Annotated in this window: 53 protein-coding genes, 1 pseudogene and 1 riboswitch (2 of these 55 only partly in view); of the genes and pseudogenes, 29 read left to right on the top strand and 25 right to left on the bottom strand. The window is 72.4% G+C overall.

Translation table 11 applies throughout. From position 1 onward, the window contains the following. Positions 1-16, bottom strand: the 5' end (the start) of a protein-coding gene (locus FXF68_RS23755) for a hydroxymethylglutaryl-CoA lyase (protein ID WP_148762787.1). It extends 899 nt beyond the left edge of the window; 16 of the gene's 915 nt are visible here — the first part of the coding sequence; the start codon lies at positions 14-16; its stop codon lies beyond the left edge, outside the window. A gap of 117 nt (positions 17-133) precedes the next feature. On the opposite strand from FXF68_RS23755, the gene FXF68_RS23760 reads away from it, so the two are divergent. The 6 genes from FXF68_RS23760 to FXF68_RS23785 are packed head-to-tail and all read left to right on the top strand — an operon-like array spanning position 134 to position 8,159. Further along, positions 134-778 (top strand): GntR family transcriptional regulator, encoded by a 645-nt coding sequence (locus tag FXF68_RS23760; protein ID WP_148762789.1) that lies wholly within the window; start codon positions 134-136, stop codon positions 776-778. Positions 779-800: 22 nt separating this feature from the next. Next, on the top strand, positions 801-2,006 hold the full coding sequence (locus FXF68_RS23765; RefSeq protein ID WP_148762791.1) for a CaiB/BaiF CoA transferase family protein: 1,206 nt from the start codon (positions 801-803) through the stop codon (positions 2,004-2,006). Between the two features lie 16 nt (positions 2,007-2,022). Next, complete coding sequence (locus FXF68_RS23770) at positions 2,023-4,086, top strand: hydantoinase/oxoprolinase family protein (protein ID WP_148762793.1); 2,064 nt, start codon at positions 2,023-2,025, stop codon at positions 4,084-4,086. Then, complete coding sequence (locus FXF68_RS23775) at positions 4,086-5,981, top strand: hydantoinase B/oxoprolinase family protein (RefSeq protein WP_148762795.1); 1,896 nt, start codon at positions 4,086-4,088, stop codon at positions 5,979-5,981. The genes FXF68_RS23770 and FXF68_RS23775 overlap by 1 nt, the downstream gene beginning before the upstream one ends. Further along, entirely contained in the window at positions 5,978-6,610 is a 633-nt protein-coding gene (locus FXF68_RS23780) for an isochorismatase family protein (protein ID WP_148762797.1), read from the top strand. The genes FXF68_RS23775 and FXF68_RS23780 overlap by 4 nt, the downstream gene beginning before the upstream one ends. Positions 6,611-6,620: 10 nt before the next feature. After that, positions 6,621-8,159, top strand: a complete 1,539-nt coding sequence (locus FXF68_RS23785) for a bis-aminopropyl spermidine synthase family protein (protein ID WP_148762799.1) — start codon at positions 6,621-6,623, stop codon at positions 8,157-8,159. On the opposite strand, the gene FXF68_RS23790 is transcribed toward FXF68_RS23785, so the two are convergent. The 8 genes from FXF68_RS23790 to FXF68_RS23825 are packed head-to-tail and all read right to left on the bottom strand — an operon-like array spanning position 8,156 to position 14,125. Beyond that, complete coding sequence (locus FXF68_RS23790) at positions 8,156-9,127, bottom strand: LLM class F420-dependent oxidoreductase (protein WP_148762801.1); 972 nt, start codon at positions 9,125-9,127, stop codon at positions 8,156-8,158. The genes FXF68_RS23785 and FXF68_RS23790 overlap by 4 nt on opposite strands. Beyond that, complete coding sequence (gene hcaB, locus FXF68_RS23795; protein WP_148762803.1) at positions 9,124-9,981, bottom strand: 3-(cis-5,6-dihydroxycyclohexa-1,3-dien-1-yl)propanoate dehydrogenase; 858 nt, start codon at positions 9,979-9,981, stop codon at positions 9,124-9,126. Before hcaB ends, FXF68_RS23790 begins: the two co-directional genes overlap by 4 nt. Positions 9,982-9,992: 11 nt before the next feature. Further along, positions 9,993-10,508, bottom strand: a complete 516-nt coding sequence (locus tag FXF68_RS23800) for a 3-phenylpropionate/cinnamic acid dioxygenase subunit beta (protein ID WP_148762805.1) — start codon at positions 10,506-10,508, stop codon at positions 9,993-9,995. Continuing rightward, positions 10,505-11,797, bottom strand: coding sequence for an aromatic ring-hydroxylating oxygenase subunit alpha (locus FXF68_RS23805; protein WP_148762807.1), 1,293 nt, complete (start codon positions 11,795-11,797; stop codon positions 10,505-10,507). Before FXF68_RS23805 ends, FXF68_RS23800 begins: the two co-directional genes overlap by 4 nt. Beyond that, on the bottom strand, positions 11,787-12,155 hold the full coding sequence (locus tag FXF68_RS23810) for a non-heme iron oxygenase ferredoxin subunit (RefSeq protein WP_222870059.1): 369 nt from the start codon (positions 12,153-12,155) through the stop codon (positions 11,787-11,789). The genes FXF68_RS23805 and FXF68_RS23810 overlap by 11 nt, the downstream gene beginning before the upstream one ends. Further along, positions 12,145-12,987, bottom strand: a complete 843-nt coding sequence (locus FXF68_RS23815) for a DODA-type extradiol aromatic ring-opening family dioxygenase (protein WP_148762809.1) — start codon at positions 12,985-12,987, stop codon at positions 12,145-12,147. Before FXF68_RS23815 ends, FXF68_RS23810 begins: the two co-directional genes overlap by 11 nt. A gap of 2 nt (positions 12,988-12,989) precedes the next feature. Then, complete coding sequence (locus FXF68_RS23820; RefSeq protein WP_148762811.1) at positions 12,990-13,286, bottom strand: hypothetical protein; 297 nt, start codon at positions 13,284-13,286, stop codon at positions 12,990-12,992. Then, positions 13,283-14,125, bottom strand: a complete 843-nt coding sequence (locus FXF68_RS23825; protein ID WP_148762813.1) for an alpha/beta fold hydrolase — start codon at positions 14,123-14,125, stop codon at positions 13,283-13,285. The genes FXF68_RS23820 and FXF68_RS23825 overlap by 4 nt, the downstream gene beginning before the upstream one ends. Before the next feature lie 118 nt (positions 14,126-14,243). On the opposite strand from FXF68_RS23825, the gene FXF68_RS23830 reads away from it, so the two are divergent. Continuing rightward, on the top strand, positions 14,244-14,894 hold the full coding sequence (locus FXF68_RS23830) for a TetR/AcrR family transcriptional regulator (RefSeq protein ID WP_148762815.1): 651 nt from the start codon (positions 14,244-14,246) through the stop codon (positions 14,892-14,894). A gap of 18 nt (positions 14,895-14,912) precedes the next feature. On the opposite strand, the gene FXF68_RS23835 is transcribed toward FXF68_RS23830, so the two are convergent. The 3 genes from FXF68_RS23835 to pdhA are packed head-to-tail and all read right to left on the bottom strand — an operon-like array spanning position 14,913 to position 18,378. Beyond that, a complete protein-coding gene (locus FXF68_RS23835) occupies positions 14,913-16,226 on the bottom strand; it encodes a dihydrolipoamide acetyltransferase family protein (RefSeq protein ID WP_246178908.1) in 1,314 nt (437 codons plus the stop codon). Next, the gene (locus FXF68_RS23840) at positions 16,223-17,254 is read right to left on the bottom strand and encodes an alpha-ketoacid dehydrogenase subunit beta (RefSeq protein ID WP_148762817.1); all 1,032 of its coding nucleotides are present in this window, start codon (positions 17,252-17,254) and stop codon (positions 16,223-16,225) included. Before FXF68_RS23840 ends, FXF68_RS23835 begins: the two co-directional genes overlap by 4 nt. Further along, positions 17,251-18,378: a pyruvate dehydrogenase (acetyl-transferring) E1 component subunit alpha gene (gene pdhA / locus FXF68_RS23845; protein ID WP_148762819.1), complete on the bottom strand. Its 1,128-nt coding sequence runs from the start codon at positions 18,376-18,378 to the stop codon at positions 17,251-17,253. The genes FXF68_RS23840 and pdhA overlap by 4 nt, the downstream gene beginning before the upstream one ends. Before the next feature lie 138 nt (positions 18,379-18,516). Between pdhA and FXF68_RS23850 the strand changes: the two genes are divergently transcribed. The 3 genes from FXF68_RS23850 to FXF68_RS23860 all read left to right on the top strand — a co-directional run bounded on the left by FXF68_RS23850 (position 18,517) and on the right by FXF68_RS23860 (position 20,918). Further along, complete coding sequence (locus tag FXF68_RS23850; protein WP_148762821.1) at positions 18,517-19,020, top strand: Lrp/AsnC family transcriptional regulator; 504 nt, start codon at positions 18,517-18,519, stop codon at positions 19,018-19,020. Positions 19,021-19,488: 468 nt separating this feature from the next. Next, positions 19,489-20,007 carry a lytic polysaccharide monooxygenase auxiliary activity family 9 protein gene (locus FXF68_RS23855; protein ID WP_148762823.1) on the top strand — a complete coding sequence of 173 codons (519 nt, stop codon included), beginning with the start codon at positions 19,489-19,491 and terminating at the stop codon, positions 20,005-20,007. After that, a complete protein-coding gene (locus tag FXF68_RS23860; protein WP_148762825.1) occupies positions 20,007-20,918 on the top strand; it encodes a glycoside hydrolase family 19 protein in 912 nt (303 codons plus the stop codon). The genes FXF68_RS23855 and FXF68_RS23860 overlap by 1 nt, the downstream gene beginning before the upstream one ends. A gap of 109 nt (positions 20,919-21,027) precedes the next feature. On the opposite strand, the gene FXF68_RS23865 is transcribed toward FXF68_RS23860, so the two are convergent. From FXF68_RS23865 to FXF68_RS23875, 3 genes are all read right to left on the bottom strand, one after another. Next, positions 21,028-22,434: a hypothetical protein gene (locus tag FXF68_RS23865; protein ID WP_148762827.1), complete on the bottom strand. Its 1,407-nt coding sequence runs from the start codon at positions 22,432-22,434 to the stop codon at positions 21,028-21,030. A 173-nt stretch (positions 22,435-22,607) separates the two neighbouring features. Further along, a complete protein-coding gene (locus FXF68_RS23870; RefSeq protein WP_148762829.1) occupies positions 22,608-23,330 on the bottom strand; it encodes an NlpC/P60 family protein in 723 nt (240 codons plus the stop codon). 6 nt (positions 23,331-23,336) lie between these two features. Further along, positions 23,337-23,479: riboswitch (cyclic di-AMP (ydaO/yuaA leader) on the bottom strand. 275 nt (positions 23,480-23,754) lie between these two features. Next, positions 23,755-24,420, bottom strand: coding sequence for a DUF6962 family protein (locus FXF68_RS23875; RefSeq protein WP_148762831.1), 666 nt, complete (start codon positions 24,418-24,420; stop codon positions 23,755-23,757). Positions 24,421-24,499: 79 nt separating this feature from the next. Here FXF68_RS23875 and FXF68_RS23880 point away from each other — a divergent pair, with 79 nt between their 5' ends. The 3 genes from FXF68_RS23880 (at position 24,500) to FXF68_RS23890 (ending at position 28,542) form a co-directional block, all read left to right on the top strand. Next, positions 24,500-24,922 carry a Fur family transcriptional regulator gene (locus tag FXF68_RS23880; protein ID WP_187438074.1) on the top strand — a complete coding sequence of 141 codons (423 nt, stop codon included), beginning with the start codon at positions 24,500-24,502 and terminating at the stop codon, positions 24,920-24,922. A gap of 46 nt (positions 24,923-24,968) precedes the next feature. Next, on the top strand, positions 24,969-27,191 hold the full coding sequence (gene katG, locus FXF68_RS23885) for a catalase/peroxidase HPI (RefSeq protein WP_148762835.1): 2,223 nt from the start codon (positions 24,969-24,971) through the stop codon (positions 27,189-27,191). Between the two features lie 376 nt (positions 27,192-27,567). After that, positions 27,568-28,542 (top strand): endonuclease/exonuclease/phosphatase family protein, encoded by a 975-nt coding sequence (locus tag FXF68_RS23890; protein ID WP_148762836.1) that lies wholly within the window; start codon positions 27,568-27,570, stop codon positions 28,540-28,542. A 12-nt stretch (positions 28,543-28,554) separates the two neighbouring features. Here FXF68_RS23890 and FXF68_RS23895 read toward each other — a convergent pair whose 3' ends face one another. Beyond that, complete coding sequence (locus tag FXF68_RS23895; protein WP_148762838.1) at positions 28,555-29,121, bottom strand: TetR/AcrR family transcriptional regulator; 567 nt, start codon at positions 29,119-29,121, stop codon at positions 28,555-28,557. A 69-nt stretch (positions 29,122-29,190) separates the two neighbouring features. Here FXF68_RS23895 and FXF68_RS42515 point away from each other — a divergent pair, with 69 nt between their 5' ends. The 7 genes from FXF68_RS42515 to FXF68_RS23935 all read left to right on the top strand — a co-directional run bounded on the left by FXF68_RS42515 (position 29,191) and on the right by FXF68_RS23935 (position 36,666). Continuing rightward, on the top strand, positions 29,191-29,979 hold the full coding sequence (locus FXF68_RS42515; protein ID WP_187438075.1) for a hypothetical protein: 789 nt from the start codon (positions 29,191-29,193) through the stop codon (positions 29,977-29,979). Positions 29,980-31,144: 1,165 nt separating this feature from the next. Then, positions 31,145-31,795: a DUF4360 domain-containing protein gene (locus FXF68_RS23910; RefSeq protein WP_148762842.1), complete on the top strand. Its 651-nt coding sequence runs from the start codon at positions 31,145-31,147 to the stop codon at positions 31,793-31,795. Between the two features lie 36 nt (positions 31,796-31,831). After that, positions 31,832-32,482 carry a DUF4360 domain-containing protein gene (locus FXF68_RS23915; protein ID WP_148347911.1) on the top strand — a complete coding sequence of 217 codons (651 nt, stop codon included), beginning with the start codon at positions 31,832-31,834 and terminating at the stop codon, positions 32,480-32,482. A 354-nt stretch (positions 32,483-32,836) separates the two neighbouring features. After that, positions 32,837-33,979 (top strand): glycosyltransferase family 4 protein, encoded by a 1,143-nt coding sequence (locus FXF68_RS23920; protein ID WP_222870060.1) that lies wholly within the window; start codon positions 32,837-32,839, stop codon positions 33,977-33,979. Then, positions 33,976-34,710 (top strand): DUF2334 domain-containing protein, encoded by a 735-nt coding sequence (locus FXF68_RS23925; protein WP_148762846.1) that lies wholly within the window; start codon positions 33,976-33,978, stop codon positions 34,708-34,710. Before FXF68_RS23920 ends, FXF68_RS23925 begins: the two co-directional genes overlap by 4 nt. Continuing rightward, positions 34,707-35,798 (top strand): glycosyltransferase, encoded by a 1,092-nt coding sequence (locus FXF68_RS23930; RefSeq protein WP_148762848.1) that lies wholly within the window; start codon positions 34,707-34,709, stop codon positions 35,796-35,798. Before FXF68_RS23925 ends, FXF68_RS23930 begins: the two co-directional genes overlap by 4 nt. Before the next feature lie 364 nt (positions 35,799-36,162). Then, positions 36,163-36,666, top strand: coding sequence for a lytic polysaccharide monooxygenase auxiliary activity family 9 protein (locus FXF68_RS23935; RefSeq protein ID WP_148762850.1), 504 nt, complete (start codon positions 36,163-36,165; stop codon positions 36,664-36,666). Positions 36,667-36,712: 46 nt separating this feature from the next. On the opposite strand, the gene FXF68_RS23940 is transcribed toward FXF68_RS23935, so the two are convergent. Then, positions 36,713-37,276: a carboxymuconolactone decarboxylase family protein gene (locus tag FXF68_RS23940; protein WP_148762852.1), complete on the bottom strand. Its 564-nt coding sequence runs from the start codon at positions 37,274-37,276 to the stop codon at positions 36,713-36,715. 26 nt (positions 37,277-37,302) lie between these two features. Further along, positions 37,303-37,986, bottom strand: coding sequence for a DUF4286 family protein (locus FXF68_RS23945; protein ID WP_148762854.1), 684 nt, complete (start codon positions 37,984-37,986; stop codon positions 37,303-37,305). A gap of 104 nt (positions 37,987-38,090) precedes the next feature. On the opposite strand from FXF68_RS23945, the gene FXF68_RS23950 reads away from it, so the two are divergent. Together FXF68_RS23950 and FXF68_RS23955 are read left to right on the top strand one after the other, a co-directional pair. Further along, positions 38,091-38,867 (top strand): IclR family transcriptional regulator domain-containing protein, encoded by a 777-nt coding sequence (locus FXF68_RS23950; protein WP_148762856.1) that lies wholly within the window; start codon positions 38,091-38,093, stop codon positions 38,865-38,867. 119 nt (positions 38,868-38,986) lie between these two features. After that, positions 38,987-40,324 carry a cation:dicarboxylate symporter family transporter gene (locus FXF68_RS23955; protein WP_148762858.1) on the top strand — a complete coding sequence of 446 codons (1,338 nt, stop codon included), beginning with the start codon at positions 38,987-38,989 and terminating at the stop codon, positions 40,322-40,324. Positions 40,325-40,341: 17 nt separating this feature from the next. Here FXF68_RS23955 and FXF68_RS23960 read toward each other — a convergent pair whose 3' ends face one another. Next, positions 40,342-42,063, bottom strand: a complete 1,722-nt coding sequence (locus tag FXF68_RS23960) for a SpoIIE family protein phosphatase (RefSeq protein WP_148762860.1) — start codon at positions 42,061-42,063, stop codon at positions 40,342-40,344. A gap of 79 nt (positions 42,064-42,142) precedes the next feature. Beyond that, the gene (locus FXF68_RS23965; protein WP_148762862.1) at positions 42,143-42,592 is read right to left on the bottom strand and encodes a hypothetical protein; all 450 of its coding nucleotides are present in this window, start codon (positions 42,590-42,592) and stop codon (positions 42,143-42,145) included. Positions 42,593-43,002: 410 nt separating this feature from the next. On the opposite strand from FXF68_RS23965, the gene FXF68_RS23970 reads away from it, so the two are divergent. Further along, positions 43,003-43,656, top strand: coding sequence for a GAF domain-containing protein (locus tag FXF68_RS23970; protein WP_187438076.1), 654 nt, complete (start codon positions 43,003-43,005; stop codon positions 43,654-43,656). 200 nt (positions 43,657-43,856) lie between these two features. Here the strand turns inward: FXF68_RS23970 and FXF68_RS23975 are convergent, their stop codons facing one another. Continuing rightward, entirely contained in the window at positions 43,857-44,084 is a 228-nt protein-coding gene (locus tag FXF68_RS23975) for a hypothetical protein (protein WP_148762866.1), read from the bottom strand. Between the two features lie 265 nt (positions 44,085-44,349). Between FXF68_RS23975 and FXF68_RS23980 the strand changes: the two genes are divergently transcribed. Together FXF68_RS23980 and FXF68_RS23985 are read left to right on the top strand one after the other, a co-directional pair. Beyond that, positions 44,350-44,553: a cold-shock protein gene (locus tag FXF68_RS23980; RefSeq protein WP_067900481.1), complete on the top strand. Its 204-nt coding sequence runs from the start codon at positions 44,350-44,352 to the stop codon at positions 44,551-44,553. A 193-nt stretch (positions 44,554-44,746) separates the two neighbouring features. Further along, a complete protein-coding gene (locus FXF68_RS23985; protein WP_148762868.1) occupies positions 44,747-46,327 on the top strand; it encodes a DEAD/DEAH box helicase in 1,581 nt (526 codons plus the stop codon). Between the two features lie 193 nt (positions 46,328-46,520). Here FXF68_RS23985 and FXF68_RS23990 read toward each other — a convergent pair whose 3' ends face one another. Next, a complete protein-coding gene (locus FXF68_RS23990) occupies positions 46,521-47,990 on the bottom strand; it encodes an MFS transporter (RefSeq protein ID WP_148762870.1) in 1,470 nt (489 codons plus the stop codon). 132 nt (positions 47,991-48,122) lie between these two features. Here FXF68_RS23990 and FXF68_RS23995 point away from each other — a divergent pair, with 132 nt between their 5' ends. Beyond that, on the top strand, positions 48,123-49,007 hold the full coding sequence (locus FXF68_RS23995) for a helix-turn-helix domain-containing protein (RefSeq protein WP_148762872.1): 885 nt from the start codon (positions 48,123-48,125) through the stop codon (positions 49,005-49,007). 6 nt (positions 49,008-49,013) lie between these two features. Further along, positions 49,014-49,790, top strand: a complete 777-nt coding sequence (locus FXF68_RS24000; RefSeq protein WP_148762874.1) for an SDR family NAD(P)-dependent oxidoreductase — start codon at positions 49,014-49,016, stop codon at positions 49,788-49,790. Positions 49,791-49,885: 95 nt separating this feature from the next. On the opposite strand, the gene FXF68_RS44025 is transcribed toward FXF68_RS24000, so the two are convergent. Then, positions 49,886-50,341 (bottom strand): GNAT family N-acetyltransferase, encoded by a 456-nt coding sequence (locus FXF68_RS44025; RefSeq protein WP_246178942.1) that lies wholly within the window; start codon positions 50,339-50,341, stop codon positions 49,886-49,888. A gap of 126 nt (positions 50,342-50,467) precedes the next feature. Beyond that, positions 50,468-51,289, bottom strand: a pseudogene (locus FXF68_RS44030) (alpha/beta fold hydrolase); the annotation flags it as partial. Between the two features lie 41 nt (positions 51,290-51,330). Here FXF68_RS44030 and FXF68_RS24010 point away from each other — a divergent pair. Further along, entirely contained in the window at positions 51,331-51,924 is a 594-nt protein-coding gene (locus FXF68_RS24010) for a TetR/AcrR family transcriptional regulator (RefSeq protein ID WP_148762876.1), read from the top strand. A 93-nt stretch (positions 51,925-52,017) separates the two neighbouring features. Here FXF68_RS24010 and FXF68_RS24015 read toward each other — a convergent pair whose 3' ends face one another. Further along, positions 52,018-52,881: an alpha/beta fold hydrolase gene (locus FXF68_RS24015; RefSeq protein WP_148762878.1), complete on the bottom strand. Its 864-nt coding sequence runs from the start codon at positions 52,879-52,881 to the stop codon at positions 52,018-52,020. A gap of 478 nt (positions 52,882-53,359) precedes the next feature. On the opposite strand from FXF68_RS24015, the gene FXF68_RS24020 reads away from it, so the two are divergent. Further along, a protein-coding gene (locus FXF68_RS24020) for a tetratricopeptide repeat protein (protein ID WP_187438077.1) crosses the window boundary here: on the top strand, positions 53,360-55,193 show its 5' portion. 122 nt of this gene lie beyond the right edge of the window; only the first 1,834 of its 1,956 coding nucleotides appear in the window; it begins with the start codon at positions 53,360-53,362; its stop codon lies beyond the right edge, outside the window.

Genomic DNA, 55,193 nt, shown 5'->3' on the forward strand with positions numbered 1-55,193 from the left:
CTTCGACCTTCGCCATGGACGCCCTCTTGTATGCAAACTGGAGTGACTCTCGAAGATTCTTCCAGGTAGAACCCTTGTGTCAACCAGGAGGATTGCCTATGTTGCATGCAATCACCGGTCAGGGGAGGTTCGGATGGTCCTTGCCGTGGACCGCGTCTACGAGCGGTTGCGCGCCGACATCCTGAGCGGCGTCCATCCGCCGGGGGCGCGGCTCGGGGAGGCCGAGCTGGCCGAGGCGACCGGGTCGTCGCGGACGCCCGTCCGGGAGGCGCTGCGCAGGCTGGAGGTCGAGGGCCTGGTCGAGGTGCTGCCGCACCGCGGCGCCCGCGTCCCGGACTGGTCGCCCGAGGACCTGGACGAGATCTACGACCTGCGCATGCTGCTGGAGGGCGCCGCCGCCCGCCGCGCCGCCACCCGGATCGAGGCGAAGGACGCCGACCGCATGGACGAGTTGTGCGGCCTCATCGAGCGTGCCGCCGCGCCAGGCGACCGACAGGACCTTGACCGGGTCGCCGAGCTGAACGCCGAGTTCCACGGCATCGCCCGCGCGGCCGCCGCGAGCAACCGGCTCGTCACCATGCTCAACGCCGTGGTGCAGCTCCCGCTGGTGATGCGCACCTTCCACCGCTACTCGCCGGACGACCTCACCCGGAGCTGCGCCCACCACCGCGAGCTGGTCGCCGCGCTGCGCGCGAGGGACGGGACGTGGGCCGAGTCCGTGATGCGCGCCCATGTGCTGGCGGCCAAGGCCGTCCTGCTCCGCGACCCCCCGTCCTGACCCCCACCGGAAACGAGGATCGATGTCCGAAGATGCCCGCGGCCCGCTCTCCGACCTGCGCGTCGTGGAGATGGGACAACTGCTCGCCGGTCCGTTCTGCGGGCAGCTCCTCGGCGACTTCGGCGCCGAGGTCGTCAAGCTCGAGTCGCCGGGCGCCGGCGACCCGATGCGGCAGTGGGGACGGGAGAAGCCGCACGGCAAGTCGCTGTGGTGGCCGGTCGTCGCGCGCAACAAGAAGTCGGTCACGTGCAACCTGCGAACGGAAGAGGGCCAGGATCTCGCGCGGCGGATCATCGAGAAGGCCGACATCGTCGTCGAGAACTTCCGCCCGGGGACGCTGGAGCGCTGGGGCCTCGACTTCGACCGGCTCCGTGAAGCGAACCCCGGGCTGGTGCTGGTGCGCGTGTCCGGGTTCGGGCAGAGCGGGCCGTACGCGCCGCGCGCCGGGTACGGGTCGATCGGTGAGGCGATGGGCGGTATCCGGTACGTGACGGGAGATCCGGGGAACGCGCCGTCCCGCGCCGGGATCTCGCTCGGGGACTCGCTCGCCGCCGTGTTCGCCACGATCGGCGCGCTCGTCGCCGTCCACAACAGGGAGCGGACGGGGCGCGGCCAGGTCGTCGACTCCGCCATCTACGAGGCCGTGCTCGCGATGATGGAGTCGCTGCTCCCGGAGTGGGCCGTGGCCGGTTACCAGCGGGAACGCACCGGGTCCGTGCTGCCGAACGTGTCGCCGAGCAACGTGTACCCGACGAAGTCCGGCGAGATGATCCTGATCGCCGCGAACCAGGACACGGTGTTCGCGCGGCTCGCCAAGACCATGGGACGTCCCGAGCTGAGCGCCGACCCGCGCTTCGCCGGGCACGCGGAGCGCGGTCGGAACATGGCCGAGCTGGACGAGCTGATCGCGGCGTGGTCGGCCACCCTCGACACCGAGGCGCTGCTGGACGAGCTGCACGCGGGCGGCGTCCCGGCGGGCCGGATCTACACCGCCAAGGACATGTTCGACGACCCCCACTTCGCCGCCCGCGAGGCGATCGTGCGGCTCGTCCACCCCGACTTCGGCGAACTGCCGATGCACAACGCGTTCCCCAGGCTCAGCGAGACGCCCGGGTCGGTGCGGCACCCCGGCCCGGCGCTCGGCGAGCACAACCGGGAGGTGTACGGCGGCCTCCTGGACCTTTCCGACGACGAGATCGACGCGCTGACGGAGCGCGGAATCGTCTGACCCACCGGGAGACGGCATGGGATATCGGCTAGGCGTCGACGTGGGCGGCACGTTCACCGACGTGCTGCTCGTGGACGAGGAGACCGGCGTCAGCCACCGGGCGAAGACGGCGTCCACCCCGGCGGACCAGTCCGAAGGCGTCCTCAACGGCATCCGCAAGGTGTGCCGGGACGCGGGGATCGGCCTGCCCGAGGTGGCGCACGTCCTGCACGGCACGACGGTGGCGACGAACGCGATCCTCCAGGGCAGGGGCGCGCGGGTCGGGCTGGTCACGACCGAGGGGTTCCGCCAGGTGCTCCAGATCGCCCGGTCGTTCGTGCCGGGCGGGCTCGCCGGGTGGATCATCTGGCCGAAGCCGGAGCCGCTCGCGAAACTGGAGCACACCGTCGAGGTTCCGGGCCGGATCGGCGCGGACGGCGCGGAGGTCGCACCGCTGGACGAGGACCGCGTCCGGGACGCCCTGCGCCGCCTCGCCGGGCAGGGCATCGAGGCCCTCACCATCTCGCTGATCAACTCGTACGCGAACGACGCGCACGAAAGGCGGGTCGCGGAGCTGGCGGCCGACGAGCTGCCGGGCATCCCGGTGTCGCTGTCGAGCCGCGTCCTGCCGGAGATGCGGGAGTACGAGCGGACCGTCACGACCGTGGCGAACGGCTACGTCCAGCCCGAGGTGTCCCGGTATGTACGAAACCTGGACCGTTCCCTTACCGGCAGCGGGATCGCGGCGCCGCTGTCGGTGCTGCGCAGCGACGGCGGGCTGAGCCGCGCCGCGAAGGCGGCCGAGGACCCGGTGGCGCTGCTCCTCTCCGGACCGGCGGGCGGCGTGACCGGCGCGGTGTGGTTCGCCGAGCAGGCCGGTTTCCGCGACTTCCTCACCTTCGACATGGGCGGGACGTCCACCGACGTCGCGCTCGTCCTTGGCGGACGTCCGCGCATCGGCCGGGAGACGACGGTCGGCGACCTGACCGTGCGGGCGACGAGCGTGGACGTCCGCACGGTCGGCGCGGGCGGCGGGTCGATCGCGCACGTCCCCGAACTGACGAAGGCGCTGCGGGTCGGCCCGCAGTCGGCGGGCGCCGACCCGGGGCCCGCGGCATACGGGACGGGCGGCACCGAGCCCACCGTGACGGACGCGAACGTCGTCCTCGGCTACCTGCCGCGCGAGCTGGCGGGCGGCGAGATCGAACTCGACGTCGAGAGCGCCCGCAAGGCCGTCCGGACCGTGGCCGACGCGATGGGCCTGCCCGGCGTCGAGGCGGCTGCGACCGGGATCATCGACATCGTCAACGAGAACATGCTCGGCGCGCTGCGGCTGATCAGCGTCCAGCAGGGCTTCGACCCGCGCGAGTTCGCGCTCGTGTCGTTCGGCGGGGCCGGGCCGCTGCACGCCAACGCGCTCGGCAGGCTGACCGGGTCGTGGCCGGTGATCGTGCCGCCGTCGCCGGGCGTCCTCTGCGCCTACGGCGACGCGACGACCTGCGCCCGCGACGAGAGCGCCCGCACGATGGTCCGCCGCTTCTCCACCCTGGACGACGCCGAACTGCGCACCGCCCTCCTCGAACTCGCCGACTCCGCCGCGCGACGGCTGGAGGACGAGGGCGTCCCGCGCGCCGACCAGACCGAGACGTACCAGATCGACCTGCGCTACCACGGGCAGGGCTTCGAGATCCCCGTCGAGGTCGACCGCGAGGCCGTGGACGGCGACCTGCTCGCCGAACTCGGCGCCGCGTTCGACGCCGAGCACGAGCGGCTGTTCTCGTTCCTGCTCGGCAACGAGCGGGAGGTCATCAACCTGCGCGTGACGGTGAGCGGGCCGCGTCCCGAGGTGGCGTGGCGGACGCTCCCCGAAGGGACGGGCGACCCGTCCGGCGCGCTCGTCCGCGAGACCGAGGTGTGGATGGACGGCGCCCCCGCCCCCGCCCGCATCTACGACCGTTCCAAGCTGCTCGCCGGGGACGTCGTGACCGGCCCCGCCGTCGTGACCGAGATGGACTCCACGACGCTCGTCCTGCCGGGGCACGCCGCGACCGTCCACCCGAGCGGCAGCCTGCTGATCCGTCCGCTGACCGAGGAGGGCTGATGGCCGAGATCCTGCAGAGCGACGCCGAGCCGATCGGCCGGGTCGACATCGACCCGGTCACGCTCGACATCATCGAGAACGCCCTGCGCAACGCGCGCCACGAGATGGACGAGGTGCTGTTCCGCACCGCCCTGTCGCCGGGCATCCGCGAGCAGCACGACGAGTTCCCGCTGATCGCGGACCCGTCCGGGAAGATGGTCGTCGGGCAGTTCGGGCTGTCCGTCCCCGACTTCCTGGAGAACTTCGACGGGACGATCGGCGAGGGCGACATCCTCATGACGTCCGACCCGTACGCGTGCGGCGCGGCGATCAGCCACGCGAACGACTGGCTGCTCGTCGTCCCGATCTACCACGAGGGGCGGCTCGTCGGCTGGTCGTCGATGTTCGGGCACATGTCGGACGTCGGCGGCAAGACGCCCTGCTCGATGCCCGCCGACGCCCGCACCATCTACGAGGAGGGCGTGGTCGTCCCGCCGTTCAAGCTCTACGAGGGCGGCGAGCTGAACGAGGACGCGCTGCGCATCATCCTCAACCAGGTCCGCATGCCCGACTGGAACCGCGCCGACCTGAACGGCCTCGTCGCGGCGTGCACGACGGCGGCGCGGCGCGTCCGGGAGCTGTGCGACCGGTTCGGCGTGGAGACGTACCTGTCCGCGCTGGACGCCCTCCTCGACCGCAACTACCAGGCGATGAAGGTCCTCCTCGCCGCCCTGTTCGAGGACGGGAGGACGCTGGAGTTCGCCGACTACATCTGCGACGACGGCTGCGGCTACGGCCCGTACGAGCTGAAGATCTCGCTCACCCGGCACGGCGAGAAGATCCACCTCGACTTCTCGCACGCCGCGCCGCAGGCCGTGGGCCCGGTCAACTACTTCATCAACGAGAACCTCGTCCGGATGTTCTTCGGCATCTACGTGATCACCGTCGCGGACCCGCAGATCCTCTGGAACGACGGCTTCTATCCGCTGATCGACGTCACGATCCCCGAGGACTCGTTCTGGAAGCCGCGCAAGCCCGCCGCGCTCAACGCCCGCAACCACGGCATCGGCCGCGTGTTCGACCTGTTCGGCGGGCTGCTCGGGCAGACCAACCCCGACATCCTGAACGCGGCCGGGTTCTCGTCGTCGCCGCACTTCATGTACTCGGGGCACTACACGTCCGGGGAGCGGGCGGGCGAGTGGTTCCAGCTCTACTCGATCGGGTTCGGCGGCGTGCCGGGACGCCCGGTCGGCGACGGCCCGGACGGGCACTCGCTCTGGCCGTCGTTCGTCAACATCCCCTGCGAGTACCTGGAGTCGTACTACCCGCTGCGCGTCGAGCGGTGGGAGACGATCGCCGACTCGGGCGGCGCGGGCCTGCACCGGGGCGGCAACGGCGTCGACGTCGCCTACCACTTCGAGGAGCCCGGCACGATCGCGATCCACGACGACCGCTGGCTCACCTACCCGTGGGGCGTGAACGGCGGACGTCCCGGCGACCGGGGCCGCAAGTGGATCGACCGCGCGGACGGGACGCGCGAGGTGCTGCCCAGCAAGATCCACGACGTCCCGGTCGCGCCGGGCGACGTGCTCCACTTCGTGACGTGGGGCGGCGGAGGGTGGGGCGACCCACTCGCCCGTCCCGCCGAACTGGTCGCGCTTGAGGTGCTGCGCGGGCTCGTCACCCCGGACGGTGCCCGCGACGGCTACGGCGTCGTCTGCACCGAGGACGGCGTGCTCGACGTGGCCGCGACCGAGGCCCTGCGCGCTCAACGAGCGGCCGAGCGGACGGAGATCCCGGTGTTCGACATGGGCCCGCCGCTGCCGGAGATCCTCGCCAACTGCGAGGCGGAGACGGGCCTGCCCGCGCCCCGCCCGCCGGTCGACGTCCGGTCGGCGGAGGCGCTGCGGAGATGACCGATCTCGCGGCTGATTACCGGGAGTCCGGGTTCGCCGGGCGGGTCGGGTGCGGGCGGTCGCCGGCGGTGCTGGTGGTCGACCTCGTCCGCGCCTACCTGGTGGACGGCTCGCCGCTGCGCGCCCCCGTCGAGGACGCGGCCGCCGCGTCCGTGACGCTGATCGGCGCGGCGCGGGCGGCGGGCCTGCCGGTGCTGTTCACCCGCGTCGCGTACCGGCCGGGGAGTGCGGACGGCGGCCTGTTCCGCCGCAAGATCCCCGCGCTGCGCGTGTTCGAGGAGGGGAGCCCCCTCGGCGAGTTCGCCGAGGGGGCCGCCCCCGCCCCGGGCGACACGGTCGTCACGAAGCAGTACGCGAGCGCGTTCCACGGGACGTCCCTGTCCGCGACGCTGACCGCGTCCGGGATCGACACGCTGCTGATCTGCGGGCTGACGACCAGCGGGTGCGTCCGCGCGACGGCGACCGACGCGCTCCAGCACGGGTTCCGCCCGCTGGTCGTGGACGAAGCCTGCGGCGACCGCGACCGCCGCCTGCACGAGGCGAACCTCCTCGACCTGGAGGCCAAGTACGCCGACGTCCTGTCCCTGGACGAGGCGCTCACCACGATCAAGGAGGTGCCCGGCCGATAGGCTCCCTCGGATGGGGGACGAGGATGGGACGCTTCCGGCCGCGGGCGACATGGAGCCCCGGCGGGTCCACGCCGCGCTGACCCTCCTCGCGGACGGGAGCTGGTGGACGCTCGCGGACCTCGTCCGGGAGACCGCCGCGCCCCGCCGTTCCGTGGAGGCGCTGCTCGCGAGCTTGAAGGTCGAGCGCGCGGGCGACCGGTTCCGGCTGACGGGCGACGTCGGGGAGCTGCTGCGGTACCGGCCGTTCACGCCCGCCGATCCGGTTGAGCATCTGCTGCGCGACCACGCCGGGGTTGTCGAGCGGATGACCGAGCTGATCACCGGTGCGCCGCGCGGTCGGCACGTCCTCGACCATGTCGCCGCGACGCCGGACACGGTGGTGCGCCGGGCGCTGCTGCTCGGCGCGCGGTTCTGGCTGCCCGGCGCGCGGCTGCTCTGTGTCGGCGACCACGACCTGACCTCGCTCGCCGTCGGGCTCGTCCATCCCGAGGTCGAGACCCTGGTCGTGGACGTTGACGAGCGCATCCTCGCCTATATCGACGCCCGCGCCGCCGAGCTGGGGTTGCGCGTGTCGACGCGCTGGGCCGATCTGCGGCTGGGGCTTCCGCCTTCGGCTGCCGAGTACGCGGACCTGGCGATCACCGACCCGCCCTACACTCCGGACGGCGTCGGGCTGTTCGTGGCGCGTGCCGTCCAAGGGCTGCGTGAGCAGGCGCGCGGGCGCGTCCTCCTCGCGTACGGGGCGAGCGACCGGACGCCCGCGCTGGCGCTGAAGGTGCAGAACGCGCTGCGCGACCTGAACCTGGTGTCCGAGGCCATCTATCCGGACTTCAACCGGTACCACGGCGCGGAGGCCATCGGCTCGGCCGCCGACCTGTACGTGCTGCGTCCCACGGCGAAGAGCCTGCCCGCCGCGTCCGCCCGCGCCGACCGGTTCGGCGCCGCGATCTACACGCAGGGCCCGCAGGCGGTCGAGTCGCGGGACCGGTTCGCGCCCTCGGCGGACGACCTGGCCGACCTCCGTCCGGACGTGCTGGTCGGCGACTGGCCGAAGCCGGTGCTGCCGGGCGTGCCGCGCGCCCGGCTGAGCACCTGGCTGGCCAAGCCCTACGCGGCGCGCACGCGCGAGGTCGCCGTCGCGCTGCCCGCCGGGATGGAGCGGGCGCTCGTCCGCGTCCTGCTGGCGGCGCGGGCCGAGCGGGCGCGGGTCGTGCTGGCCGAGCCGCCGGACGTGACGGCGGTCGCCGCCGTGCTTGAGCCGGTGTTCGAGGTGACGGCGGACGGTTCCGTGGTGGAGGCCGTCCGGAGGACGCCGGACGACGACTCCGCGCGGCGCGTCCTGCGGGCGGTGCTGGAGCGGGCGCACGGCAAGGTCGCCAACACCTGGCGGGACGCGCTGATCGACGTCCGGCCGGGGCTGACCAAGCGGCAGGCCCGCGCCCTCGTCGCCGACGCCGCGCACTGGGCGCACGACGTGACGCCGCTGGAACTGCCGCTGCACCGGCTGCGCGAACTGCCGGACGCCGTCCGCGCCTCGCTGTCTTCCTAGGTCAGCGCGGCCAGGGCGCGCAGGGCGCGTTCGCCGCACGGGTCGTCGTCTGTGCTGCAGGGGAGGACGGCGATCTCGTCCACCGCGTAGGACGCGAGCCGTTCGGCCACCTCGTCCGCTGAGCCGATCGCCGCGACCGCGTGGACGAGGTCGTCCGGGACGGCCGCGAGCAGCTCCGCCGGGTGCGGACGGCTCCGCGCGAACGCGACCACGTCCCCGAACCCGGCCTCCTCGAACATCTCCGCGTAGCCGGGCGCGCCGAGGTAGCCGACGACCGCGCGGCGAACCTGTTCACGGGCCTGTTCACGGGCCTGCGCGCCGCCGTCCACGGCCACCGGCACCCAGCCCGCGACCGGCGGGGCCGCCGTGCCGAGCGCGGCGGACTCGTCCCGGAGCCGCGCGGCGAGCCGTCCCGCCGAGGCCGCCGTGACGAGGCTGACCACCATCCGGTCGGCGTGCCGGGCGGCGACCCGGATCGCGGCCGGGCCGAACGCGGCGATCGTGATCGGCGCGCGGGTCGCGGGCAGCCGCAACCGGTAGTCGTGGACGCGGACGACCTTCCCGTCGAGGTCGGCGCGGCCACCGGCGAGCAGCGTCCGCACCGCGGCGGCGGACTCGGCCAGCGCGGCGGGCGGGTCGCGCCGCTCGCGGCCGTGCCAGCGCTCCACGACGTGCGGGCTGGAGCTGCCGAGCGCCACGCCGACCGCGCGCCCGGTCAGGTCGGCGAGCGACGCCGCGCCCATCGCGATCATCACCGGGTCGCGGACGGCGACCGGCAGCGGCCCCGGCGTCAGCGCGATCGCGGACGTCCGCGCGGCGACGGCGGTCGCGAGCGCGAACGCGTCGTAGGTCGCCATCTCGCCGATCCACAGTTCCGGAAAGCCGAGCGCGTCGGCGTGGACGGCGGTACCGAGCGCCTCGCCCGGCGGCCGGTCCTGCCAGAACCCCAGCGACACCGACAGCCTCATAGGGCCCCGCCTTTCTGCGTGCCGGGCCGAGTGGAGCCCGGGATTTGCTGTTCCGCTGCGGTCATCGGGCGGGGCCGCGTGCCGCGTACCTCCAGGCCGCCGTCGCTCGGGAGGACGGCGCCCGTCATGAAGCGCGAGTCGCGCGGGTCGGCGAGCAGGGTGTAGAGCCCGGCGTGGTCGGCCGGGTCGCTGACGAAGCCGAGCGGGATGTGCCGGGCCAGGCCGCCCGGTTCGAGGCGGCGCGTGGCCGTGCCGAGGGCGGACAGGCCGCCGAGCGCCGTGCGGGTCGCGCCCGGCGCGACGCCGTTCACCCGGACGTCCGGCGCCAACTCGTGCGCGAGCTGCCGGATCAGCCCGACGACCGCGTGCTTGGACGCCACGTAAAGCGCCCCGCCGCCGCCCGCGTAAAGGCCGCTGGACGACACCGTGAGAATGACCGTCCCGCCGCTGTGCCGCAATGCCGGAAGGGCGGCCCGCACGCCGAGCAGATAGCCGAGCACGTTCGTCTCGAACAGTTCCGCGAATCCGGCGGTGAGGCGGTCGGCGTCGAGGTCCTCGAAACGGGCCGAGTAGTCGTAGACGCCCGCGTTGCCGACGTAGACGTCGAGCCGCCCGTGGACGTCGAGCGTGCGGGCCACGGACGCGGTGTGCGCGGCGGGCGTCCGGACGTCCCCGACCTCGACCGCGACCCGGTCGCCGTGGTCGCGGACGAGCGCGGCGGCCCGTTCCGCGTCGCGTTCCAGGACGCCGACCCGCGCGCCCTCCGCGACATAGCGGTCGACGACCGCGCGGCCGATGCCGCTGCCGCCGCCGGTCACCAGAGCGACCCGTCCGGCGAGCCGTCCTTCCGTCATCGCTTTTCCTTTTAGAAGAAGGTGTTGATGTTCTTGGCGGGGAGCACGGCGTGCCGCAGGACGACGAGCCGCCGCGCGATGCGCAGCCCGCCGTCGCCGTTCGGGTCGCGGCGCAGCACGTCCTCGCGCCGCCCGTACAGCGTCGCCGCGTCGACGTCCCCCTGGCCCCGGTAGTTCACGACGACCGAGCGTACGAGCAGCTCACCGGCTGTTTCGCCGTCCTCGACCTCGATGTTCGACACGACGTGGAGGTGGCGGGTCGCCGGGTCCTCTGCCCAGGCGGTCGGCGCGGTGAAGCGGGTGACGCGGCGGCGAAGGTCGTCCAGGGCGTCGTCGAAATACGCCATCCGAGACGGCGCGTACGTACCCTCCTTGTCCGACCTTCCGCGGTTCTCGACGCCCGGCACCCAGTAATGCGCGTCCTCGGTGAAAAGGCCGAGCCATTCCGGATAGCGCTCCTCGTCGAGCAGCCGCGCCTCGTACGCGAGGAACGCCTGCACTTCCCAGTACGTCTCCGGTGACGTCATGACGGGACCTCGTCCCAGGTTCCGGCGCGCAGCAGTTCCGACCAGCGCCGGTAGAACGCCCGCTGATTGGCGTCGTTCACCTGGCCGCGATGCACGTTGCCGGGCAGTTCCGGATGCTCGATCGCCGTGTCCGAGCCGAGCCCGTAGTAGAGCCGCTGCCGCCGCGTCACCACGCCCTGGTTGGAGCGGGTCGCCAATTCCCAGTTCTCGCCGTCGTCCATCTCGAAGACGCCGGACGGGGAGAACGTCATCATCGCGCCCTTCCGCCAGGCGTCCTTCACCTCTTCGGGCGCGTCGCGGTTCACCAGCACCCACGTGTGCAGTTCCGTCCGGTGCGGGCCTTTCGGCTGCCACGTCCGGAAGGTGTTCTGGCCGGGCAGGAAGGAGAAGTTCGGGAACACGTTCACCGAGCTGATCGAGCCGACCATCTTCGCGCGCAGCGGCCCGAGCCGCGCGGCGAACCGCGCCTCGTTCGCGCGCAGGTAGTCGATGATCCGCCGGTCCCCGAGCGTCGCGGCGTTGCCGACGCCGTCGTGGTTGAACTCCCAGCAGTGGCCGTTGACGTTGACGTGGTAGCTCTCGGCCGCCTCGTCGCCGCTGAGCTCGGCGACGCCGCGGCCGAGCATCGCCTCCGCGCCGGACGCGTGCGTCCACCCGGCGTGCAGCGCGTCCCCGGCGAAGTTCTCCGCCGCGATCTTCCAGTTGCAGTCCAGGACGGACGTGATCGAACCTCCGGCGAACTCCGTCCCGCCCTCGTCGTTGTCCAGCATGACGTCGAGGTAGAAGGCGAAGTCACCGAGAAAGTCGCGGAGGGATGGCGCTTCCGGGTCGAACGTGGCGAACACCAGACCCTTGTACGTGTCGAGTTGCGCGACGGGCGTGAGCCCTAGTTGGGAGCGGTCGAACGTGGGTTCGCGTCCGAACGCGGCGGACTCGTGTACTCCGGCGAGCCGTCCGTCCAGGTCGAAGGACCAGCCGTGGTAGTTGCACACGAACCCGCGCGCGGTACCCGCCTCCGCCGTGCAGACGCGGTTGCCTCGGTGCGGGCAACTGTTCAGGTAGGCGCCGATGGAGCCGTCCCGCCGCCGGACGACGAGGACGTGGTCCTCGCCCATCCAGGTGGTGAGGAACGACCCGGGCCTCGGCAGCTGCGACTCGTGCGCGACGAACAGCCAGCAGCGGGCGAAGATCCGCTCCAGCTCCAGTTCGTAGACGTCCCGGTCCCAGAAGACGCGGCGGTCGAGCCAGCCGTCGTCCAGGTCGCGGAGCGCCAGCAGATCATCCTTCATGGGAACCCCCGATGTAGGCGACGACCCGGCCGTCCTCCACGGCCGCCGGGTGGACGGCGAGCGCCCTGGTCGCCGGGAAGCACAGCGCCGCGCCCGTCGCGAGGTCGAACTCCGCCCAGTGGACGGGGCACACGACCGTGCGTCCCTCCAGGTCGCCCTCGCTGAGCGACGCCTCGGCATGGGTGCACGTGTCGGCCGTGACGTGGAAGGTTCCGTCGACGTTGGCGACGAGCAGCGGGCCCGCCTCCGGGACGACCACGCGCAGCATCCCGCCCGCCGGGACGTCGCCCGCCGCGCACAGGACGACGCGGCGCCCCGCCCGCGTCATGTCGGCGGGGCTCGTCACGTCAGCGGACATCGGCGGCCTCCAGCGGGACCAGCTCCGCGAACCCGAGGCCCGTGATCCACTCCGGGACGGCCTCGTACCCGATCACGTCGCCCCGGCACGGGCCGACCGCCGACATCGCGGCGACGAACGTCCGGACCTCGAGCGCGCCGTTCCCCGCCTCGGCGAGGATCTCCGCGTCGTCCAGCCCGGCCAGCCCCTCGGTGTCGCCCGCCGCGACCAGGTCGAGGACCTTCCGGTCGAAGCCGGTGTTGAGACGGCCCATCTCGGCCGTCCCCACCCAGTGGCCGATGCCGCCGCTGCCGATCACGACGACGCGCTCGTCCGGCCCGGCCGCCTCGACCGCCTCCCGGACCGCCTCCCCGGCGCGGGCGGCGCGCGGCAGCGGCAGCAGCGGCTCCACCCCGCACGCCAGGTAGACGGGGATCAGCGGCAGCTCAAGCGGCGCCGCGACGAGCTGGTACGGCAGGACGACGGAATGGTCGGCGGTGAACGTCGGCGCCACCGCCCAGTCGACGCCGTTGCGGTGGCCGTGCGCGGCGATGTGCCGGGCGAGCGGCGCGTTGTCCGGCAGCGGGCCGCGGCGCAGGCCGGGCAGCCGCTCGACCGGGCCGTCCAGGTCGCCGGTCGCGATCAGCAGCTGCGGCAGGCAGCCCGGGCCGAACAGGATGTAGTGGTCCGTCCCGAAGATCACGACGGTGGTCGGGTCGAGCGCCGCGAGCCGCCGCGCCACCTCCGCGTACGCCGCGTGGACGCGGTCGCGCACGTCGGCGGGCGGCGCGTCCGGATGCGTGAGCATCATCGGGTCGTGGGGCAGCACGAAGCCGCCGACGACGGTGCCCATGGTCAGTCATCTCCCTTCGTGGCGTGCAGCCGGGGCGTGTCGCCGCGCATCCGGGCCAGGTAGGCCGGGGTGCCGCGCTCGCCGTCGGGCGCGAGCATCAGCCAGAAGCCCCACACGAGCATCGGGTTCGCGCCCCGGGCGGCGAGGCCGCGGACGTCCCGCCCGGTCAGCAGGGCCAGCTCGTCCTCGGTCAGCCGGTAGCGCGCGGCGAACCGGCCGGGCTCTTCGGTGAACGCCTCCCGAGCCCGCCGATCGACGTTCAGGTCATAAAGCGCCTTCTCAACGCCTTCCGCGCTCACGGCAGTCGCCTGGCGAAGTCATGGACGAGGGCGGTGAAGGCGTCGGGGCGTTCTAGTTGGACCCAGTGGCCGCAGTTGCCGAAGACATGCAGTTCGGCGTTCGGGATGGTGCGGGCGAGACGCCAGCCGAGGTCGACCGGGATGACCCTGTCCTCGCGTCCGTGGACGACGAGCGCGGGCTTCGTGATCGTGCTGAGCCGGTCTTCCGGGACGCCCTTGATCTGCGTGTCCGCCGGGCCGGGCTCGGGGATCAGCTTGCGGAAGGCGTCCTGCGCGCCGGGACGGGCGCTCGCCTCGTACCGCGCCTTCACCATCTCGTCCGTGACGAGGCTCTCGTCGTACGGGAACAGGCGCAGGACGCGGCGCATCTCGTCGGGGTCGGGCTCGTAGTGCCAGCCCGCGCGCAGGCCCTCCGTCATCGTGAACGTCCCGGCGGGCGTGCCGAGCAGGACGAGCCCGTCCACCCGGGACGGGTCGCGCAGCGTGGCCGCCAGCGCGAGCCCGCCGCCGAAGCTGTTGCCGACGAGGAGCGCGGACGGGACGTCCACCGCGTCCAGGAACTCGAACAGGTGCCGCACCCAGAGCTTGATCCCGTAGGCCGCGCCGTCGTGGGCGCGCGTCCCGCCGAACCCGGCGATGTCGGGGGCGAGGACCCGGTGCCCGGCCGCGGCCAGCGCGGGCAGCGCGCCCGACCAGTTCGACCACGCCGACACGCCGGGGCCCGAGCCGTGCAGCAGCACGACGGGCCGCCCGGACCCGGCCTCGTGGTACGCGGTCTCGTGCCCGGCCGCGACGACCGTCCGGACCCGGGCGGCCTCGTCGAGGAGCCGACCGTCCACTGCGTCCTCCTATTCGTTCGATCAATCAATTGAATAATTGATACGGACGCTAGCAGCCGGTCCGGCGCGCTGTAAAGCCGATCGATCGGCCGATCGGCCGGTCGGCTAGCATCGGGCCGTGACGCAGGAGAACACGGCGCCGCCCGCGGACAACCGCCGGCGGCCAGGACGCAGGCCCGGCAGCCGCAGCGGAGACTGGGAGGCGAAGCGCCGCCGGATCCTCGACGTCGCCGCCGACGTCTTCTTCGTCCGCGGCTACGAGCGGGGCACCACCAAGGAGATCGCCGAGCGGGCCGGGATGAGCCAGCCGACGATCTACCACTACGTGGGCTCCAAGGAAGTCCTGATGTCGGAGATCGCGCGCCAGGTCGACCGCGACTTCACCGCCGCGCTCGACGAGGCGCTCGACGTCCCCGCCGATCCGGCGACGCAGCTCCGCCGGGTCATCGACGCGTTCGTCCGCTCCCTCGCGCTCAACCAGCGCACGTTCGCCGTGTACTGGAAGGAGTTCCGCTCGCTGCCGAAGGACGTCGGACGCGAGGTCAGCGGGCACGAGCGCGACTTCGTCGTCCGGGTCGAGGAGGTCGTGCGGCGGGCGCAGGACGAGGGCGTCCTGCCCGCCGGGCACCCGACCCGCATCGTCAGCGAGGGCATCCTCGGGATGATGAGCTGGATGCACTGGTGGTACAAGCCGGACGAGTTCGACGCCGACCAGGTGTCCCGCGCGTTCTGCGACCTGATCGGGTTGCCCGCCGCGTCCGAGGACTGACCCGGCGGCGCGCGTCGGCTACGTGTGCGTGACGAGGACCTCCGGGCGCTCCACGCAGTCGGCGACGAAGCGCAGGAAGCCGCCCGCGACCGCCCCGTCGCACACGCGGTGGTCGAACGCGCAGGTGAGCTGCACGACCCGGCGGAGCCGGACCTCGCCCTCGAACGCCCACGGCCGCTCGACGATCCGGCCGACGCCGAGCATCGCGGCCTCCGGATGGTTGATGATCGGGTCGGCGCCGTCCACGCCGAAGACGCCGTAGTTGTTGAGGGTGAACGTCCCGCCGGTGAGGTCGGCGGGGGCGAGGCGGCCGTCGCGGGCCGCGTCCGTCCGCTCACGCAGCTTCCCGGAGAGTTCGGCGAGGGTGAGGCGGTCGGCGTCCCGGACGACGGGCACGACGAGCCCGCGCCCGGTCTGCGCGGCGAAGCCGAGGTGCACGTGCGGAAGCCGGACGATCTCCTCGCGCTCGACGTCCACGTAGGCGTTGAGCTCGGGGAACCGGCGCAGCCCGGCGACGCAGATCCGGGCGAAGAGGGCGAGCAGGCCGACCCGCGCGTCCGGGTCCGCCTTGTTGATGGACTCCTTCAGCTCCACCAGCCGGGTCGCGTCGGCGTCCACCCAGGTGCTCGCGTCGGGGATCTCGCGGCGGCTGCGGGACAGCTTCTCCGCCGCCGCGCGCAGCGGCCCCTTGAGCGGGACGCGCACCGCGCCGTCCTGCGCCTCGGCCTGCTGCGCGGAGGGGCGGGCGGCGGTGATGGCGGCCTCGACGTCGCGGCGGAGCACGACGCCGCCCGGTCCGGTCGGCGGCACGGTGGCGATGTCGATGCCGTGCTCGCGCGCCAGGCGGCGGACCATCGGCGAGATCACCCGGGGGGCGTCCGGCCGCCCGCGCGGTACGGGGGTCCCCGCGGACGGCCGGACGTCGGCTCGGTGGGCTTCGTTCCGCTGGGCCTCGTTCCGGCGGGAGTCGTCGCGGCGGGCGGCGCGGCGGCGGCGTCCGGCCGGGCGGGACGGGCCCGTCCCGTAGCCGACCAGCACGTTCCCCGAGCCGCCCTCGTCGGAGCCCGCATCCGCCGAGCCGTCGACGGCGACGGCGATGAGCGGTTCGCCGACGGTGACGACCGTCCCGGCCTCGCCGTACAGGCGGGTGACCGTCCCCGCGATCGGGACGGGCACCTCGACGGCGGCCTTCGCGGTCTCCACCTCGACCACCGCCTGGTCGACGGCGACGACGTCGCCGACCGCGACCTTCCACTCGACCACCTCGGCCTCCGTCAGGCCCTCGCCGAGGTCGGGCAGCCGGAAGACCTGCTCCGCCAGGGTCGCGGTCACGCGGCACCGTCCAGGTCGAGGTAGCGGGTGTCGGGCTCGTCGTCGCGCTGGAGCCGGTCGAGCGCGTCCAGGATCCGGTCGACGCCGGGCAGGTGGTGGCGCTCCAGCATCGGCGGGGGATAGGGGATGTCGAAGCCGGTCACGCGCAGCACGGGCGCGGCCAGGCTGTGGAAGCAGCGCTCCTGGACGCGCGCCGCGATCTCCGCGCCGACGCCCGCGAACCCGGCCGCCTCGCTGATCACGACGCACCGCCCGGTCTTGCGGACGGACGCCGCGACGCCGCCGTCGTCGAACGGGACGACCGTCCGCAGGTCGACGACCTCCAGGTCCCAGCCCTCGGCGGCCGCGGCCTCCGCCGCGTCCAGCGCGACCGGCACGGACGGCCCGTAGGCGACGAGCGTCGCGTCCGCGCCCGGACGCCGCACCTCCGAGCGCCCGAACGGCGCCGTCCGCACGGGGAGCGCGACGTCCTTCTTCGACCAGTAGAGCTTCTTCGGCTCCATGAAGATGACGGGGTCGGGGTCGTCGATCGCCTCCCGCAGAAGGGAATAGGCGTCGTCCACGGTGGCGGGCGTGACGACCTTCAAGCCTGGGGTGTGCGCGTAGTAGCCCTCGCTGGAGTCGCAGTGGTGCTCGACGCTGCCGATTCCGCCGCCGTAGGGGATGCGGATGACGATCGGCAGTTCGACCCGTCCGCGCGTCCGGTTCCGCATCTTCGCGACGTGCGACGCGATCTGCTCGAACGCCGGATAGGCGAAGGCGTCGAACTGCATCTCGATGACGGGACGGAACCCGCCCATCGCCATTCCGACCGCGAACCCGGTGATGCCCGCCTCGGCGAGCGGGGTATCGAAGCACCGGTCGTCGCCGAACTTCGCGGCGAGCCCGTCGGTCACCCGGAACACGCCGCCGAGCGCGCCGACGTCCTCCCCGAAGACGAGGACGCGCTCGTCCGCCGAGATCGCGTCCCCGAGCGCCGCGTTGATCGCCTGCGCCATGGTGACCGGTACAGGCTCGGGCCCCGTCATGACTGCACCTCCTCGGCTTCGAGTTCGTCCCGCAGGAAGGCGCGCTGCTCGTCCAACTGCGGGGTCGGCGTGCCGTAGACGTGCTCGAACAGCTCCAGCGGCGCGGGGTGGGGGTCGGCGTTCAGCGCGGCGCGCGTGCGGGCGGCGAGGTCCTCGGCCTCGGCGGCGGCCGCCGCGACGTCCTCGTCGGTGAGGTGGCCGCGCCGCCGCAGGTACGCCTCCAGCCGGGCGATCGGGTCGCGGCGCCGCCATTCCTCCGGCTCGGAGTCGGCGCGGTACCGGGTCGCGTCGTCGGCGTTGGTGTGCGATTCGAGCCGGTACGTGTGCGCCTCGACGAGGAACGGCCCCTTGCCGGAGCGGGCGTGCTCGACGGCGGCGGCCAGCACCGCGAGAACGGCGACCGGGTCGTTCCCGTCCACCCTTTCGGAGCGGATTCCGTACCCGACGCCTTTGTACGCCAGCGAAGGGGCCGCGGTCTGCCGCTCCAGCGGGACGGAAATGGCGTACTCGTTGTTCTGCACGAAGAAGACGGCGGGAGCCTTGAACACCGCCGCGAAGTTCAGGGCCTCGTGGAAGTCGCCCTCGCTCGTCCCGCCGTCGCCGACGCAGGCGAGCGCGACGCGCCCCGTCCCCTTGCGCTGCTCGGCGTAGGCCAGCCCGGCGGCGTGGACGGTCTGCGTCGCGAGCGGCGTGCACTGCGGCGCCACCCGGTACCGGTGCGGGTCGTAGCCGCAGTGGGCGTCCCCGCGCAGCAGGGACAGCGCCTCCGCCGGGTCGATGCCGCGCGTCACCAGCGCCACCGACTCGCGGTAGGTGGGGAACAGCCAGTCGCCGTCGTCGAGGGCGAGCACCGCGCCGACCTGGCACGCCTCCTGCCCGTGGCTGGACGGGTACACCGCGAGCCTGCCCTGCTTGGTCAGCGCCGTGGCCTGCGCGTCGAACCGGCGTCCGACGACCATCGCGCGGTAGGCGCGGCGCAGCAGGTCGGGGCCGGGCGCCGGGTAGCGGGGACGCGGCCGGGCCGCCGCCCCCGCGTCGGTGAGGAACCGGACGGGCCGCGCCGAAGGGAGCAGCGACCCGGGACCGCCATCGGACGCCCTGCCGTCGAGCCGGACGTCCGTCATCGCCGTACTTCCCGCCGTGCTTCCCTCATCGGGTCCTGCCCTCCTCAACCAGACGGTGGTAGGAATATGAATCAGGATTGCCATAAGTCTCAATAGCTACACTGATTTGCGGACATCTGGTCGAAACAAGGGGTCAGGATGGACCAACTGTCGTTCGAGCCGCCGTCCGGCCTCGCTCCGGTCGGACGTTCGGCCGCGCCGCTGGACGACGTCGACCGCGCGATCCTGCGGGAGCTGGAGGCCGACGGGAGGCTCTCCATGCGGAGCCTCGCCGAGCGGGTCAGCGTCTCCCGCTCCAGCGTCTACGCGCGGGTGGAGCGGATGGTCGCGGACGGCGTGATCACCGGGTTCGCCGCCCGCGTCGACCCCGTCCGGGCCGGGCTCGGCACGTCCGCGTACGTCCTGATCAGCATCGAGCAGCACTCCTGGCGCGAGGTGACCGAGCGGCTGCGCAAGGTCCCCTACATCCAGCATCTGGCGTTCGTCGGGGGCGACGTCGATGTGATCGTACTGGTCCGTACGCCCGACAACGGCACGCTGCGGGACGTCGTCCTCGCGCGGATCCACGCGGTGGAGGGCGTCCGCTCGACGCGCACCTGGCTCATCTTCGACGAGGCGGCGGGCGGCGGCGGGCTGCACTGATCCGCCCCGCTCCGATCGCGGGTCCGACCAGCGGTTCCTCACGTGTCAACGGGTTTCGAGTGAACAGATGTTGCCCACCGTTCCGCCATTCTCCAGAAGATGTTGACGATTTCCTTGGACGTTTTGGACCGGTTCGGCTTCCGGCCTGCGGTGGTCATATGACGCGCTGACCGCCATTCGGCGGCCGGCCGGTGCACAAGCCTTGCCCGGGCCGCGGACTTAGGGTTAACGTTCAACTACCAGATAGGAAAGTTTCCTATCAGATGGAGTCCGCATGCCCCGCTCCCCTCCATCGCCGGTGACACGGCCGTGCCGTCCCCTGGAGCCGCGGCGCTCCCCGGCCCCGGCAGCAGCCGGGCCGTCTCGCCGCGGGCCGACCGGCCCGAACCACCCCGACCACCCCCGCACGGCCTAGCACCGCGAGAACGCGAGGAAATCGACCACCCCAGATTGGCAAGGACCCCCCGCATGAAGAAGTCAACGCGCAAGCTCGCCGCCATTACGGCCGGCGTCGGAATCGCACCGCTGGTCGCCGTCGTCCTCCCCGCCACGGCGGCCCTCGCGCACGGCTACGTCTCGGCGCCGCTCAGCCGCCAGGCGCAGTGCGCGCAGAAGATCGTCCAGTGCGGAGCGATCCAGTACGAGCCGCAGAGCGTCGAGGGCCCGAAGGGCCAGCGGACGTGCAGCGGCGGCAGCCGGTTCACCGAGCTGAACGACGACAGCAAGCCGTGGAAGGTCACCACCGTCGGCCGGACCGTCAGCTTCACCTGGACGTTCACCGCCCGGCACCGCACCACCAACTACGAGTACTTCGTCGGCGGCCAGAAGGTCGCCACCGTCGACGGCGGGAACACCCAGCCGCCGTCCACCGTGACCCACTCGGTCAACCTCGGCAGCTTCAGCGGCCGGCAGAAGATCCTGGCGGTCTGGAACATCGCGGACACCGGGAACGCCTTCTACGCCTGCGTCGACGTCAACATCCAGTAATGCGCCGATTCCTGCCCCTGCTCGGGGCCGTGCTGCTCACGGCGGGCACCGCGTCCGCCGTCCTGCCGACGACGTCCGCCTCCGCCGCGGACTGCGCCGCCGCATGGAACGCGTCCAGCGTCTATACCGGCGGCGCCAAGGTGTCCTACGGCGGGCACAACTGGTCGGCGAAATGGTGGACGCAGAACGAGAAGCCGGGAAGCGGCACGATCGTCTGGGCCGACCAGGGAACCTGCGGCCCCGTCGATCCCCCCGACGACCCCGGAGATCCCGGCGACCCCGGCGACTCCGCGGATTTCGTGGTGAGCGAAGCCCAGTTCAACCAGATGTTCCCGAGCCGGAATTCGTTCTACACCTACCAGGGGCTCACCGCGGCGATGGCCGCGTACCCCGCGTTCTCCAACACGGGAAGCGACACCGTCAAGAAACAGGAGGCGGCCGCATTCCTGGCGAACGTGAACCACGAGACCGGCGGGCTGGTCTACATCGTGGAGCAGAACACGGGCAACTACCCGCATTACTGCGACGCGAGCCAGCCCTACGGCTGCCCCGCCGGGCAGGCGGCCTACTACGGCCGCGGGCCCATCCAGCTCAGCTGGAACTTCAACTACAAGGCCGCGGGCGACGCGCTCGGAATCGACTTGCTGCACAACCCGTGGCTGGTCGAACGGGACGCGGCCGTGTCGTGGAAGACCGCGCTGTGGTACTGGATGACCCAGAACGGCCCCGGCACCATGACCCCGCACAACGCGATGGTCAACCAGCGCGGATTCGGTGAGACGATCCGCAGCATCAACGGCAGCCTGGAATGCAACGGCGGAAACCCGTCCCAGGTGCAGAGCAGGGTGAACGCCTACAAGAGGTTCACCGAACTCCTCGGCGTCCAGCCCGGCGGCAACCTGACCTGCTGACCGGACGTCGCGGACGCGCCATCCGGACGCTTCGCCGAGAACGACCCGCGCACGGCCACCCCCGTGCGCGGGTCTTTCGCTTTCCCGGAAAGGTCAGTTCCCGGAAAGGTCAGCGGCCGTTCGCGGGGACGTAGAGGCGGATGTCGTCGACGTATGCCTCGCCCTCGTAGTAGTTCAGGTGCGGGTCGCCGATGATGAACGAGTCCGGATAGGCCGAGCCCTTCGGCCATGCGTGCTCGGTGGTGTACGTCCCGGCGGGCCCCTTGTGGACGAGCCGCCGGTCGAACCGCCCGTCGTACTCCTCGGGCGTCTGGTTGTAATGCCAGATCGGACGCCCGTTCTCCACGAAGTCGTGGTGGACGCGCAGCGTCGCCTGCCCGATGTGCCGGAACGGCCCGCTCATTTCGAGCGTGTACCCGGTGCGGTCCCGTTCCACGGCGAACCGGTAGGCGGCCTTCGGCAGCAGTTCCGGCCGGATCTCGGCGCTGGTGAGATGTCCCTCGAACCGGTCGCCGGGCCCGTACGGCTTGTCCATCGAGACGTTTCCGCACCTGGTCTTGATGTAGTACTCGTTGCTGACGTTGTTGTTCGCCGTCTCGCGGAACAGGTCGCCGCGCGGGAACAGCGCGTTCACGCCGTTGAAGGTCCCGTCGAAGGTGCGGTAGATCCGGCCGGTCTTCGGGTCGCAGGTGCCGGCGTTCTTCCAGCGCGCGTCGTCGCTGTAGTAGCCGTCCATGATCACCTTGCGGCGGAAGTGGATGCCCGGGTTGCCGTGCGGCGCGGGGGTCGCGTAGTCGAGGACCGTCAGGTAGTAGAAGCCGTTCTCGCGCGTCACGTCCGGGTAGTCGCAGCGCTTCTTGCCGGGCAGCGCGCCTTGGAACGTCCAGGGATAGCGGGTCTTGCACGGCTCCTTCGTATAGCCGTTGTGGCGGCCGTCGTAGTCGAACGTGCCGTTCCGTTTCCCGCCGAAGTCGATGCCGCGCAGCGTCATCTCCACGCGGTAGTGGCGGGGGAGCGGGCGGGTGGGGCGGATGAGGACGCCCGCGTCCCAGCTCGGCTCCGAGATCCGCCCGACCTTGCGGCCGTCCGGCAGGGTCTTCGTCGACAGCCCGGGACGCGAGTCGGGACGGCCGTCGCGGTCCTTGTCGACGGCGGCGACCTCGGCGGTCAGCCACCCGTTCCGGCCGAACGCGACGCGCTTGCGGAACACGTTCAGCGTCGCGAGCTCCCGCGCGAACAGCGGCCCGCTGATCTTCTTCCAGGCTTCGCCGTCGTCGTCGAACGCGTCCACGTTCCACGGGCTGCGCGGACCCTGCGGGTCGAGGCGCCACGGCGCCCCGTCGACGCGCAGCGGGCGGTCGAAGCCCTCCTGATCGACCAGCCTCCAGCCGTTCCGGGCGGGCTCGGACGGCGTCCTCCCGGTGGCCGTCCCGGTGGCCGCCGCGGGCCAGGCGGCCCCGGCCGCCACGGCGGCCGTGCCCGCGACCACGGCGGTGATCTTCCAGCATCTCCCCATGTCAGCGGACTCTAGGAGGGCCGTGCCGGGGTGCAAGGCGACCGCTGGCGTCCGGCCGGAACTTGCCCGTCCCTTGGCCGACTCGGGGTGGGCGGGGCATGGAAAGGCGCCATGGAAAGGGCCCGGCCGGGGGTCGTCCCGGGCCGGGCCCTCGTCATAGGGGCGCGGTCGCGTCAGAGGTTCTTCGGACGGTACGCCTTGTACTCGCTGCCCGCGTTCAGGCCGTAGTCGCGCGTCCGGTAGTCGGTGCCGTACCGGCCGCGCTGCTCGTACGCCCAGTAGGACGTGTGGTCGTCGTTCGCCCACTTCTCGAAGATGACGACGTGCCGGGTGGTGTTGGTGCCCTGGGCGTCCATCACGAGGTCGCCCTTCTTCAGCTCGGACATCGTGATGCGCTCGGTGTAGCGCGACGACGTCAGGCCGACGGTGTTCGGGCCGGGCTTCGCGAGCCCGAGCGTCATGGCGACGTATCCCGAACAGTCGGTGCGGTAGCCCTGGTAGCTGTTGGTCTGGCTGTAGCGGACGCGCTCGTCGGTGCCGGGGCGCCACGACTTCGCCAGCTCGATGACCCTGTCCCGCTTGGACTTCGAGTCGGTGGTCCTGCTTTCGGACGCCCTGCTCTCGGACGTCGTGGAATCGGACTTCTTCCGGTCCGCCTTCCCGCGGTGGGAGGACGTGCGGCCCGGCTCGCCGCCGTCCGCCTTGCCGCCGGGGACGGTCGCCACCGCGGCGGCCGACTGCGCGGACTCGGAGTCGAACACCCCAGCCTGCGCGGTTCCCGCGATCACGCCGAAGGCGGCGAGACCGACGACCGCGCCCATGATGCGGGGCGTCGTGTTCAGAGTGTCACGGAATTTGTGCAGGGGGTTACGGTTCTTGCCGTGCTTGCCGTTCAAGGGGGCTCCTTCTTCCAATTCGCCTGCCGGGTTAGCTGACGGGTTCGGACGTGGAAGTCGCCCTACGGCCTGCGGACAGGCCGACTCACCCCAGTGCGAGGATGTGGGTCCCCGGCTCCGCGCGAAGGCGGACTCGGCGATGCCGCTGCGATCCACCGGGGCGCGATGGGGCCCCTACGCGGGACCCGGTGTCCCGCGTGCGAAAGAGCGGCGTTTGAGTTGTGGCCCGATGCGACCGGCCCGCCTCGGGGGCCGTGCCGGATGGGGCTCGCGTGTCCGGTGGGACACGAGGGCCAAGAGCGCCTGGAGGGCGCCTTGAGAGCGACAAGCTAACGCAAAGCCTCAAAAGAAGGCAAACTACGACAAAATCTTTATCGACCCAGTTCAACTGGGTCGCGGCCTGGGACGCCGGCCGGGCCGGGCGTCAGCGGGCGGACGGTACGTCCGGCAGGCCGGGCACCCGGCGCGCCTCGCGCCCCTCCGTACGCGGCGCGCTGACCGCGAGATAGAGCAGCGCCATCCCGGCGATCTGGGCGAGGTGGTAGACCGACGTCGGGTCCAGGCCGACGCGGCCGGTGACGTCCGGGTCGATCGCCTTCGCCGCCGCCGCGGCGCCGCTCGCCGCCAGCGCGGCGATCATCGGCCCGGCCATCGGATGGCGCCGGACGGCGGCCCGCCCCCACAGCGCGAGGATGCAGACCATCGTCAGGCTCTCGCAGGCCAGCAGCGCGGTGACGCCCGCGTGCCCGGTGACCGCGAGGACGGCGTACGCGCCGATCCCGATCGAGCGCAGCAGCCAGAACGTCCGGCCGTGGCGGGGGCCGAGCACCTCGGCGACCGTCCCGGCCAGCAGGTAGGACACCGCGACGACGACCATCGCGCTGATCACGGCCCAGCTCGGCCCGTCCAGCGCGGCCGAGTACTTCACGAACCCGTGGTGGACGAACCCGGCGAGCGCCGCCGCACCCGCCCACCAGAACGACGTGCGCCAGTGCCGGTGCGCGCCGGTGCGCCCCAGCCGCGCCGCCAGCGCGACGGTGACCAGGCCGAGCGCGAGATCGGTGAGGGCCGGCGCCGGTTCGGCAAGCATGCCTGCACGGTACCCGGCGTTCCACGGCGAGTTCGCGCGAAATCTTGACTCATTCAAGAAAATGGTCCAGCCTGTCTGCGTGACCACGATCTCGGAGTACGAGCGGCTCCTTCGCGGGGCGGCTCTGCGGGTGACCCGTCCGCGGGTGGCGGTACTGAGAGCGGTCCACGCCCACCCGCACGCGGACACGGACTCGATCATCGGCGCCGTCCGGCACGACCTGCCGAAGGTGTCCCACCAGGCCGTCTACGACTCGCTGCACGCGCTGACGGCGGCGGGGCTGGTACGGCGGATCCAGCCGTCCGGCCACGTGGCCCGGTACGAGTCGCGGGTCGGGGACAACCACCACCACGTCGTCTGCCGGTCCTGCGGCGCCATCGCCGACGCCGACTGCGCCGTCGGCGAGGCGCCGTGCCTCACCGCGTCCGACGACAGCGGCTACGCGATCGACGAGGCCGAGGTCATCTACTGGGGCCTGTGCCCCACCTGCTCCGCAACCTAGAGAGTTCCTGCATCCACCCCCGCAGTGCCCTGGGAGGGAACCACACATGTCAGAGAACAAGGAAACAATCGCCTACGACACGAACGCGGCAGGCGAGGGCGGCTGCCCGGTCGCGCACACGCGCGCCCCGCATCCGACCCAGGGCGGCGGCAACCGCGGCTGGTGGCCGGACCGGCTCAACCTGAAGATCCTCGCGAAGAACACCGCCGTGACGAACCCGCTCGGCGCGGACTTCGACTACCGGGCGGCGTTCCAGACGCTGGACCTGCCCGCCGTGAAGCGCGACATCGCGGAGGCGCTCACCACCTCGCAGGACTGGTGGCCCGCCGACTTCGGCAACTACGGCCCGTTCATCATCCGGATGGCGTGGCACAGCGCGGGCACCTACCGGGTCAGCGACGGGCGCGGCGGCGCCGGGTCCGGGCAGCAGCGCTTCGCGCCCCTGAACAGCTGGCCGGACAACGCGAGCCTCGACAAGGCCCGCCGGCTGCTGTGGCCGGTCAAGCAGAAGTACGGCCAGAAGATCTCCTGGGCCGACCTCCTCATCCTCGCCGGAAACGTCGCCCTGGAGTCCATGGGCTTCACGACGTTCGGCTTCGCCGGCGGGCGCGAGGACGCCTGGGAGGCCGACGAGGACGTGTTCTGGGGCCCGGAGACGACCTGGCTCGGCGACGAGCGCTACACCGGCGACCGCAACCTGGAGAGCCCGCTCGGCGCGGTCCAGATGGGCCTGATCTACGTCAACCCGGAGGGCCCGAACGGCAACCCGGACCCGATCGCGGCGGCCCGCGACATCCGCGAGACGTTCGGCCGGATGGCGATGAACGACGAGGAGACCGTCGCGCTCATCGCGGGCGGCCACACGTTCGGCAAGACGCACGGCGCGGGCCCGGCCGACCACGTCGGCCCCGAGCCGGAGGGCGCCCCGCTCGAACAGCAGGGCCTCGGCTGGAAGAGCAGCTACGGCACCGGCAAGGGCGCCGACGCGATCACCAGCGGCCTTGAGGGCATCTGGACGAACACCCCCACCACCTGGGACAACAGCTTCTTCGATATCCTGTTCGGGTTCGAGTGGGAGCTGTTCAAGAGCCCGGCGGGCGCGCACCAGTGGCGGCCGAAGGACGGCGCCGGCGCCGACCTCGTGCCGGACGCGCACGACCCGTCCAAGCGCACCCACCCGACGATGCTCACGACCGACCTGTCGCTGCGCTTCGACCCGATCTACGAGCCGATCTCGCGCCGGTTCCACGAGAACCCGGACCAGTTCGCGGACGCCTTCGCCCGCGCGTGGTTCAAGCTGACCCACCGCGACATGGGGCCGATCGCCCGCTACCTCGGCCCGGAGGTCCCGTCCGAGGTGCTGGTGTGGCAGGACCCCGTCCCGGAGGTCGACCACGAACTGGTCGACGCCGCGGACATCGCCGACCTCAAGCGGCGGATCCTGGAGTCCGGGCCGACGATCGCGCAGCTCGTGTCGGTGGCGTGGTCGGCGGCGGCGACGTTCCGCGGCACCGACAAGCGCGGCGGCGCGAACGGCGCGCGGATCCGGCTGGAGCCGCAGAACAGCTGGGAGATCCACGAGCCGGACGAGCTCGCGATCGTCCTGCGCGCGCTGGAGGGCGTCCAGGAGTCGTTCAACGCGGCGCAGACCGGCGGCAAGCGGGTGTCGCTCGCCGACCTGATCGTCCTCGGCGGGGTCGCCGCGGTCGAGCAGGCCGCGAGGGCGGCGGGCCACGACATCGAGGTCCCGTTCACGCCGGGGCGCACCGACGCCTCGCAGGAGAGCACCGACGTCGAGTCGTTCGCGCACATGGAGCCGGGCTCGGACGGGTTCCGCAACTACCTGGGCAAGGGCGAGCGGCTGCCCGCCGAGAACCTGCTCGTCGACCGGGCCAACCTGCTCACGCTGAGCGCGCCCGAGATGACGGTGCTGGTCGGCGGCCTCCGCGCGCTCGGCGCGAACCACGGCGGGTCGTCGCTCGGCGTCCTCACCGACCGTCCGGGGACGCTCACGAACGACTTCTTCGTCAACCTGCTCGACATGGGGACCACCTGGTCCCCGGCCGAGGACGGGACGTACGAGGGACGCGACGCGAGCGGCCAGGTCCGCTGGACCGGCAGCCGCGTCGACCTCCTCTTCGGCTCGAACTCGGAGCTGCGCGCCGTCGCCGAGGTCTACGGCAGCGACGACGCGAAGGAGAAGTTCGTGCGCGACTTCGTCGCGGCCTGGGACAAGGTCATGAACCTGGACCGCTTCGAACTGCGCTGATCCAGCCGTCTCGCCTGAGATGACGCCAACGTCCAGGCCGACCCGCGAGGGGCGGCCTGGACGTTCGCTTTTCTGGTCTCGCCCCGTCCCCCGGGGCCCCGGCCCCCCGGGCGGCCCCGCCCTCTCGCCTGGGGACGGTCGCGCGGGTGGGCGGGGCCGGTCACCCGCGGCACCGCTCCCAAGGTGCGGGGTGACCCCTCGGCGACGGCTGGGGAAGTCACCGCCGGTATCTCCCTCAGCGCCGCCGCCCGCCGATGTGTCACAGCTAACTGGCGGCGGACGATTGCGTCCTCACTCGGCCAAATGTCGTGGTCATTTGGGTTCGTGGGGATATGACGGGTATCAGGTGGATGGACCACTGGCACTGGGGGCGATCATGACCGTGGTCGGAACGTGGAACATCGAGAACTTCTTCAAGCCGGGCGGCGATTTCGGTCCGAAGGACAAGGCCGCCTACGACGCCAAGCTCGCGGGCCTCGCCGCGACGATCCGGACGTCCGGGGCGGACGTCCTGGCCGTCGAGGAGGTCGGGGACCCGGACGCGCTCGCCGAGCTGGCGGGCCGCCTCGACGGGGAGTGGTCGCACACCACGTCCGCGATCTTCGATGAGAAGCACCCGATCCGCGTCGGGTTCCTGTCCCGGCTCCCGCTGGAGGTGATCGCGGACCGGGCCCCGTTCCCGCGTCCGCTGGCCCCGATCCAGGCGGGCGACGACGGCGGGACGGCCGACCGGATGGGGCGCGGCGCGCTCGCCGTCCGCGTCACCGAGGCGGACGGCCGGAAGCTCGACCTCGTCGCCGTCCACCTGAAGAGCAAGCTGCTGTCGTTCCCGCCGGCACCGGGCGGGCACCACTCCCGGTTCCAGCCGCGCGACGAGGGGGAGCGCGCCCGCGTCGCGGCCTACGCCCTCTACCGGCGGGCGGCCGAGGCCGTCACCGCGCGGGCCCTCGCCGACGAGCTACTCGCGGGCGAGGGCCGGTCCCGGCAGGTGATCGTGATGGGCGACCTCAACGACGAGCCGGAGTCGGCGACGACGCAGATCCTGCTCGGCCCGCCCGGCTCCGAGCTCGGCACGCCGGGCGCGGACCGTCCCGACAAGGGCGACGGGAGCCGGCTCTGGAACCTCGCCCCGCGCATCCCCGAGGGCGAGCGGTTCTCCCGCGTGTTCCACCAGCGGCACGAGCTGATCGACCACCTGCTGGTGTCGCACGCGCTGGTCGGACGCGCGCTCGACGTCCACACCCTGCGGGCGCAGGACGGCGGCCTCCCGTCCGTGACCGATGACCCGGCGGACCGGCGCGACGACCCGGCGTCCGACCACGCGATGGTCTTCACCCGCCTCGCCGCCTGACCCGCCCTCGCTCTAGGCGAGCGAGTCGAGGTGCGCGGCGACGGCGGCGCGCATGGCCTCCGGCGTGGCGACGTCCGGACGCGTCGCCGCGTGCACGGCGAGCCCGTCGACCAAGGCGTGCAGCCGGTCGGTCTCGGCCTCCACGTGCCGGGAGCCGAGCGCCTCGACGAGCCCGCGGCAGCCCGCCCGCAGGGCGTCGTAGCCCTCGTTCCGCAGCGCGCGCAGCTCGGGATCGACCATCGACCTGGCCGTGAACGCGAGCCACACCTCGTTCTCGGCGGCGCGCTCGGCGTCCATCGGCAGCAGTTCGGCGAGGACCCGCTCGGCCCGCCGCCGCGGGTCGGGCTCGGCGGGCAGCGCCGCGATCCGCCGCTCGATCCGCTCCATGATCATCCGTAGCGTGAAGGCGAGCAGCTCGGACTGGGTGGCGAAGTAGTGCCGGAGCGACCCGGCCGACAGCCCGGCCTCCCGGGCGACGTTGCGGACCGACGCCCGCTCCAGGCCGTCCCGCCGGACGACCCGCCAGACGGCCGCCGCCACCTCCAGCCTGCGCTCCACCGGGTCCACGACTTTGGGCATGGGCTTTTTATAGCACACTCGTGTTACCATCGCCTTGATAACACAGTCGTACTAAAAAGGAGGATCGTGATGGCGCGACGACCCGGGACCCGGACTCCGGCCTGGCGGCGGCCCCTCGTCGCGGGCGCGGCCTCGTCCGTCCTGCTGCTCGCGGGCGCGGGACTCGGCGCGGCCGGGGCGCTGCAGGCGTCCGAGGGCGGCTACTTCTCGACCTCGCCGCACCGGTTCGCGACGCCGGCGGCGGCGCTCAAGTCCGACGAGATCGACGTCGGAACGGACAGCGCGCACGCGGCGGACCCGAACCCCGACATCGGCGAGGCGGCGCGCGTGCGGATCGTCGTCCGGGCGTCCGACCCGTCCGTGCCGGTGTTCGTGGGGATCGGGCCGAAGGCGCGGGTCGAGGCGTACCTGCGCGGAACGGCCTACGACGACTTCAGATCGGCCGACCTGAAACCGTTCCGCGCGACGTTCGCGCGCGTCCCGGGCGCCGCGCGGGCCCCGGCCCCGGCGGGGCGACCGCTGTGGGTCGCCACTGCCCAGGGCACCGGAACCCGCACGCTGACCTGGGACAAGACCGGCGGCGCCTGGTCCGTGGTGGTCATGCGGCTGGACGGCCGTCCCGGCGTCGACGTGACCGCCTCGATCGGGCTGCGGTTCGGCTTCCTGGTCCCGGCCGCCGCCGGCGCCCTGCTGACCGGGACCCTCCTCCTCGGCTACGTCGCGTGGGCCCGCCGCCGCCCCGGCGACTCCGGCTCCGACTCCGGCTCGGGTTCGGGCGACGTCCGGGGGAGGACGGTCAGCGCCGGCAGCGCCGCGCCGATCAGGAGCACGGCGCTCAAGGCCAGCCCCAGGGCATAGCGCGACATGAAGTAGAACGCCGTCGAGTGCCACCATGAACTGCGTGACGGCCACGAAGGCGAGCGTCGGCGCCGGCCGCGCGGCCGATTCGGGCTTCGAAGCCTGCCCCCTTCCCGGCCGACGGGGCGCCGCCCGCCTGCCGCGATCGCCCGCGGCGGAATTGCTCCGGCGCGATATGGCGGCGAATCCCCGCCGCCACTCCCGGCCGTGCCGGCGGCCGGAGTGAAGAAAGGCGACGGCGATTTCGCCGCGGCCGCCTTTCCGGCGCGGAATGGTCCGGACGGCGCCGTGGCGGGGCCCGATTCAAGAGCGAATTCAGCGCCGCGCAAAACGCGCCGCACGGGTTCGCCGACGGATCCCGCCCCGGCCGGTTCGCTCCGGAAGCCGTCCCTCGCCCGCGTTCCAACGGGCGCGGGCGCCGGGGACGATGCCCCTATAGCCCACGTCGCGCGGCCGCACCGGCCGTCCGCCGAGGACCTCGCGCGCGCGGATCCTCGCGGCGGCGCGCGAGCTCATCGACCGGGACGGCCGGGAGGCGCCGACCATCCGGCGGCTCGCCGCCGAGCCGGGCGCCGGGGCGGCGAGGACGCCCGCTGGACGGTCGAGGCGATCGTGACCGGGGCCGAGGACCGCGGATGCACGCCCGCGCAGGCCGTCCACGTCTTCCGCAGCGTGTACTCCTCCACGGTCACTACTACACGGTCGGCGAGGGACGCCTGCGCCCGTGGCCTGGCCGCCTTCGTCGACGGGCCGGTCGCACAGATCGCGTCAACTGATCTTTAGACCGGAACGGGACACGTTCGACGCCCCTGTGCACACCCATCGTCGGGTCCTTTTCCGGCTGCACATAACTTGCTTTACGGACTGCCCGCCGGGTCGTTTCAGAATGCCCCGGCATGTGATGGAACGGTCCTTGTCAAAAATGCCATCATTGACGTTCGATAATCGATGATCATGTCGAACAGTGCGCCCCCTTCCGTCGATCGGGAGCGGCCAGGGAATGTTAAAAGCTGCTGATTGACAACACTTGGGGGCAAAGTTACTCTCCGTTGAGATCCTGGATCTACGTCCATTGACGGGCGCCTGTTTAAATCCGGATTTCCGGCGCCCGCCTCTTCGATATTCGAAGAAAAAAATAGTTCCAGTCCCAGCGAAGAGGAATCGCATGCGTAAAGGGATCGCACTTATCGCCGCGGGCGCCTCGGCGCTCGCGTTGACCGCGGCGTCCGTCGCGCCGGCCGCCGCGGCCATGCCGCGCCTGGTCCGCGGCCCCGACGGGGTAACGATCGAGATCGCGACCGTGAACGGCTCGGGCTGTCCGATCGGCACGGCCGCCGTCGCCATCTCGGACGACAAGGAAGCCTTCACGGTCACCTACAGCGACTACATGGCGCAGATCGGCGGCTCGACCAAGCCGACCGACGCTCGCAAGAACTGCCAGATCGCGATGAAGGTGCACGTCCCCCAGGGCTTTACCTACGCCATCGCCCAGACGGACTACCGCGGCTACGCCTTCCTGAACCAAGGCGTCAAGGGTATTCAGCGGGTCACCTATTACTTCCAGGGCAACACGCAGACCGAATACCTCACGCACAACCTGGCCGGCACGTACGACAACAACTTCCAGTTCACCGACAAGGTGCCGGTGTCCCAGCTCGTCTGGCGGACGTGCGGCGAGGAGCGCAACTTCAACATCAACACCGAGCTGCGCCTCGACAAGGGCACCTCGGACGGGTCGAAGGTCAGCTTCATGGCCATGGACTCGACCGACGGCAGCATCAAGACGACCTATCACTTCGCCTGGAAGAAGTGCTAGTAGCCCCGCCACCCCACCCTGAAGGAGAAACGACCAATGCGCAAAGCAGTGACCGCGTCGGCGGCATGCCTCTCGGCTCTCGCCCTGACCACGGGCATGGCCCAGGCCGCCGTGAACGACCCGCCGCCCCCCGGTAAGATCACGCTCGAAGTCCTCACGGTCAACGGCTCGGGCTGCCGCGCCGGGACGGCCGCGGTGGCGCCGGCGGCCGACAACACGGCCTTCACCGTCACCTACAGCGACTACCTCGCCCAAGCCGGCGGGAAGTCCAAGCCGACCGACATGCGGAAGAACTGCCAGCTCAGCCTCGGCGTGCACATCCCGCAGGGCTTCACCTACGCGATCGCCAGCGCCGACTACCGCGGCTACGCGAACCTGGCCGACGGCGCCTCCGGTCTGGAGCGCGCTAGCTACTACCACCAGGGCCAGTCCCAGACCGCTGCCGTCAGCCACACCATCAAGGGCAAGTACGAGGACAACTGGCAGTTCACCGACAGCACACCGGTGGGCGCCCTCGTGTGGAAGCCCTGCGGCGAGGACCGCAACTTCAACATCAACACTGAGCTGCGCGTCGACAAGGGAACCTCCGACCCCGACGAGACCAGCTTCCTCTCGTTCGACTCCGCCGACGGCGGCGTTAAGACGATCTACCACTTCGCCTGGAAGAAGTGCCCGGCACGACACTGATCCGAACAGGCCGGGCCGCGACCTCCCTGGGAAGGACGCGGCCCGGTCACCCCCGGCTCCCGCGCCGCCTTCCCAGGACGCGCCCTCCCCGGGGAGGGCGCGGCGGGCGGCGCGGACCACGCCCCACCCTCGCCTCACCGACGTCCCGCCGGGCGGGCGCCACACCCCACTGGCGCCGCGCCCGACCGGGCGGACCGTCCGGCCCCGTCCCGCGCGAGCGAGCCCCCTAGGCGTCCCCGCCGCTCGCGCGGTATGGCGCGCCGGGCGCGGACGGATCCAAGGTTTTCGCGTTGTTCGTCTTCTCGGACGAAATGTGCGGTTGGAAGGTCGTACGGGACGGTCACCCTGTGTGCCGTGAAAGTCGCCATTGTGACCGAGTCGTTCCTCCCGCAGGTCAACGGTGTCACCGGCTCCGTCTGCCGCGTCCTCGAACAGCTCGCCGCGCGCGGGCACCAGGCGCTGGTCGTCGCGCCCCGTCCCGGCCCGGAGTCCTACGCGGGGGCGCGGGTGGAGCTCGTCCCCGGCGTCCGGCTGCCGTTCTACTCCTCGGTCGTCGTCGGGTTGCCGACGAGGCGCGTCACCGCTGTCCTGCGGGACTTCGCGCCGGACGTCGTCCATCTCGCCGCGCCGATGATGCTCGGCGTGTCCGGGCTGGCGGCGGCCGAGCGGCTGGACGTCCCGGCCGTGGCCGTCTTCCAGACCGACATCGCCGGGTTCGCCCGCCGCTACGGCCTGCGCGGCACCGACCCGACGGTGTGGTGGTGGCTGCGCCGCGTGCACGGGCGCGCCGACCGGACGCTGGCCCCGTCCACTCCCGTGCTCGCGGAACTCGACAGGCGCGGCGTCCCGCGCCTGTCGCTGTGGGGACGCGGCGTGGACCGCCGCCGGTTCAACCCCGCGCACCGGTCCCCCGAGACACGGGCCGCGCTCGCGCCTGACGGCGAGGTCCTGGTCGGCTACGTCGGACGCCTCGCCGCCGAGAAGCGCCCGAGGATGCTCGCGACGCTCGCCGGCCTGCCCGGCACGCGCCTGGTGATCGTCGGCGACGGCCCCGAGGAGCGCCGCCTGCGCCGCCTCATGCCCGACGCCGTCTTCACCGGGTTCCAGACCGGGACCGAGTTGTCGCGGCTCATGGCGTCCCTGGACGTGTTCGTCCACACCGGCGCGGACGACACGTTCTGCCAGGCGGTTCAGGAGGCGCTCGCCTGCGGGGTGCCGGTCGTCGCCGCAGCGGCGGGCGGGCCGCTCGACCTCGTCCGGCCCGGCGTGAACGGCCTGCTGTACGCGCCCGACGACGGCGACGGGCTCCGCGCCGCCGTCGCGACGCTGGCCGCCGACCCCGACCTGCGGCTTCGTCTCGGCGCCGGTGCCCTCGCCTCCGTCGAGGGGCGCGGCTGGGACGTCGTGTGCGAGCAGCTCATCGACCACTACCTCCAGGCGGCGGGCGGCGAGTGCGCGCGGGAGGCGGCCGTCCAGCGCGCGGACGACGCGGCATGAGCGGGTTCCCGTTCGTCGTGTCCGTGCACGACGTGTCGCCCGGCACCGCGTCCGCCGCCCGGCGCTGGCTCGCCGACCTCGACGAGCGCGGCGTGCCCGCCACGCTTCTGCTGATCCCCGGCCCGTTCGGGGACGGCCCGGCGCTGCCCGACGACGCCGACCTCGTCGAGTACCTGCACGCGGCCGCCGGACGCGGGCACGAGCTCGCCCTGCACGGATACCGGCACGAGGGCGTCCCCGGCGGCCCGCCCTGGCGGCGCGGCGTCAACCGCGTGCTGGTCAGAGGGGCCGGGGAGTTCTGGACGCTGACCGAGGAGCAGGCCGGGCGGCGCTTGCGCGCGGGCCTCGAGACGCTCGCCGAGGCGGGCATCGACGTCGTCGGGTTCACGCCGCCGGGCTGGCTCGCGTCCCCCGGCACCCGGCGCGCGCTGGCCGCGCTCGGCTTCGCCTACTGGACGAGCCACCTCGCCGTCCACCGGCTGCCCGGCGGGCCGATCCGGCGGATGCCCGCGCTGTCGCACCGTCCCGGCGGGGCGGGGGAGCGCGCCGGGGCCCGCCTGATGGTCGACGCGGCCCGCACGTTCGCCCGGCTCCGCATGCCGTTCCGCATCGCGCTGCACCCCGCCGACCTGGCCCGTCCCGGCCTGCGCCGCGCCGCCCTCTCCGCCATCGACCTGACCGTCGCCGCGGGCGGCCGCCCGACCACCTACCGGGCGCTGGTCGGGGCATGAGGATCGTCCAGCTCGCCAACCTGTACAGCCCGGTGTCCGGCGGGCTGCGCACCGCCGTGGACATGCTCGGCGCGGGCTACGCCGCCGCCGGACACCAGCGCGCCCTGGTCGTGCCCGGCCGCTCCCACACCCGGACGGAGAGCGAGAAAGGGCTGCTCATCACGGTTCCCGGCGCGTCGGTCGCGCCCGGATACCGGCTCGTCCTGGACCCGCGCCCGGTGCTGCGCGTCCTCGCCCGCCTCGAACCGGACGTGGTGGAGGTCTCCGACAAGGCGAGCCTCACCGTGGCGGCGCGCTGGGCCCGCCGCCACGGCGTGCGCGCCGTGCTGTTCTCCCACGAGCGGCTGGACGCGATCCTCGCGCCGCGCATGCCCGGCGGCCTGCCCGTCGCCCCGCTCACCGACCGCTGGAACCGGCGGCTCGCGACGATGTTCGACGCGGTCGTGGCGACCTCGGCGTTCGCCGCCGCCGAGTTCGCCCGCGTGGGGACGCCCCGGCTGCACCGCGTCCCGCTCGGCGTGGACCTCGCCACCTTCCGCCCGTCCGAGCGCACGCCCGTCTCTGGAGCGTTCCGACTGGTCCACCTGGGACGCCTCTCCCGCGAGAAGCGCCCCGACCTGGCCTTGAAGGCGCTCCGGGAACTCCGCCGCCGGGGCGTCCCCGCCCATCTGGACGTCATCGGCAGCGGACCCCTCCAACCTTCGCTCCGCTCCTACGCCGCCCGCGCGTCGCTCCCGGTCCGCTTCCACGGCCACGTCCACCGCCGCGCCGACGTGGTCCGCCTCCTCGCGGCTGCCGACGTCGCCCTTTCGACCTGCCCCGTCGAATCGTTCGGCCTGGCCGTTCTGGAAGCTCTGGCCTGCGGCGTCCCGGTGGTCACGGCCGACCGGGGCGCCGCCCGGGAGCTTCTGGCTCCGCAGGCCGGAATCGCTGCCCCGCCGACCCCGGCGCACTTCGCGACCGCCGCCGAACACCTCTTGGCCCTCCCACGAGAGACCCGCCGCACCGCCGCCCGAACCCGCGCCGAGCACTACCCCTGGACCACTCCCACCGCCCGAATGCTGCAAATCCTGGACGGGCGAGTTTGACAAATCTCGCCGATCCGAGGGGTGGTTCGGTTGGAACTTGTGACGAATATTCGGATTCCGGACGGCGGTCTGGTCCCCTACCTGCGGGGGCTTATTCGGGCTTTATGGAGGATCGGGGAGTGGTCTTGTCCAGAGAGCGGACGCAGGGTTAACGTTCAACTACCTGATAGGAGAATTCCTATCGCTTGAGCGCTCATGTCCCGCCCCCCCGCCACCGCCTCTGCGCAAGGACGCGCGCCGACCAAGCCGCACGGGCCCCTTTCGAGCGCCCGGCTCCCATGCCGCGAATGGCGTCCGTCCATGCGCGAGGCCGGTGGCCATGACGAAAGCCCCCTGCCCACCCCCGAAAACAGGGAAGTCCCGCATGAAGTCATCCAGGCGTAAGCTCGCCGCCGTCGCGGCGGGTGTGGGGATCGCACCGCTGGTCACCGTCGTCCTGCCCGCCACGGCGGCGCTCGCGCACGGGTACGTGTCCGCGCCGTCGAGCCGGCAGGCCCAGTGCGCGCAGCACATCGTCCAGTGCGGAGAGATCCAGTGGGAGCCGCAGAGCGTCGAAGGGCCGAAGGGCCTGCAGAGCTGCAGCGGCGGAAACTCGCGGTTCGCCGATCTCGACGATGACAGCAAGCCCTGGAAGCCCACCACGGTCGGCGGTTCCGTGACGTTCAGCTGGACGTTCACCGCCAAGCACAGCACCAAGAGCTACGAGTACTTCCTCAACGGACGGCGCCTCGCGACGTTCAACGGGCAGAGCTCGTCGCACACCGTCAACCTCGGCGGAGTGACCGGACGGCAGAAGGTGCTGGCGGTCTGGAACATCGCCGACACCGCGAACGCCTTCTACGCCTGCATCGACCTGCAGGTGCAGTAATACGCGGTAAGGGAATGGCGGCCGGGCGAAAGCCCGGCCGCCGTTTTCATTCGGTCACCCGGAGGACGCGGAGCTGAGTGGCGACCAGGCGGTAATAGCCGACGAGCGTGACGAGTTCGTACAGGCGAGTCAGGCCGAGGGCGTCGGTCGCTGCTGCAAAGGCGTCGTCGGTGAGGTCGCCGGTGGCGGCCAGTTCGCGGGCGGCGGCGAGGACGGCCGCCTCCGCCGGGTCGTCCAGGGGGCAGGCCGCGCCGGTGCGGACGGCGGCCAGCTCGTCCTCGGTGAAACCGGCCTGGAGCGCGGCGTGGCTGTGGACGGCCCACTCGTACTCCGACCGCTCGTGCGCCGCGACCGCCAGGATCGCCAGCTCCTTCTGGCGCGGGGTGAACCCCGTCCCGTAGCGGACGGCGGTGCCGAGCTCCTGCAGCGCGTCGCCGAGTCCCGGGCTGAGCAGCATGCCGTTGAACGGGCCGCGCAGGCGTCCCTCCTCGTCGGCGAGCGGGAACGGGCGGCTGCCGGTGGCGCGGGCGCTGGCGAGCAGGCGGTCGTAGAGCTCGCGCTGCTCGGCGGTCAGGTCGGCGGGGCGGAACGCGTCGACGCGAGCAGGCATGGATTCCCCCGGTGAGATGCGTTGGGTCAGTGTGCGGGTGCGCCGCTGGTCTGGAAGCTGTTGTGGTAGGCGAACGTGCGGCGCTCTTCGGCGGTGACGGTGCGCATGACCTGGGCGCGCCAGGGCGTGTCCGTCGCGGCGCGGTAGGCGTCGGTGGCGAAGACGGCGGGATCGTCGATCTCGTGGAGGGCGAGGAAGCGGGGCGCGTCGCCGTCCCGGAGGACGTAGCGGCGGGTCCGTCGCCAGCCGGGCAGCGCGTGCAGGGCGGGGACGTGCTCCTCGGCGTACCAGGAGTGGAACGCGGCCTCGTCGCGGGGCGGGACGGTGATCGCGCGGGCGAGGAGGAGCGGCGGCGGCGCAGCGGCGGGCGCGCCGTGGTCGTCCGGCAGGTGGTCGTCCGGCAGGTGGTCGTCCAGCAGCTCGTAGACGCGGCGGTCGAGGGACTCCAGGGCCGCCATGACGGCGCTCTCCCGCGCGCTGCGCCGGTCGCGCAGCGCGCGGTACTCCGGAGTCTGGAGGACGTCCAGGTCAAGGTCGTACCATGCGAGCCAGGACGGCGCCGCGCCGTCGGTCGCCCGGTACCGGTGGCCCTGGCGGACGCCCGGCAGCGCGAGCCGCGCGGGGCCGTGCTCGGTGTCGTACCAGTCGTGGAACCCGTCCTCGTCGCCGTCGCGCGGTTGCGACAGGACGTAGAGCAGACCTTCCGTCACGATGGCCCTTCCGTCATGCCGCAGACTGGGAGCTGTCCGCGGAGTTCGTTCTACTGACGAACGTCCGTGCGTCGGTAGTTTACTTTGGAGTCGGGAGTCAAGGAATGTCAAGGCAGGACCCGGATGTGATCGACTCCGTCGAGAAGGCGTTCCGCGTGCTGGAGGCGTTCTCGGCGGAGCACCCGACGCTGACCGTGAGCGAGGCCGCGGAGCTCACCGGGCTGTCCCGGGCGACGGCCCGGCGCATCCTGCTGACCTGCGTCCGGCTCGGGTTCGCGGAGGTGGACGACCGCCGGTTCCGGCTCCTGCCGCGCGTCCTGCGGCTCGGCTACGGGTACCTCGCCTCGCTGCCGATCTGGGAGCGCGCCCAGCCGCACATGCGGCGGCTGGCCGAGGAGGTGCGCGAGTCGTGCTCGGCGGCGACGCTGGACGGCGAGGAGATCGTCTACGTCGCCCGCGTCCCCGCCAAGCGCAGCATGTCGATCGTCCTGAACGTGGGCTCGCGGCTGCCCGCCCACCCGACGTCCATGGGACGGGTCCTGCTGGCCGCCCTGCCGCCGGAGGGCCTCCGCGAGCGGCTCGGCGCGATGCGGCTCGACCGGCTCACCCCGAACACCATCACCGACCCGGACGCGCTGGCCGCCGAGCTCGGACGTGTCCGCGACCAGGGCTACGCGGTCGTGGACGGCGAGCGCGAGGAGGGCGTCCGGTCGGCGGCGGCGCCGGTGCGCGACCGGTCGGGCGCCGTCATCGCGGCCATCAACGTGTCGGCCAACGCCGGACGCGTCTCGGTCGCCGAGCTGCACGAGCGGTTCGTCCCGCTGGTCGTGCAGGCGGCCGACGCCATCTCCCGCGACATCGACTTCGTCCCGTCCGCCTAGCCCTGGAACCGCGGGGCCACAAGTCGTGGCCCGCCGGGCTCTTGACCCGCGTCGGTACGTCGGTCACACTCGCTCTCTAACCGGCGTACAACTGTGCGTCCGACGAACAGAGGTGAGCGATGTCCGGTGCCACGTCCGTCCTGCGGGCCGCCTTCACCACGAAGCTCTGGCTGACGGTCCTCGTCGCCCTCGCCCTCGGCGCCCTGCTCGGCCTCGCCGCGCCGGACGCGGGCGCCGCCATGCAGCCCCTCGGGGACGGCTTCATCTCCCTCATCCGGATGCTCGTCGGCCCGGTGATCTTCTGCACGATCGTGACCGGGATCGTCTCCGCCGGGGCGCTCGCGGGCATGGGCCGCGTCGGCGTCAAGGCCCTCGTCTACTTCGAGGTCGTCACCACGATCGCGCTGGTCATGGGCCTGGTCGTGATGGACGTCCTGCGCCCGGGCGACGGCGTCCACGCCGACCCGGCGGCGATCAAGCTCACCGGCAAGGCGTCCGAGTACGCGGCCGCCGGAGAGCACCAGCACTGGTACGACTTCCTCGTCAACATCATCCCGCAGAGCGTGGTCAGCGCCTTCGTGGACGGGAACGTCCTGCAGATCCTGCTCGTGTCCGTGCTGTTCGCCGTCGCGCTGAAGATGATGGGCGAGCGGGCCGCCCCCATCGCGCGCGGGGTGGAGCGGGTCGGCGAGGCCGTGTTCGGGATCGTCCGGCTGGTCATGTACCTGGCGCCGGTCGGCGCGTTCGGCGCGATGGCCTACACCACCGGCAAGTTCGGCCCCAAGACGCTGACCAGCCTCGGCACGTTCGTCGGCCTGTTCTGGGCCACCGGCATCGTCTTCTGCCTGGTCGTGCTCGGCGTGGTCGCGCGGCTGTGCGGCATCCGCGTCATCCCGCTGTACCGCTACTTCAAGGACGAACTGCTCATCACCCTCGGCACCGCCAACTACGAGGCCGTCATGCCGCAGCTCATCGAGAAGCTGGAGCGGCTCGGCTGCCCGCGCCCGATCGTGGGGCTCGTCGTCCCGTCCGGATACGCGTTCAACTCCGACGGCGTCTGCCTCTACATGGGGTTCGCGGGCCTCTACATCGCGCAGGCGTTCGACATCCAGATGTCGCTGTGGCAGCAGCTCGGGCTGCTCGCCGTCTTCCTCATCACGTCCAAGGGCGGCGCGGGGATCGCGGGGGCGGGGTTCGTGCTGCTGGCCGCGAGCCTGTCCACGACGGGCGTCGTCCCGATCGCCGGGATCATGCTGATCTTCGGGGTCGACCGGTTCCTGTCCATGATGCGCGGCATCGTGAGCCTGTGCGGGCAGATGCTCGCCAGCATCGTCGTCAGCACGTGGGAGGGCGTGTTCGACCGCGACCGCGCCCGCGAGGTCCTCGCCGGGCGCGCCCCGGCCGACGCCCCGGCGTCCGCCGAGCCGCTCCCGGCGCCCGCCGGAGACCCCGCCTGACGCCAGGCGGGCAGGCGTCAGGCGGGCAGGCGGAGGGCGAGGACGGCGACGTCGTCCTCGCCGCTCGGCTCGATGCGCTCCAGGAGCTTGTCGCACAGGTCGGGCAGCGGGAGCTGCGCCAGGTGCGAGGCGTGCCTGCGCAGGCTCGTGAGCCGGTCGGTGATGTCGATGCCGCGCCGCTCGATCAGGCCGTCGGTGTAGAGCAGCAGCGTGGACAGCGGCGGGAGGTCCCGGTCGCCGTCCGGCCGGGGCGCGCTGAGGTCGGGCTCGCCGAGGAGCAGGCCGTGCTCGTCCAGGAACCGGGTGCCGCCGTCGTTCGTGATCAGCAGCGGCGGCGGATGCCCCGCGTTGCACCAGCGCAGCCGCCACGTCCCCGCGGGACGCCGCTCGACCCGGCCGAACACGGCGGTGGCGAGGTCGGCGTCGCTGACGGCGGCCATCACGCCGTCCAGCCGGGCGAGGACGGCGCTCGGCGGCTGGGCCATGTCCCAGGCGAGCGCCCTCAGCATGTTGCGGACCTGCGCCATGTGCGCCGCCGCCGGCAGGTCGTGGCCGACGATGTCCCCGATGACGAGGCCGGTGGCGCCGTCCGGGAGGGCGAACGCGTCGTACCAGTCGCCGCCGACCCAGCTCACCTGCGTCGCGGGCACGTACCTCGCTTCGAGCCGCAGGTCGCCCGGCTGCGGCAGGGGCGCGAGCAGGTTGTGCTGCATCGCCTCGGACGTGTTGCGCTGCTCCGCGTACAGCCGGGCGTTCGCGAGGACGAGCCCGGTGCGGCGCGCGACGTCCTCCACGACGAGCCTGTCGTCCGGCCCGTAGCCGTAACCGGGACGGGAGTAGCCGAGCGTCAGCGCGCCGTAGGTCTCGCCGCGCGCGGCGAGCGGGGCGATGATCGCGCTCTGCGCGTCCATGACCTGGAACAGCTCGTACTGCGCGGCGCCGAGCGGCTCGTCGGAGCGCACGTCGGCGCCGCCGGCGACCACGACCGCCGCCCCGCCCCGCAGGACCTGGGCGAGCGGCCCGCGCGGCGCCCGGGGCAGCGGCGGCAGCGGCCCCTCCAGCGCGGCGATGTCGGCGGCGGACAGCTCGCGGTGCGTCGCGGCGACCCGCTCGACCCGGCCGTCCGGGACGAGGAGGTCGACCTCCGCCCAGTCGCCGAGCGCGGGCACCACCAGCCGGACGAGCCTGCGCAGCAGCTCCTCTTCGTTCAGCGTCGACGCCAGCACCGTCGTGATCTCCGCGACGAGCCGCAGCCGCGCGTTCGCCCGCCGCTCCCTTGCGAGCCGGTCGCGCCGCTCCCGCTCGACGGCGTCGCGCTCGGCGGCGTCCTGGAAGACGATCACCAGCCCGGCGACCGTCCCGCCGTCCCCCAGGAGGGAGCCGTAGATCGGCGCGGACGACCAGGAGCAGGTGATCAGGCGTCCATCGCGGTGGGCGAACCGCTGGCCGTCCCCGTGGTCGGGGACGCCCGTGCGGAGCACCCGCAGCAGGCGGCACTGCCGCTCCGGCGGGACGCGCCCCTCGGCGTCCCGGTGGAGGAACCGGTGCATGCGCCTGCCGAGCACCTCGTCGCGCGTGTACCCGAGGAGCTCCTCCGCCCTCGGGTTCCACGCCGTGACGCGGCCCGCCTCGTCCGTCGCGAGGACGCCGGAGTTCATCGCGTCCACGAGACGGTCGTGGGACATGCCCGACTGCGTGCCCGGCGACCCGCCCGACCGATCGTCCACCTGCCCGGCCATCCTCACCCCCTCTGGAGCGGACACCCAGGCCCATTCCCGCCGTTTCACCCCGGACACTCCGGCCCGGGGTGCGGGACGGCTACTGGTCGGCGGGGGCCGCCTCCGGCTGCCACCAGGTGAAAGAGTGGATGTACCAGCGGCCGTCGCGGGCGGGACGCCGTCCGTAGGTGAGGGCGACGATGCCGCGCCCCGGCCCCCGGTCCAGCGCGCGGTGCGCCGACTCCAGCGGGGTGGGGATGGCGTTGTAGATCTCACCGAGCAGCAGCCGCGCCGACGCCCGCAGCTCCAGCCGCAGGTGGATCGGTTCGCGGGCCCGGGTGGCGGTGCGGGCCAGGAACTCCTGGACGACCGCCGTCATGTGGTCGGTGAGGTCGCCCGCCGCCGGTCCGAGGCCCCACCTGCGCAGGGCGCCGTGGACCGTCCGGCGGGCCTGCGCGGTCGCCGCCCGCCCGGCCGGCAACTGCCATCGGCCGATGCGCAGCACGGGCCCCGGGTCGTCTTCGGCGGCAAGCTGTGCGGACGCGGTCACTGGGCTCTCCGATCAGGAAACTGTCCTGGACCGGGGAAGGGCCACACTGCCGATCTCACGGGACCAGGCGCGGTTCTGCCGTTGCTGCCGCGTTGGTTCCCATTGCGCGCCGGGGCATGCGGGCCCGTTCCCGGTCGTCGCGGACCGGTTCCTATGTCGCCGGGGACGGCCGGCAGAGCGGCCCGCGCGGGGAACGGCCTCGGCATCGCGAGTGTACGTCACCGGACGCGGCGCGACCCTCCCCCTCGGGGTTCCGGGCGTACACTCGGGGCCGACGAGGGTTTCTCGATGCGGGCGGCCAAGCACGCGTCCCCTGGTTTCTCGACGCTCGGTCCTCCTCGGGCCGGTCAGGTCCGGCGCCCCGTCGCCGTCACGCCGTCCCGTCCCGGGTGCTGAGGTCACGAGGGGGAATGCGGGATGACGACATGACCGGCGACGATCTTCCGGTGACCCTGTGGGGTCCGCCGAACACGACCGGCAGCGCGGCCGACGGGCGGCGGCTCGCCGCGTCGTTCGACCTGATGCGGGCCGTCCTGGACGGGACCCCGCTGACCGGCCTGCTGACCCTCCTGGCCGAGCGCGCCCGCGCCCTGGCGGACGTCCCGCTGGCGTTCGTCGCGCTGCCCGCCGAGGACGCCAACACCCTGCGGATCGCCGTCGCGGTCGGCGAGGGCGCGGGCCGGCTCCGCGGGCTGACGGTGCGGCGCGGCCGGTCGATGCTCGGCCGGGCGTTCAGCTCCCGGCGGGCGCTGTCGGCGCGGATCGCGGCCGACCAGACGCTCACCGAGCTGCCGCCTGGACCGATCCTGATCCTGCCGCTGGACACCGGGGAGGCGACGCGCGGGGTGCTCGCCGTCCTCGGCCGGCCCGGCGCGGGGCCGTTCAGCCCGGCCGCCGCGCGCCATCTGCTGCTGTTCGCCGACACCGCGGCGCGTCTCGTCCAGCTCGCGGAGGACAGGCGGGCGGCCGCTCGGCCGGACGAGCCCGCGCAGACGGGGATCGTCCCGCCGCCCGCCACCGTCCACGCGAACGTGACCCCGCCGGGCGGGGATCACGGCGGGTGACGTCACGGCTGCGGAACGACGTTCCGGGAGCTGTCGGCCGTTGAACTGACGGCCGTCGAGCGACCGCCGGTGAACCGGCGGTTACGAGACCTTCGATCGGTGAACGGCGCCCGGCCGGTCGGGGAACATCGAGCCATTTCTCCGGGACGGACGCCGTTCCCGGAGTTTCTCGGACGTTCCGTACGTGCCGGGCATCGATGTCAGAGCTTGAAGAGCTTCGCGTACGGGGCGGGAATCCGGACCTTGCCGGACCCGAAGTCGACGACGACGGCGCCGCCGGCCTCGACCTCGACGACGCGTCCGAGGCCGTACTTGTCGTGGGTGACCTGGTCGCTCGGCTCGAACTGCTGGACCGGCGGAGCGGCTGACGGAGGCGGGAAAGGGCTGGTCGGCAGGTGCCGCCGCCGGGTGGGACGGGAGGAGTTCATAACCGCAGTATGCGCCGTGGACGGGAGCGGCGTAGGGTCACCCCGGCAGTTGACGCCGAATCGATCCCGCGTCGCGACCCGACCGCCGTCCAGAGCCCCGCGCCTGTGGTAGCGTTCGGGTGTTGCGGTTCCCATAGACATGTTCATGCGCCTGTCGGATCTGACCTCAGGCGCATTTTTTGTTGTTCTGGATCTTCCGGATGGGCCATCGCGGCGTGCTCGCCCGCGCACGGTGTGCGAGCGAGACCGACCAGAAGGAGACGACATGGCCACCGGTACGGTCAAGTGGTTCAATTCCGAAAAGGGCTTCGGCTTCATCGAGCAGGACGGCGGCGGCGCCGACGTCTTCGCCCACTACTCCAACATCGCGACGCAGGGCTTCCGCGAGCTCCAGGAGGGCCAGAAGGTGACGTTCGACATCACCCAGGGCCAGAAGGGCCCGCAGGCGGAGAACATCGTCCCGTCTTGATCGTGATGGCCGCGCGGCGGCCGGCTCCTCGGGGCCGTCCGCCGCGCGTGCCGCCCGTCCAGATATTCGGCACGGCCCGCGGCCCACGTTCCGCCGGCCGGCACCCGGTTCGTTCTTGAGAACCCTCCGCGCCCCTTCCGGCGCAGCGGAGCACTTCCTCGACACGCGCCGCTTCGAGGAAGGCTCAGCCACCATGCCCGACGACTCCCGGCAGACCTCGCGAAAACGCGCGTCCGCGCCGCGCCAGCGTCCCGGCCGCCGCCGCCCTGCGCGGCCCCGCGCCGACGCCGCCGCCCGCCCGCGCGCCGAGGCCGCCCGTCCCGCCCCGTCCGTCGCCTCGCTGCCGCCCGTGGAGTCGTTCGCCGACCTGCGGATGCCCGCGCCGCTCCACGCCGAGCTGGCCCGGCAGGGGGTGACGTCCCCGTTCCCGATCCAGGCGGCGGCGCTGCCGAACGCGCTCGCCGGACGGGACGTCCTCGGCCGCGGCCGCACCGGCTCCGGCAAGACCCTCGCCTTCGGACTCGCCCTGCTCGCCCGCACCGCCGGGCACCGCGCCGAGTCCCGCGCGCCGCTCGCGCTCGTCCTCGTCCCCACCCGTGAACTCGCGCAGCAGGTCGCGGGCGCGCTCGACCCGTACGCCGACGCCGTCGGCCTGCGGATCGCGACGGTCGTCGGCGGCATGTCGCTCGTCCGGCAGGCGACCGCCCTCGCCCGCGGCGCGGACGTCCTGATCGCCACTCCCGGACGCCTCGCCGACCTCATCGAGCGCGGCGACTGCCGTCTCGACCGGGTCCGGACGACCGTCCTGGACGAGGCCGACCAGATGACCGACATGGGCTTCCTGCCGCAGGTCACCCGGCTTCTGGAGCAGACGCCGGGCGGCGGGCAGCGGATGCTGTTCTCCGCGACGCTGGACAAGAACGTCGACCAGCTCGTCCGCCGGTTCCTCAGCGACCCGGTCACCCACTCCGTCGACCCGCCCGCCGGGGCCGTCGGCACGATGGAGCACCACCTGCTGCACGTCGCGGACGCCGACAAGCACGAGACCACCGTGCACATCGCCGCCCGCGACGAGCGCGTGATCATGTTCGTGGGCAAGAAGTACGCGGCGGACCGGCTCGTCCGCAAGCTCACGGCCCGCGGCGTCCGCGCCGCCGCGCTGCACGGCGGCAAGACCCAGTCGCAGCGCAACCGCGCGCTGGACGGCTTCCACGCCGGAGACGTCACCGTGCTGGTCGCCACCAACGTCGCCGCCCGCGGCATCCACATCGACGACCTCGACCTCGTCGTCAACATCGACCCGCCCGACGACCACAAGGACTACCTCCACCGAGGCGGCCGCACCGCCCGCGCGGGCCGGACGGGAACCGTGGTCACGCTCGTCCTCCCCGACCAGCGTCGCGACGTGAACGACCTGATGGCGCAGGCGGGAATCAGGCCGAACTCGACGGACGTCCACCCGGGCGCCCCCGAACTGACACGCATCACCGGCGCCCGCGAGCCGTCCCGGCCCGCCCCCGACACCACCCGCAAGCCCGCGTCGGCCGCCGGGCGCAACGCTGCTTCGGGCACTGGGCGCAAGGCCGCTCCAAGCAGTGGGCGTAAGGCTGCTCCGGATGGCGGTCGCGACGCCGGGCAGGCGACCGGGCGCGACGCTGGACGTCCGCGGAAGCGGCGTTCGGCCGCCGGGCAGGGCGGGCGTCCGCAGAACTCGCATGACGCGCCCAAGCGCAACCCCCGCCGCGCCCGCCGTCCGTCCTCCTACAACACCTGACCGACCCCCAGGCGGTCAGGGGGAGCGGTAGCCCTCCGGGCTCCGGGAGGGCTGGACGCGTGCCGGGCCGACCGCGCACGCAGGGCGACGCCGGGCCACCGGCGCGGCGACGGCTCGCCGCGGGCGGCCTCCGCGCCGTTGAGGACGGCCGCGTGCGGCGTACCCGGGAACGTCCGCAGCGTCACCTCGCCGTTCATGCCGAGGCGGGGACGGTCGCGGGCTCGGCGGCGGATTCCGCGCTCGTCCGCCGCAGGAAGACGGCGACGAGAGCGGCGGCGGCGAGGCAGCCCAGGGCGTTGACCAGGATCGCCAGGCGGACGCCGCTCAGGACGGTGTCCGCCGTCTCGATCCCGCCGAGGGCGTGGACGCGGGCCGCGACGATCGTGCTCATGATCGGGATGCCCATCGTGATGCCGATCTGCTGGCTCATCGTCGCGAGGCCGCCCGCGAGGCCCTGCTCCTCGTCCGGCAGGCCGGACGTCGCGGTGACCATGAAGCCGACGATCGCGACCAGGTTCGCGACGCCGCCCGCGAACGTCGCGACGAGCAGCAGCGCCATCCACGCGGAGTCGGAGCCGAGCAGCGCGAGCGGCAGGGTCGCGGCCGTCTGCACGGCGAAGCCGAGGATGAGGGTCCGCTTGGTGCCGACCCGTCCGATGACCTTCGGCGCGAGCATGCCGCCGAGGACCGTCCCGAGGCCGAGGAGCGCGAACGACAGCCCGGCCGACAGCGGCGAGAACCCGAGGACCTTCTGCATGTACAGGGTCAGCAGGAAGACGAGCGAGGTCTCGGTCGCGAACGCGAGCAGCCCGGCGACGTTGCCCCAGGCGATGCCGCGGCGCCGCAGCAGGGGCATCGGCACGAGCGGGGCGGCGACGCGGGTCTCGACCAGCCAGAACACCGCCAGCAGCACGACCCCGCCGAGCAGGGCGGCGAGCACCAGCGAGTCGCCCCAGGACTCCTCGCTCGCCCTGGTCAGCCCGTACACGATCGCGAGCAGCCCGAGCGTGACGGTGAGCGCGCCGAGGACGTCAAGCCGCGGCCGCCGGGACGGCCTGCTCTCCGCCAGCACCAGCGGCGTCACGACGAGCACCGCGGCGGCGACCGGCACGTTGATGAAGAACGCCCAGCGCCAGCTCAGCTGGTCGGTCAGCACGCCGCCGAGGATCGCGCCCGTCGTGAAACCGGCCGCCATCAGCGCGCCGTTCAGCCCGAGCGCGCGGTCCCGCAGCGGACCGGACGGGAACGACGTCGTCAGCAGCGAGATGGCGGTCGGCGTCACGGCGGCGGTGGCGAGGCCCTGCGCCGCCCGCGCGGGCAGCAGCCACTCCGGGGACCCGGCGAGCCCGCCCACCAGCGAGGCGACGCCGAGGAGCGCCATCCCCGCCAGGAAGACGCGGCGGCGGCCGAACAGGTCGCCGATCCGGCCGAAGAGGAGGGTGAACCCGGCGGCGCAGAGAGCGAACACGGTCGCGACCCATTGCAGGTTCGCGAGGCCGAGACCGACGCCCGCGCCGATGTCGGGAAGGGCGACGTTGAGGATGGAGAAGTCCACCGCGAGCGTGAAGCTCGCACTGAGCAGGACGAGCAGGACGATCCGCTGCTGGCGGCTCATCCCGGCGGCCTTCCGCTCGGCGCCCGTTCGTTGATCGATGCTGGTCATGCGCTCTTTTCCTCTGTCCGGGAGCGTTTCCCGGATCACGCTAGGCATGACCGCGCGGGCCAACCAGAAACTGGACTTCCTGGCACTGACAGGGATAGGAAGGGCCGCCGCGCCCGTGCATAGGCTGGCCGCATGGCCGAAAGCGAAAAGCGGACCCCGCTGGGCGAGTTCCTGCGCAGCCGCAGGGCCGCCCTGAAACCGGAGGACGCGGGCGTCGTCTCGTACGGGGCGCGCCGGGTCCCGGGCCTGCGCCGGGAGGAGCTCGCCCAGCTCGCGGGCGTCAGCGCCACCTACTACACGCGGCTGGAGCAGGGGCACAGCGTCAACGCCTCGCCGGCGGTGATCGACGCCCTCGCCCGTGCGCTGAACCTGGACGCCGACGAGCGGGCGCACCTGCACGAGCTGGCCAGTCCCACGCCGGGGAAGCGGCGGCGGCCGTCCCGTCCCGCGACCGCCCGGCCGGGGACGCGGCAGCTCATCGAGGCCATGGGCGGCGACGTCCCGGCGGTCGTCCTCGGACGCCGCACCGAGGTGCTCGCCTGGAACGACCTCGGGCACCGCCTTCTGGCCGGGCATTATGCGGCCGACGCGCCGGATCGTCCGGCCGACCGTCCGAACCTCACCCGGATGCTGTTCCTGGACGCCCACCACCGCGACCTCTACGCCCGCTGGCAGGAGGAGGCGACGCGCGCGGTCGCGTCCCTGCGCGTGGTGGCCGGACGCTTCCAGGACGACCGCGAACTCGCCGAGCTGATCGGGGAGCTGTCGATGCGCAGCCCGGAGTTCGCGTCGCTGTGGTCGAAGCACCCGGTCGCGACCTGCGCGTCGGGCACCAAGTACTTCCGCCATCCCGAGGTCGGCGAGCTGGCGCTCCAGTTCGAGGCGCTCCACCTGCCGGACGACTCGGGCCACCGGATCCTCATGTACAGCGCTGAGCCGGGCTCCGCGTCCGAGGCCGCGCTGCGCCTCCTGCGCGCGAAGACCACCGAACCCTCCGAGCCCGCGCGGACCAGGTGAGGCGAGATGGATCTGCGACTGTCGGGAAGGGTCTTCATCGTCACCGGCGCCTCGGCCGGGATCGGCGCGGCCACCGTGCGGGTGCTGGCCGAGGAGGGCGCGAGCGTCCTCGGCGTCGCGCGCAAGCCCCCGGAGGAGCCGGGCGACCGGGTCTCCGGCCTGGCCGCCGACGTCACCGACCCGGAGGCCGCGCGGACGATCGTCCGTACCGCGGTCGAGCGCTACGGACGACTCGACGGTCTGGTCAACAACGCCGGAGGCGTGACGACGCGGTCGGGCTTCCTCGACGTCACCGACGAGGACTGGCGGGACACGTTCGACCTCAACCTGTTCTCCGCCGTCCGGTTGAGCCGCGCCGCGATCCCCGAACTCCTCGGACACGGCGGCGCCCTGGTGCACGTCGCCAGCGAGGCGGCCCGCTTCCCGGACGCCTCCCTCGTCGACTACGCGGCGGCCAAGACGGCGCTGCTCTCGATCTCCAAATCCCTCGCGGGGGAGTACGGCGGGCGCGGCATCCGCTCCATGATCGTCACGCCCGGCCCGACCCGCACGCGGCTCTGGGACGAGCCGGGCGGGTTCGCCGACCAGCTCGCCGAGCGGTACGGCAAACCGGTGGAGCAGGCCATCGAGCATTTCATCGGCACCGTGCGCGACCTGCCGACCGGCCGCCTCGGCACGGCCGACGACGTCGCGCGGGTCATCGCCTACCTGCTGTCGCCGCTGGCCGTCCAGGTGACGGGCGCCGAGTGGGCGATCGACGGCGGCGCCCTCCGCCAACTCTGACCACGGCGCGGGCCCGTCAAACGGGCCGAACGGGCTGGCCGGGCAGACGGTCGGACGGGTGGGACGGGCAGACGGGTGAGCCAGGCGCTGGCGGGTCAGACGCCGAAGGCGGCCGGGTAGCGGATCGTGCCGGACGGGACGGGCTTGGAGGCGTCCAGGGCGAGGGCCATCAGGTTCTCGTCCGGCACCTCGAAGGACGTACGGATGCCGAACTCCGAGGCGCGGCGGAAGCCGAACCTCGGGTAGTACTCGGCGTGGCCGAGCACGACCACCAGGTTCTCGCCCATCTGCCGGGCGGCCTCCAGCGCGGCGCGGATCGCCGCCGATCCGGCGCCCGTCCGCTGGTGGGACGGGGCGACCGCGCAGGGCCCGAGGGCGAGGGCCGGGGCGTCCCCGACGCGGCAGCGGGTCAGCAGGGCGTAGCCCGCGGGCGTGCCGTCGCCGGCCTTCTCGGCGATCACCGAGAGGCCGTCGATCCAGGCGTCCGGGTCGGCGCGCAGCGCCTCGACCAGGTCGGCCTCCCCGGCGGAGGGAAACGCGGCGAGGTTGATCTCCCGGACCGCGGCGACGTCGTCCGGCCCTTCGGCGTGCGTGCGCCAGCCGGGGGCGTGAGCGAGCCAGTGGCGGCGGAGGTGGGGGACGAGGTCGTCCGGACGCTCGTCCGGGAAGAACAGCCGCGCGCCCGGAACCTCGACGACGCCGGTCGCGCCGAGGATCGCGTCCTTGAGCCAGTGGGCCCAGCGGACGTCGAAGAACGGGTCGCCGTCACCCCACACGATGAGGGTGGGAGCTTGGAGGGTCCGCAGTGCCGGTTCGGCGGCGAGCAGGTCGTCCGGCGTCAGGGCGAGGAGGAACCGCTCGAACTCGCGGGCGTTCTCCGGGGTGCCGAGGACGGGTTCGAGGTAGGCGCGGAGATCGGCCTCGGCGACGTCCTCGGGCCGCTCGAACCCGGTGCCGAGCGCCCCGCGCAACAGCGCGGGATCGGCGAGCACGGCCGCCGCCGACCGCGACAGCGCACCGGACGCGGCCAGCTCCACGGTCGGCTCGAACGCCTCGGGCGGGACGTTGTCGTGGACGTCGCAGTTGGTGAGCGTCAGCGTCCTGACCTGCTCGGGGTTGCGGGCCGCGAAGATCTGCGCGACGGCGCCGCCGGTGTCGTTGGCGACGAGGTCGACCGCGTCCAGCCCGAGGGCGCCGCAGAAGTCCTCGATGACCTGGGCCAGCGCGCCGAGCGAGAAGTCCTGCCCTTGACGCGCCGGGCTGCCTCCGTGCAACGGGAGATCCAACGCAACACAGCGCCGCAGATCTGCAACCTGCGAAACGACCTTGCGCCACAGACGGCTGCTCGTGCCGACTCCGTGCACGAACAGGGCCACCGGCCCGGACCCGGTATCGGTGTAGGCGATCGTCCCGGAACGAGTGGTGACGGTCTTCTTCTCGGACACGGACGCCTCCTGGCCTCGGAACGCGAAACCGACCGATGGTCGGTTTCGATACACTAACCGACCGACGGTCGGTTCGGCAATCCGGGAGGCTGACGATGGACGGACACCAGTCCCCGCGCGGACGGGCGACCCGCGACCAGCTCGTCGCGATCGCCACCCGCCTGTTCGCCGAGCGCGGCTACGAGGGCGCCTCGATCGGGGCCGTCCTGGAAGAGTCCGGCATGAGCAAGGGTGCCCTCTACCACCACTTCGACGGCAAGGACGCGCTCTTCGCCGCCGTCCTGGAGTCGGTGGAGGCCGACATCTCCCGCAAACTGGCCCGCGCGGCCGCGGGTGCCTCCGACCCCCGGGCCGCGTTGCACGCGGGCTGCCTGGCCTGGGTGCGACTGGCCGGTGACCCGGTGGTGCGGCGGATCGTCCTGATCGACGCCCCGTCCGTCCTGGGCTGGCAACGCTGGCGCGAGATCGAGGAGCGCTACGGCTTCGGCATGGTCAAAACCGCACTCCGCGCGGTGGCCGACCAAGGCGCCCTGCCTGCTGAGTTGGTGGATCCGTTCGCGCACATGCTCTTGGCTGCTTTGAACGAAACCGCTCTGACCGTGGCTCGCTCTAGTGACCGTCCGTCCGCCACCAAAACCGCCGAGTCCGCCCTAACCGAATTCCTAACCCGCCTCCTCCCACCCCCTTGATCCTTAACCCGAGCGCCCGCACGGGGCCGCCTCTGGGATGGCGGCCCCATGCGGTGCCGGATCGGATTAGGTCGTCGTGCGTTGGCTGGATCGTCAGGCGAGCGCGCGGGGGAGGAAGTCGCGGATGAGGTCGGCGATCTCGCGTCCGTGGGTGTCCAGGGCGAAGTGACCGGCGTCCAGCAGGTGGATCTCGGCGTCAGGCAGGTCGCGGGCGTACGCCTTGGCACCCTCGGGTCCGAAGATCTCGTCATTGCGACCCCAGGCGATCAGAGTCGGCGGCCGGTGGGTGCGGAAGTACTGCTGGAAGGCCGGGTATCCGTCGAGGTTGAACTGGTAGTCCCAGAACAACTGGAGTTGGATCTCCTTGTTGCCGGGCCGGTCGAGGTATGCCTGGTCGAGCGTCCATGAGTCGGGGGACAGCAGATCCAGGCGGTCGGCCGGAACCCCGTGGGTGTACTGCCACCGGGTGGCGTCGGGTTCCAGCAGCTTGCGGACGTCGGCCTCGTTCGCCTGCCGGTCCTTGGCGTGGGCGAACAGCACGTCCCAGAAGGGCGTGAAGCCCTCCATGTAGGCGTTGCCGCTCTGGCTGACGATGGCTGTGACCCGCTCGGGGGCGCGGCTGGCGATGCGCAGCCCGATCGGTGCGCCGTAGTCCTGGATGTAGAGCGCGAACCGGTCGAGTCCGAGCGTGTCGAGCAGGCCGAGGGTGATCTCGGTGAGCTTCTCGAAGCTGTACTCGAACTCGTCGACGGCGGGCATCGCCGACTGCCCGAAGCCGATGTGGTCAGAGGCGATGAGGTGGTAGTCGTCGGACAGATCGCGCAGCAGCCCCCGGAACATCGCCGAACTGGTGGGGAAGCCGTGCAGCAGCACCAGAGTGGGGTTGGCCGGATCGCCCGCCTCCCGGTAGAAGACGTCGAGCCCCTGGATCTGGACGGTGTGGTGACGGACGTTCATCGTGCGTGTTCCTTTCAAAGTTTCCAACGCGCGGTCAGGACGGCCGGGGCCCGGCCGAGAACCCGGCGGCAGCGGCCGCGAGCCCTGTCCCGACGACCCACCTCTGCTCCATCGGCCATCCTTCTAACCGTCTAAATGACTTACAACGGTTAGAGTTATGCCAGGTGTTGCCTAACTTGTCAACCCCATCTAGCTGGTTAGCGTGAGTTCATGGTGTGCAGACCACCGACGCACCTGGGCACGCCACCGGAACGCACAACGAAGGACAGCGGCACGGAGGAGACGGTCGTCCACGCCTACGCCCTGAAGACCTGCCCCACCCGACCGCCGCCGGGCGCGAACTCAACGCCCACGCCCGGCGGGTCCGACAGTCCACGCGATCTCTGGTACGACTGGTCGAATGTCCGCGAACGTCCCGCAAGGGCCCACCGAATCCGAGCTCCGTGCCGCCGCTGAGACGGGAGGGCCGCAGGCCGGCGTGGAGTACGCCAGGTTCCTGATGGCCGGCCCGTCCAAGGACGTGGACGGGGCCGTGCCGTGGCTGGAGCCCGCCGCACTCGCGGGCGATGCGTACGCCGCCCGGACTCTCGCCATCATGATGCGCGACCGGGGTGAATACGAACGGGCGGAGCACTGGTACCGGGCCGGCGCGGACCACGACGGCGGCTGCGCGTTCGGTCTGGCGACCCTGCTGGAACGATCCGGCGACCTCGCCGGGGCGGCCGAGTGGTACGACAGGGGCGCCGCCCTGGGCAGCCTGGAGTGCGAGACCAACGGTGCGATCCTGCTGGCCGGTCAGCACCGGACGGACGAAGCCGTGGCACGGCTGGAGGAGGCGCAGCGCAAGGGCGATCACGTCGCCGGGGAGGCGCTGAGCCTGATGGACGGCCTCGCCGCCGAAATCCGGGAGTGCGACGACCTCCTCGACCAGGCCGAACAGGATCAGGACGATCTGGACATCGCGCTGGACACCGTCCGCGACCTGGGCGACCGGGCCGAGGACTTCAGGAGGTATCCCCGGTACCTCGATGACGCGCTGTCGGTGTACGACAAGGCCGCCGAAGTGGCTGAGGACGACGCTCCTCTCGTGTGGAAGGCACTCCTCCTGACCAAGGTCGACCGGTGGAACGATGCACAGAGCGCTCTGGAGAAGGCGGCGGAGCGTTTCCCGGAGTCGGCCTTCGCGCCGTACGTCCACGGCCTCATGCAGCGCGAGCACGGTGACCTGGACAAGGCCGAGAGCTGGCTGCGGCGCGCGGCGGACCTCGGCCGACCCGAGGCGATGTGGAACCTGGCCGTCCTCTCCCTGAATCAGCGACGGCTCGACGAGGCGGAGCACTGGTACACGGCATACGGCGAACGAGCAGACGATAAGGACTTCGAGGCCGGGCTGGAGCGAGTCGAGGAATATCGCCGCCGACCCGACAACCTGGTCGACGAGGCGGACGAGGCGCGGCTGCCAGAATTGCGCACTGCTGCCGGGTCCGGCGACGTCTCGGCGGCGGCCGACCTGGCCCGGCTGCTCCGGCACAAGCGGGCGCTGCCGGAGGCCGTGAAATGGTTCCGCCTAGCGGCCGAGGACGGCGACCCGCGCACGAAGCTGGAACTGGGTGAGCTCCTGTACGACATCTGCGGCGCCGACGCGGAGCATGTGATCGAGTGGTTCCTGCCCGCGGCCGAGGCCGCCTATGAACGTGCCAGCACCGCCCCAGTCGCCGATCCCGGAGATGCGGACCTGATCGAACAGATCGGCCGGTTCTATCTGAACGCCGAGGATGAATTCAAGGCCGAGAAGTGGCTGCGCCGCGCCGCCCGGCTCGGCCATGGCACGGCCGCCTGGTGGGCCGGGTCGCGTTCGGACGAGTACGGCGACCGGCAGGAGGCCGAGCGCATGTGGGCCCTCGCGGCCCAGGGCGGTGTCGCGTGGTGCGGCTGGCTCGCCGGGCGGAGCATGGTCCGGCGCGAGGCGTACACCGAAGCCGAGCCGCTGCTGCGGATCGCGTGGGAAGGCCGCGAGGAGCAGGAGCCGCTGCACGAGGCGGCGTACTGGCTGGGCCTGTCCCTGCGCGGTCAGAACCGGTTGGACGAGGCCGCCGACTGGCTGCGCACGGCGGTCGAGGTGCATCCATCAGTGCGGAAGGGCTACAGCGGTTTCATGGCCACCACGCTGTTCGACCCGCGCTCGGACCTGGCCGACGTCCTCTGCGACCTGGAACTCGACGACGACGCGACCGCTCTCGTGGACGCCCTCCTCCAGCAGCATCCCAAGCACCGCGTTGCCCACCGCGTCGCCGCGCGGATCGCCGCCCGCC

Source organism: Actinomadura decatromicini (assembly GCF_008121305.1).
Taxonomy (GTDB): Bacteria; Actinomycetota; Actinomycetes; order Streptosporangiales; family Streptosporangiaceae; genus Spirillospora; species Spirillospora syzygii.

Excerpts from the sequence above, each read along its gene's own strand:
- FXF68_RS23930 (WP_148762848.1), top strand. The coding sequence starts at position 34,707 with ATGAGGATCGTCCAGCTCGCCAACCTGTACAGCCCGGTGTCCGGCGGG.
- FXF68_RS42515 (WP_187438075.1), top strand. The coding sequence starts at position 29,191 with ATGGCGCGACGACCCGGGACCCGGACTCCGGCCTGGCGGCGGCCCCTC.
- FXF68_RS23805 (WP_148762807.1), bottom strand. The coding sequence starts at position 11,797 with ATGAAGGATGATCTGCTGGCGCTCCGCGACCTGGACGACGGCTGGCTC.
- FXF68_RS23950 (WP_148762856.1), top strand. The coding sequence starts at position 38,091 with ATGTCAAGGCAGGACCCGGATGTGATCGACTCCGTCGAGAAGGCGTTC.
- FXF68_RS23985 (WP_148762868.1), top strand. The coding sequence starts at position 44,747 with ATGCCCGACGACTCCCGGCAGACCTCGCGAAAACGCGCGTCCGCGCCG.
- FXF68_RS24015 (WP_148762878.1), bottom strand. The coding sequence starts at position 52,881 with ATGAACGTCCGTCACCACACCGTCCAGATCCAGGGGCTCGACGTCTTC.
- FXF68_RS23860 (WP_148762825.1), top strand. The coding sequence starts at position 20,007 with ATGCGCCGATTCCTGCCCCTGCTCGGGGCCGTGCTGCTCACGGCGGGC.
- FXF68_RS23915 (WP_148347911.1), top strand. The coding sequence starts at position 31,832 with ATGCGCAAAGCAGTGACCGCGTCGGCGGCATGCCTCTCGGCTCTCGCC.
- FXF68_RS23800 (WP_148762805.1), bottom strand. The coding sequence starts at position 10,508 with ATGACGTCACCGGAGACGTACTGGGAAGTGCAGGCGTTCCTCGCGTAC.
- FXF68_RS23865 (WP_148762827.1), bottom strand. The coding sequence starts at position 22,434 with ATGGGGAGATGCTGGAAGATCACCGCCGTGGTCGCGGGCACGGCCGCC.
- FXF68_RS23875 (WP_148762831.1), bottom strand. The coding sequence starts at position 24,420 with ATGCTTGCCGAACCGGCGCCGGCCCTCACCGATCTCGCGCTCGGCCTG.
- FXF68_RS23975 (WP_148762866.1), bottom strand. The coding sequence starts at position 44,084 with ATGAACTCCTCCCGTCCCACCCGGCGGCGGCACCTGCCGACCAGCCCT.
- FXF68_RS23765 (WP_148762791.1), top strand. The coding sequence starts at position 801 with ATGTCCGAAGATGCCCGCGGCCCGCTCTCCGACCTGCGCGTCGTGGAG.
- FXF68_RS23790 (WP_148762801.1), bottom strand. The coding sequence starts at position 9,127 with ATGAGGCTGTCGGTGTCGCTGGGGTTCTGGCAGGACCGGCCGCCGGGC.
- FXF68_RS23955 (WP_148762858.1), top strand. The coding sequence starts at position 38,987 with ATGTCCGGTGCCACGTCCGTCCTGCGGGCCGCCTTCACCACGAAGCTC.
- FXF68_RS23940 (WP_148762852.1), bottom strand. The coding sequence starts at position 37,276 with ATGCCTGCTCGCGTCGACGCGTTCCGCCCCGCCGACCTGACCGCCGAG.
- FXF68_RS23910 (WP_148762842.1), top strand. The coding sequence starts at position 31,145 with ATGCGTAAAGGGATCGCACTTATCGCCGCGGGCGCCTCGGCGCTCGCG.
- FXF68_RS23770 (WP_148762793.1), top strand. The coding sequence starts at position 2,023 with ATGGGATATCGGCTAGGCGTCGACGTGGGCGGCACGTTCACCGACGTG.
- FXF68_RS23780 (WP_148762797.1), top strand. The coding sequence starts at position 5,978 with ATGACCGATCTCGCGGCTGATTACCGGGAGTCCGGGTTCGCCGGGCGG.
- FXF68_RS23995 (WP_148762872.1), top strand. The coding sequence starts at position 48,123 with ATGGCCGAAAGCGAAAAGCGGACCCCGCTGGGCGAGTTCCTGCGCAGC.
- katG (WP_148762835.1), top strand. The coding sequence starts at position 24,969 with ATGTCAGAGAACAAGGAAACAATCGCCTACGACACGAACGCGGCAGGC.
- FXF68_RS23785 (WP_148762799.1), top strand. The coding sequence starts at position 6,621 with ATGGGGGACGAGGATGGGACGCTTCCGGCCGCGGGCGACATGGAGCCC.
- FXF68_RS23960 (WP_148762860.1), bottom strand. The coding sequence starts at position 42,063 with ATGGCCGGGCAGGTGGACGATCGGTCGGGCGGGTCGCCGGGCACGCAG.
- FXF68_RS24010 (WP_148762876.1), top strand. The coding sequence starts at position 51,331 with ATGGACGGACACCAGTCCCCGCGCGGACGGGCGACCCGCGACCAGCTC.
- FXF68_RS23980 (WP_067900481.1), top strand. The coding sequence starts at position 44,350 with ATGGCCACCGGTACGGTCAAGTGGTTCAATTCCGAAAAGGGCTTCGGC.
- FXF68_RS23935 (WP_148762850.1), top strand. The coding sequence starts at position 36,163 with ATGAAGTCATCCAGGCGTAAGCTCGCCGCCGTCGCGGCGGGTGTGGGG.
- FXF68_RS23895 (WP_148762838.1), bottom strand. The coding sequence starts at position 29,121 with ATGCCCAAAGTCGTGGACCCGGTGGAGCGCAGGCTGGAGGTGGCGGCG.
- FXF68_RS23775 (WP_148762795.1), top strand. The coding sequence starts at position 4,086 with ATGGCCGAGATCCTGCAGAGCGACGCCGAGCCGATCGGCCGGGTCGAC.
- FXF68_RS23760 (WP_148762789.1), top strand. The coding sequence starts at position 134 with ATGGTCCTTGCCGTGGACCGCGTCTACGAGCGGTTGCGCGCCGACATC.
- FXF68_RS23990 (WP_148762870.1), bottom strand. The coding sequence starts at position 47,990 with ATGACCAGCATCGATCAACGAACGGGCGCCGAGCGGAAGGCCGCCGGG.
- FXF68_RS23925 (WP_148762846.1), top strand. The coding sequence starts at position 33,976 with ATGAGCGGGTTCCCGTTCGTCGTGTCCGTGCACGACGTGTCGCCCGGC.
- pdhA (WP_148762819.1), bottom strand. The coding sequence starts at position 18,378 with ATGACGGACGTCCGGCTCGACGGCAGGGCGTCCGATGGCGGTCCCGGG.
- FXF68_RS23855 (WP_148762823.1), top strand. The coding sequence starts at position 19,489 with ATGAAGAAGTCAACGCGCAAGCTCGCCGCCATTACGGCCGGCGTCGGA.
- FXF68_RS23810 (WP_222870059.1), bottom strand. The coding sequence starts at position 12,155 with ATGTCCGCTGACGTGACGAGCCCCGCCGACATGACGCGGGCGGGGCGC.
- FXF68_RS24000 (WP_148762874.1), top strand. The coding sequence starts at position 49,014 with ATGGATCTGCGACTGTCGGGAAGGGTCTTCATCGTCACCGGCGCCTCG.
- FXF68_RS23890 (WP_148762836.1), top strand. The coding sequence starts at position 27,568 with ATGACCGTGGTCGGAACGTGGAACATCGAGAACTTCTTCAAGCCGGGC.
- FXF68_RS23970 (WP_187438076.1), top strand. The coding sequence starts at position 43,003 with ATGCGGGATGACGACATGACCGGCGACGATCTTCCGGTGACCCTGTGG.
- FXF68_RS23815 (WP_148762809.1), bottom strand. The coding sequence starts at position 12,987 with ATGGGCACCGTCGTCGGCGGCTTCGTGCTGCCCCACGACCCGATGATG.
- hcaB (WP_148762803.1), bottom strand. The coding sequence starts at position 9,981 with ATGACGGAAGGACGGCTCGCCGGACGGGTCGCTCTGGTGACCGGCGGC.
- FXF68_RS23850 (WP_148762821.1), top strand. The coding sequence starts at position 18,517 with ATGGACCAACTGTCGTTCGAGCCGCCGTCCGGCCTCGCTCCGGTCGGA.
- FXF68_RS23840 (WP_148762817.1), bottom strand. The coding sequence starts at position 17,254 with ATGACGGGGCCCGAGCCTGTACCGGTCACCATGGCGCAGGCGATCAAC.